Annotated in this window: 46 protein-coding genes and 1 tRNA gene (1 of these 47 running past the window's edge); 25 read left to right on the forward strand and 22 right to left on the reverse strand. The window is 62.0% G+C overall.

What is annotated here, in order from left to right; genetic code table 11:
- The first annotated feature begins 76 nt into the window (after positions 1-76).
- The 4 genes from QZ298_RS07605 to QZ298_RS07620 all read left to right on the forward strand — a co-directional run bounded on the left by QZ298_RS07605 (position 77) and on the right by QZ298_RS07620 (position 7,683).
- On the forward strand, positions 77-3,253 hold the full coding sequence (locus tag QZ298_RS07605; protein ID WP_296007583.1) for a TonB-dependent receptor: 3,177 nt from the start codon (positions 77-79) through the stop codon (positions 3,251-3,253).
- A gap of 22 nt (positions 3,254-3,275) precedes the next feature.
- Positions 3,276-4,946 carry a RagB/SusD family nutrient uptake outer membrane protein gene (locus tag QZ298_RS07610; RefSeq protein ID WP_296007586.1) on the forward strand — a complete coding sequence of 557 codons (1,671 nt, stop codon included), beginning with the start codon at positions 3,276-3,278 and terminating at the stop codon, positions 4,944-4,946.
- 230 nt (positions 4,947-5,176) lie between these two features.
- A complete protein-coding gene (locus QZ298_RS07615) occupies positions 5,177-6,376 on the forward strand; it encodes an FprA family A-type flavoprotein (RefSeq protein WP_296007588.1) in 1,200 nt (399 codons plus the stop codon).
- Positions 6,373-7,683 (forward strand): UDP-glucose/GDP-mannose dehydrogenase family protein, encoded by a 1,311-nt coding sequence (locus tag QZ298_RS07620; protein WP_296007591.1) that lies wholly within the window; start codon positions 6,373-6,375, stop codon positions 7,681-7,683. The genes QZ298_RS07615 and QZ298_RS07620 overlap by 4 nt, the downstream gene beginning before the upstream one ends.
- A gap of 427 nt (positions 7,684-8,110) precedes the next feature.
- On the opposite strand, the gene QZ298_RS07625 is transcribed toward QZ298_RS07620, so the two are convergent.
- The 12 genes from QZ298_RS07625 to QZ298_RS07680 all read right to left on the reverse strand — a co-directional run bounded on the left by QZ298_RS07625 (position 8,111) and on the right by QZ298_RS07680 (position 22,459).
- Positions 8,111-8,560 carry a YhcH/YjgK/YiaL family protein gene (locus QZ298_RS07625; protein ID WP_296007593.1) on the reverse strand — a complete coding sequence of 150 codons (450 nt, stop codon included), beginning with the start codon at positions 8,558-8,560 and terminating at the stop codon, positions 8,111-8,113.
- A 13-nt stretch (positions 8,561-8,573) separates the two neighbouring features.
- Positions 8,574-9,707 (reverse strand): endonuclease/exonuclease/phosphatase family protein, encoded by a 1,134-nt coding sequence (locus QZ298_RS07630; RefSeq protein WP_296007596.1) that lies wholly within the window; start codon positions 9,705-9,707, stop codon positions 8,574-8,576.
- A 1-nt stretch (position 9,708) separates the two neighbouring features.
- On the reverse strand, positions 9,709-10,311 hold the full coding sequence (locus tag QZ298_RS07635; protein ID WP_296007599.1) for a rhomboid family intramembrane serine protease: 603 nt from the start codon (positions 10,309-10,311) through the stop codon (positions 9,709-9,711).
- A gap of 43 nt (positions 10,312-10,354) precedes the next feature.
- The gene (mutL, locus tag QZ298_RS07640; protein ID WP_296007602.1) at positions 10,355-12,334 is read right to left on the reverse strand and encodes a DNA mismatch repair endonuclease MutL; all 1,980 of its coding nucleotides are present in this window, start codon (positions 12,332-12,334) and stop codon (positions 10,355-10,357) included.
- 1 nt (position 12,335) lies between these two features.
- On the reverse strand, positions 12,336-12,788 hold the full coding sequence (locus QZ298_RS07645) for a hypothetical protein (RefSeq protein ID WP_296007605.1): 453 nt from the start codon (positions 12,786-12,788) through the stop codon (positions 12,336-12,338).
- Between the two features lie 9 nt (positions 12,789-12,797).
- A complete protein-coding gene (gene dnaJ / locus QZ298_RS07650; RefSeq protein WP_296007607.1) occupies positions 12,798-13,958 on the reverse strand; it encodes a molecular chaperone DnaJ in 1,161 nt (386 codons plus the stop codon).
- A gap of 4 nt (positions 13,959-13,962) precedes the next feature.
- The gene (locus QZ298_RS07655; RefSeq protein WP_296007610.1) at positions 13,963-14,562 is read right to left on the reverse strand and encodes a nucleotide exchange factor GrpE; all 600 of its coding nucleotides are present in this window, start codon (positions 14,560-14,562) and stop codon (positions 13,963-13,965) included.
- Positions 14,563-14,626: 64 nt separating this feature from the next.
- Complete coding sequence (locus QZ298_RS07660) at positions 14,627-15,343, reverse strand: SAM-dependent methyltransferase (RefSeq protein WP_296007612.1); 717 nt, start codon at positions 15,341-15,343, stop codon at positions 14,627-14,629.
- Between the two features lie 111 nt (positions 15,344-15,454).
- Positions 15,455-17,824 carry an alanine racemase gene (gene alr, locus QZ298_RS07665; RefSeq protein ID WP_296007614.1) on the reverse strand — a complete coding sequence of 790 codons (2,370 nt, stop codon included), beginning with the start codon at positions 17,822-17,824 and terminating at the stop codon, positions 15,455-15,457.
- 9 nt (positions 17,825-17,833) lie between these two features.
- On the reverse strand, positions 17,834-20,320 hold the full coding sequence (locus QZ298_RS07670; protein WP_296007617.1) for a Smr/MutS family protein: 2,487 nt from the start codon (positions 20,318-20,320) through the stop codon (positions 17,834-17,836).
- Entirely contained in the window at positions 20,320-21,321 is a 1,002-nt protein-coding gene (locus QZ298_RS07675) for an MlaD family protein (protein ID WP_296007620.1), read from the reverse strand. Before QZ298_RS07675 ends, QZ298_RS07670 begins: the two co-directional genes overlap by 1 nt.
- A 13-nt stretch (positions 21,322-21,334) precedes the next feature.
- The gene (locus QZ298_RS07680; protein WP_363323910.1) at positions 21,335-22,459 is read right to left on the reverse strand and encodes an N-acetylmuramoyl-L-alanine amidase; all 1,125 of its coding nucleotides are present in this window, start codon (positions 22,457-22,459) and stop codon (positions 21,335-21,337) included.
- 260 nt (positions 22,460-22,719) lie between these two features.
- Here QZ298_RS07680 and QZ298_RS07685 point away from each other — a divergent pair, with 260 nt between their 5' ends.
- Positions 22,720-25,644, forward strand: coding sequence for a putative LPS assembly protein LptD (locus QZ298_RS07685; protein WP_296007625.1), 2,925 nt, complete (start codon positions 22,720-22,722; stop codon positions 25,642-25,644).
- A 68-nt stretch (positions 25,645-25,712) separates the two neighbouring features.
- Here QZ298_RS07685 and QZ298_RS07690 read toward each other — a convergent pair whose 3' ends face one another.
- The gene (locus QZ298_RS07690; protein WP_296007627.1) at positions 25,713-26,993 is read right to left on the reverse strand and encodes an MFS transporter; all 1,281 of its coding nucleotides are present in this window, start codon (positions 26,991-26,993) and stop codon (positions 25,713-25,715) included.
- A 209-nt stretch (positions 26,994-27,202) separates the two neighbouring features.
- Here QZ298_RS07690 and QZ298_RS07695 point away from each other — a divergent pair.
- A tRNA-Gln gene (locus QZ298_RS07695) sits at positions 27,203-27,276 on the forward strand.
- Positions 27,277-27,591: 315 nt separating this feature from the next.
- Here QZ298_RS07695 and QZ298_RS07700 read toward each other — a convergent pair.
- Entirely contained in the window at positions 27,592-29,721 is a 2,130-nt protein-coding gene (locus QZ298_RS07700) for a M3 family metallopeptidase (RefSeq protein WP_296007629.1), read from the reverse strand.
- 56 nt (positions 29,722-29,777) lie between these two features.
- Entirely contained in the window at positions 29,778-31,952 is a 2,175-nt protein-coding gene (locus QZ298_RS07705) for a M3 family metallopeptidase (RefSeq protein WP_296007632.1), read from the reverse strand.
- 105 nt (positions 31,953-32,057) lie between these two features.
- Here QZ298_RS07705 and QZ298_RS07710 point away from each other — a divergent pair, with 105 nt between their 5' ends.
- From QZ298_RS07710 to QZ298_RS07750, 9 genes are all read left to right on the forward strand, one after another.
- Complete coding sequence (locus tag QZ298_RS07710) at positions 32,058-32,780, forward strand: 16S rRNA (uracil(1498)-N(3))-methyltransferase (RefSeq protein ID WP_296007635.1); 723 nt, start codon at positions 32,058-32,060, stop codon at positions 32,778-32,780.
- Between the two features lie 94 nt (positions 32,781-32,874).
- Positions 32,875-34,863, forward strand: coding sequence for a proton-conducting transporter membrane subunit (locus tag QZ298_RS07715; RefSeq protein ID WP_296007638.1), 1,989 nt, complete (start codon positions 32,875-32,877; stop codon positions 34,861-34,863).
- Positions 34,860-35,780: an NADH-quinone oxidoreductase subunit H gene (locus QZ298_RS07720; RefSeq protein ID WP_296007641.1), complete on the forward strand. Its 921-nt coding sequence runs from the start codon at positions 34,860-34,862 to the stop codon at positions 35,778-35,780. Before QZ298_RS07715 ends, QZ298_RS07720 begins: the two co-directional genes overlap by 4 nt.
- Positions 35,777-36,406, forward strand: coding sequence for a hypothetical protein (locus QZ298_RS07725; protein WP_296007644.1), 630 nt, complete (start codon positions 35,777-35,779; stop codon positions 36,404-36,406). Before QZ298_RS07720 ends, QZ298_RS07725 begins: the two co-directional genes overlap by 4 nt.
- Positions 36,407-36,410: 4 nt before the next feature.
- A complete protein-coding gene (locus QZ298_RS07730) occupies positions 36,411-37,817 on the forward strand; it encodes a proton-conducting transporter membrane subunit (protein ID WP_296007646.1) in 1,407 nt (468 codons plus the stop codon).
- A complete protein-coding gene (locus tag QZ298_RS07735) occupies positions 37,814-39,343 on the forward strand; it encodes an NADH-quinone oxidoreductase subunit C (RefSeq protein ID WP_296007649.1) in 1,530 nt (509 codons plus the stop codon). Before QZ298_RS07730 ends, QZ298_RS07735 begins: the two co-directional genes overlap by 4 nt.
- Positions 39,344-39,366: 23 nt before the next feature.
- A complete protein-coding gene (locus QZ298_RS07740) occupies positions 39,367-40,131 on the forward strand; it encodes an NADH:ubiquinone oxidoreductase (RefSeq protein WP_296007651.1) in 765 nt (254 codons plus the stop codon).
- 3 nt (positions 40,132-40,134) lie between these two features.
- Positions 40,135-40,704 carry a chromate transporter gene (locus QZ298_RS07745; RefSeq protein ID WP_296007654.1) on the forward strand — a complete coding sequence of 190 codons (570 nt, stop codon included), beginning with the start codon at positions 40,135-40,137 and terminating at the stop codon, positions 40,702-40,704.
- Between the two features lie 12 nt (positions 40,705-40,716).
- Positions 40,717-41,289 carry a chromate transporter gene (locus tag QZ298_RS07750; RefSeq protein ID WP_296007657.1) on the forward strand — a complete coding sequence of 191 codons (573 nt, stop codon included), beginning with the start codon at positions 40,717-40,719 and terminating at the stop codon, positions 41,287-41,289.
- Here the strand turns inward: QZ298_RS07750 and QZ298_RS07755 are convergent.
- From QZ298_RS07755 to QZ298_RS07765, 3 genes are all read right to left on the reverse strand, one after another.
- The gene (locus QZ298_RS07755; protein ID WP_296007660.1) at positions 41,286-41,564 is read right to left on the reverse strand and encodes a hypothetical protein; all 279 of its coding nucleotides are present in this window, start codon (positions 41,562-41,564) and stop codon (positions 41,286-41,288) included. The two genes, QZ298_RS07750 and QZ298_RS07755, sit on opposite strands and share 4 nt — an antisense overlap.
- A 155-nt stretch (positions 41,565-41,719) precedes the next feature.
- Positions 41,720-42,655 carry a class I SAM-dependent methyltransferase gene (locus QZ298_RS07760; RefSeq protein WP_296007664.1) on the reverse strand — a complete coding sequence of 312 codons (936 nt, stop codon included), beginning with the start codon at positions 42,653-42,655 and terminating at the stop codon, positions 41,720-41,722.
- A gap of 91 nt (positions 42,656-42,746) precedes the next feature.
- Complete coding sequence (locus QZ298_RS07765; protein ID WP_296007960.1) at positions 42,747-44,552, reverse strand: U32 family peptidase; 1,806 nt, start codon at positions 44,550-44,552, stop codon at positions 42,747-42,749.
- Positions 44,553-44,686: 134 nt separating this feature from the next.
- Between QZ298_RS07765 and serS the strand changes: the two genes are divergently transcribed.
- From serS to QZ298_RS07780, 3 genes are all read left to right on the forward strand, one after another.
- A complete protein-coding gene (serS, locus tag QZ298_RS07770) occupies positions 44,687-45,958 on the forward strand; it encodes a serine--tRNA ligase (protein ID WP_296007667.1) in 1,272 nt (423 codons plus the stop codon).
- Between the two features lie 172 nt (positions 45,959-46,130).
- Positions 46,131-46,298, forward strand: a complete 168-nt coding sequence (locus tag QZ298_RS07775; protein WP_019151157.1) for a DUF362 domain-containing protein — start codon at positions 46,131-46,133, stop codon at positions 46,296-46,298.
- Between the two features lie 100 nt (positions 46,299-46,398).
- Positions 46,399-46,641: a hypothetical protein gene (locus tag QZ298_RS07780; protein ID WP_296007670.1), complete on the forward strand. Its 243-nt coding sequence runs from the start codon at positions 46,399-46,401 to the stop codon at positions 46,639-46,641.
- A 238-nt stretch (positions 46,642-46,879) separates the two neighbouring features.
- Here the strand turns inward: QZ298_RS07780 and queG are convergent, their stop codons facing one another.
- Positions 46,880-47,785 (reverse strand): tRNA epoxyqueuosine(34) reductase QueG, encoded by a 906-nt coding sequence (gene queG, locus QZ298_RS07785; RefSeq protein ID WP_296007964.1) that lies wholly within the window; start codon positions 47,783-47,785, stop codon positions 46,880-46,882.
- A gap of 97 nt (positions 47,786-47,882) precedes the next feature.
- Between queG and QZ298_RS07790 the strand changes: the two genes are divergently transcribed.
- Complete coding sequence (locus tag QZ298_RS07790) at positions 47,883-49,559, forward strand: AMP-binding protein (protein ID WP_296007672.1); 1,677 nt, start codon at positions 47,883-47,885, stop codon at positions 49,557-49,559.
- A 104-nt stretch (positions 49,560-49,663) separates the two neighbouring features.
- Here QZ298_RS07790 and QZ298_RS07795 read toward each other — a convergent pair whose 3' ends face one another.
- Entirely contained in the window at positions 49,664-50,233 is a 570-nt protein-coding gene (locus tag QZ298_RS07795; RefSeq protein WP_296007675.1) for an outer membrane beta-barrel protein, read from the reverse strand.
- Positions 50,234-50,277: 44 nt separating this feature from the next.
- Positions 50,278-51,552, reverse strand: a complete 1,275-nt coding sequence (locus QZ298_RS07800) for a replication-associated recombination protein A (RefSeq protein ID WP_296007677.1) — start codon at positions 51,550-51,552, stop codon at positions 50,278-50,280.
- A 204-nt stretch (positions 51,553-51,756) separates the two neighbouring features.
- Between QZ298_RS07800 and QZ298_RS07805 the strand changes: the two genes are divergently transcribed.
- The 6 genes from QZ298_RS07805 (at position 51,757) to QZ298_RS07830 (ending at position 57,247) form a co-directional block, all read left to right on the forward strand.
- Positions 51,757-52,035 carry a CD225/dispanin family protein gene (locus tag QZ298_RS07805; RefSeq protein WP_296007681.1) on the forward strand — a complete coding sequence of 93 codons (279 nt, stop codon included), beginning with the start codon at positions 51,757-51,759 and terminating at the stop codon, positions 52,033-52,035.
- Entirely contained in the window at positions 52,032-52,412 is a 381-nt protein-coding gene (locus tag QZ298_RS07810) for a DUF2752 domain-containing protein (protein WP_296007683.1), read from the forward strand. The genes QZ298_RS07805 and QZ298_RS07810 overlap by 4 nt, the downstream gene beginning before the upstream one ends.
- Positions 52,413-52,630: 218 nt before the next feature.
- Positions 52,631-53,731, forward strand: coding sequence for a redox-regulated ATPase YchF (gene ychF, locus QZ298_RS07815; RefSeq protein WP_296007685.1), 1,101 nt, complete (start codon positions 52,631-52,633; stop codon positions 53,729-53,731).
- Between the two features lie 74 nt (positions 53,732-53,805).
- Positions 53,806-54,525, forward strand: coding sequence for an SIMPL domain-containing protein (locus QZ298_RS07820; protein ID WP_296007688.1), 720 nt, complete (start codon positions 53,806-53,808; stop codon positions 54,523-54,525).
- 131 nt (positions 54,526-54,656) lie between these two features.
- Complete coding sequence (gltX, locus tag QZ298_RS07825) at positions 54,657-56,195, forward strand: glutamate--tRNA ligase (RefSeq protein ID WP_296007691.1); 1,539 nt, start codon at positions 54,657-54,659, stop codon at positions 56,193-56,195.
- The gene (locus QZ298_RS07830) at positions 56,192-57,247 is read left to right on the forward strand and encodes an aldose epimerase family protein (protein ID WP_296007694.1); all 1,056 of its coding nucleotides are present in this window, start codon (positions 56,192-56,194) and stop codon (positions 57,245-57,247) included. The genes gltX and QZ298_RS07830 overlap by 4 nt, the downstream gene beginning before the upstream one ends.
- Before the next feature lie 158 nt (positions 57,248-57,405).
- On the opposite strand, the gene der is transcribed toward QZ298_RS07830, so the two are convergent.
- Positions 57,406-57,671 carry the end of a ribosome biogenesis GTPase Der gene (gene der / locus QZ298_RS07835; protein WP_296007697.1) on the reverse strand. Its footprint extends 1,039 nt past the window's final position, so only the last 266 of its 1,305 coding nucleotides appear in the window; the start codon falls outside the window, past its right edge — the gene reads right to left on this strand; the stop codon is at positions 57,406-57,408.

The following is a 57,671-nucleotide window of genomic DNA, read 5'->3' on the forward strand; positions in this document are numbered from 1 at the left end:
TCTTGCAAATTACTGTGTGGTAAGTTATCTTTGTAAGGAACTTTTTATTTTAAAAAACACACAAAAATTAACGGCTATGGTAAGAAAAATTGTACTATCGTTAATTGCCATGCTGGGGGGGGGAATTTTGCTCTCCTCGGCCCAGAACACGCAGATTTCAGGTAGGGTTACCGGTATCGACGGCACACCCGTGGCAGGAGCCACGGTGGTGGTCGAAGGGACGACCCTCGGCACGACGACGGGTGCCGACGGCAAGTTCGCGCTTGCGGCGCCCGCTGAAAGCACGCTCTCGATATCGTTCATCGGATACCGGCCCGCACAGGTGGCCGTGGCCGGCAAAACGGTCGTGGAGGTCGTGCTCGACGAGGACTCCCACTCCATCGACGACGTGATCGTGGTGGCCTACGGCACGGCCAAGAAAGAATCCTTTACCGGTTCGGCTTCGGTCATCAAGACCGAGGAGATCGCCAAACGCCAGGTCTCCAACGTGACCAACGCCTTGTCAGGCGTGACGGCAGGCGTCCAGGCGACGAGCGCCAACGGACAGCCGGGCGAGGAGGCGACCATCCGCATCCGCGGCATCGGGTCGCTGGCAGCCAGCAACAAACCGCTCTACGTCATCGACGGCGTTCCCTATGACGGTCAAATATCGTCGATCAATGCCTCCGACATCGAGTCGATGACCGTGCTCAAGGACGCTGCGGCCTCGGCCATCTACGGCGCCCGCGGCGCCAACGGCGTGATTCTGATCAACACCAAGCGCGGCAAGAGCGCCGAGGCGGTCATCACGGTGGACGCCAAATGGGGTTCGAACTCGCGCGCCGTGCCTCAATACGACGTCATTACCGATCCCGGGCAGTACATGGAGCTTACGGCCCGGTCGATGAGCAACTTCGCACGGATCAACCAGCAGTTCACACCCGAGCAGGCCGCCCAATACGTCGAGCAGAACATCTACACCAACCAAGCGGGCGGCGTGGGCTACCGTGTCTTCGACTATCCGGCCGGCGAAACGCTGGTCGGCGCCGACGGACGGCTCAACCCCAACGCCACCCTGGGTTATGTCAACGGCGAGCATCTGTTCCTGCCCGACAACTGGTTCGACGAGCTTTTCGACGCAGGCAACCTGCGCCAAGAATACAACGTTTCGATTTCGGGCAACTCCGACAAGATCAACTACTATGCGTCGCTGGGCTATCTGGACGACTCGGGCATCATGTCCAATTCGGGATTCACGCGCTACTCCACCCGTCTGAAAGCCGACTACCAAGCTAAAAAATGGCTCCGTTTCGGCGCCAACATGTCCTACTCGAACGTCGAGAACCGCAATCCGTCGAACCAGACTTCCAGCGGTTCGTCGGTCAACATCTTCTACCTTACCGGCATGATCGCCCCGATCTATCCCCTCTACATCCGCAATGCGGAGGGCACGATAGCCAAGGACAGCCACGGTTACACGATGTACGATTTCGGCGACACCACGACCGGCATGCCCTACAAGCGTACGTTCATGTCGGGTTCGAACCCCGCATCGTTGTGGGAACTCGACAAGGCGGTCTACACCTACGACGACTTCACGTCGCGCTACTTCGCCACGGTCGACATCGTCAAGGGGATGAAGTTTACCTACAACTTGGGCGTCGACCTCTCCAACTACCGCTACCAGCGGCTCTACAACCCCTACTACGGGCAGTATGCCAACGTGGGCGGCGTGGTCTACGTGGCCAGCCAGCGCGAGCTGGGACTCAACCAGCAGCAGTTGCTCAACTATACCGCCACATTCGCCGAGCGGCACAACATCGACCTCCTTCTGGGCCACGAAAGCTACAAGTGGAAGCGGTCCTACCTGCAAGGCGGGCGCGAAAAGATCTTCAACTCCGACATTCCGGAACTCAACAACGCCATCAGCCAGCAGTCGAACGACTCCTCCTCGGACAACTATTCGACGGAGGGTTATTTCGCCCAGGTCAAATATGATTACGACGGCAAATACTACATTTCGGCATCCTACCGCCGCGATGCCTCGTCGCGCTTCCACAAGGATCACCGCTGGGGCAACTTCGGCTCGGTGGGTGCAAGCTGGCTCCTCTCCAAGGAGACGTTCATGGCCGGCGCGGAGTGGATCGACCTGCTGAAGATCAAGGCTTCCTACGGTATCCAGGGCAACGACAACTTGCTCTACCAGACAGGCGACGTCAACTACTACCCCTACGCAGATCAATACAAGCTCTCGGAGCTGGACGGCAACTTCGCCACGGCGCTTTCCTACAAGGGCAACAAGGACATCACGTGGGAGACGAGCCATTCGTTCAATGCCGGCGTGGAATTCGGGTTCTGGGGCGGCCGTCTGGCCGGCAGCGTCGAGTATTTCAGCCGCAAGACCACGGACATGCTCTACTACATGCCTTCGCCCAACACCATCGGCTACGCCTACTACCCCACCAACGTGGGTTCGGTGCGCAACTCGGGCGTCGAGGTCGATCTGAGCAGCACGATCTTCCGCACCCGGCACGTGACCTGGACGCTCAACGCCAACCTGACCTACCTCAAGAACAAGATCATCGAACTCGACGAGTCGCTGCACGGCGAATGGATCGACGGCTCGCGCATCTACCGCGAGGGCGAGTCGATGTATCAGATGTACCTGCGCAAATATGCAGGCGTGAACAGCAGCGGCGAGGCGACTTGGTACAAGGCCGACGGCACGACGACTTCCGACTACGCCACGGCCGACCGTTTCGCCACGGGCGACCTGCTGCCGAAGGTCTACGGCGGCTTCGGCACCTCGCTCGAAGCCTACGGCATCGACTTCTCGATCGCCTTCGCCTACCAGTTGGGAGGCAAGATCTACGACAACACCTATGCGGTCCTCATGCACTCGGGCACCGCCTCCTCGGCCGGCAGCAACTGGCACAAGGACATCCTCCGCGCCTGGCAAATCGGCGACGAAGCCGGTTCGACGGACGTGCCGCGGCTGTTCTCGTCCGACAACTACGCCAACAGCCTCTCGGATCGTTTTCTGACCAGCTCGAACTACCTCGACATCACCAACATCACGGTGGGCTACACGCTCCCCCGCAGCTGGACGAGCAAGATCCGCATCGCCAAACTGCGCCTCTACATGGCGGCCGACAACGTAGCGCTCTTCGCCAAACGCAAGGGCCTCGATCCGCGCCAGTCCTACACGGCGGCCGGAAACTACCGCTACGCCCCGATCCGGACGATTTCGGGCGGTATCAACCTGACGTTCTAACAAGTAAAACAAGTTGCCGATTATGAAACCATTATATAGAATCATCGCTTCCGCACTCTCCCTGTCGGCGCTCATCGCATGCGCCGGCGATCTCGACACCGCACCCGAAGGCGACACGATGACCGAGGATCAGAAACAGGAAGTCCTTACCCAAGACCCCGCGAAACTGGAATCCGACGTGCTCTCGCTCTATTCTTCGATGATCGAGCTGCTGGCCATCGAAGAGTGGTCGGGACGGACACTCCACTACGACTTCGGCTACGCCGCCATCCTGATGATGATGGACTCCTGGGGGCAGGACACCCCCTCCGAGGACAGCGGCTACAACTGGTTCGTCTCCAACCTGGAAATGAGCGACCGCACCGCGACGTCGCTGGCCGGCTACTTCATCTGGAACAACCTCTACAAGCAGATGGGACTCGCCAACCGCATCATCGCCAGCGTTCCGGCCGACACCGAAGACGCTTCGCTGCGGGCATTCCGCGGCCAGGCGCTGGCCATCCGTGCGTTCGACTACCTCAACCTGGTGCAGCTCTACCAGTTTACCTATGACGGCCACAGCGAAGCTCTCGCCGTGCCCCTGGTGCCGGAGACCATGACCGGCGAAGAAGCTGCGCACAACCCCCGCGCCACGGTCGCCGAGGTCTACGAGCGGATTCTGCTCGACCTCGACGAGGCGATCGCCCTCCTGCCGACGTCGGGTCAGGCCGGACAGATCAACCGCCAGGCCGCCTACGGCCTGCGCGCCCGCACCCATCTGTTGATGAAAAACTACGACCGAGCCTACGACGACGCAGCGGCAGCGGCCCAGGGTTACACGCCCTATTCGATCGCCGAAGTCTCGCAGCCCTCATTCAACGCGTTCAACCACGCCTGGCTGTGGGGCAATGTCATCGGCGAATCGAACGACGTAGTGCAGTCGGGCATCGTCAACTTCCCGGCGCACATGTGTTCGTTCACGGGCAACGGCTATTCCCCAGGTTATTCGGGCCGCTACATCAACAGCGAACTATACAGCCGGATTCCCGACACCGACGTGCGCAAAGGCTGGTGGGCCTTGGCCGAACAAAAGACCGAAAAGGACGAAACCACCGGTCAGGAACAGAAATACTGGGAGTTCTGCGACATCGAGCACCCCTGCCCCAACGTCGACTGGCAATGGACGATTACCTACAAGGGAAAGCAATACAACATCGCCGAGTGGGCAGGTTGGCAGGCGCCCTATCTGAACGTGAAATTCGGGGCCTACCAGAACATCTACAACAATGCGACCAACGCCTGCGACATCCCCCTGATGCGCGTCGAGGAGATGCTGCTCATCCAAGCCGAGGCCAAAGGCTTGAGCGCCAACGGTTCCATAGCCGAGGGCGCCGCCATCCTGGAAAACTTCGTGCAGACCTACCGCGACCCCTCCTACACATGCACCGCAACGAGCCGGGAGGAGTTCATCGATGCCGTGTGGTTCCAGCGTAGGATCGAGTTGTGGGGCGAGGGCCACTCGTGGTTCGACATCATGCGCCTGAAGAAGCCCGTACACCGTCTGGGCACCAACTACGCGACGACCGTGGCCTGGAACCTGCCGGCCGAATCGCCGCTCTTCCTGCTGATCGTCCCCGAAGCCGAGTGCAACGTCAATTCCGCGATCGAAAACAACCCGACCGTGGCCGCACCCAAGGCCGGCGACACCTATTGACCCGGCCGGCCCGAAAAGCATCCTTGCCGGACGGCCGATTCCACAACGAGAGTTTCCCTCAACAGGGAAACTCTCGTTTTTCGTCACTGCGGCACAAAACCTGCAAACCTGTATATTTTTGCCAGGCCGCATGCAGCACCAAATTTGCAGAAACTCGACCGCAGCAAGAAAACCCGCACCAAGTAAAGATTTTTTTGTAACTTCGTCCACGAAACCAGAAACATATCGTCATGTCTTTTGCAGAAATCCATCCCGGAATCCGGTACGTAGGCGTCAACGACCGCACCACGACGCGCTTCGAAGCGCTGTGGCCGCTGCCGGCAGGGGTATCATACAACGCCTACCTGGTCGTCGGCGAACGCATCGCCCTGATCGACACCGTCGAGGAACGCTTCGGCGGTCTCTTGCTGGAGAACATCCGCCGCGAAATCGGCGACCGCAAGATCGACTATCTGGTCATCAACCACATGGAACCCGACCACTCGTCGTCGATCGAAGCCCTGCGCCTGCGCTATCCCGACATCCGGCTGGTAAGCAACGCCAAGGCGCTGCAAATGGTCGAGGGATTCTACGGCTCGAAGGCCGCGACACTCGAAATCAAGGAGGGCGACACGCTGGATCTGGGCGGGCTGACCTTGACGTTCTGCATGGCGCCGATGGTGCACTGGCCCGAGACCATGGTCACGTGGTGTCCCGAGCGGCGCACGCTCTTCTCGGGCGATGCGTTCGGCACGTTCGGCGCCCTGAACGGCGGGGTGACCGACTCGCAGCTCGACCCTGCGCTCTACTGGGACGAGATGCGCCGCTACTACGCTTCGATCGTGGGCAAATACGGCTCGCCGGTGCAGAAGGCACTGGAGAAGGTGCGCGGTCTCGACCCGGCGACGATCTGCTCGACCCACGGCCCGGTCTGGCAAGCGCAGATTCCGCAGGTGCTCGACCTCTACGACCGGATGAGCAGCTACCGGGGCGAACCGGGCGTGGTCATCGCCTACGGCTCGATGTACGGCCACACCGAACAGATGGCCGAGCGCATCGCCCGCCACCTGGCCGAGGCCGGTGTGCGCCGAATCGCCATGCACAACCTTACCTACGCCGATCCTTCCTACGTGCTGCGCGACCTGTTCCGCTACGACACGCTCGTGGTGGGAAGCCCGACCTATAACGGGGCGCTCTTTCCGCCCGTGGCGCAGCTGCTCGAAATGGTCGCCGCGCGCAACATCCCGCAGCGCAACTTCGCGTTCTTCGGTTCGTTCTGCTGGGCCGGCTGCGCCGTGCGCAACATGGCCGAATTCGCCCAGCGCATGAAATGGGAACCCGCAGCGGATGCCGTCGAAATGAAGCAGGGCTTCAGCGACGATGCCGACGCGGCCTGCCGCAAGCTGGCGCAGCAAATCGCCGCACGCATGGATAAAACGTCCGAAAAATGAAAATCGCGATCGTAGGCACAGGCTACGTCGGACTCGTCTCGGGCACCTGCTTTGCCGAAATGGGGCTGGACGTGACATGCGTCGACACCGACGAGACGAAGATCGCGCAACTGCGCCAAGGCGGGGTGCCGATCTACGAGCCGGGACTGGCAGAGTTGGTGCGCAAGAACACGGCGGCAGGGCGTCTGAGCTTCTCGACCGACCTGGCGGAGTGTCTGGACGATGCGGAGGCGGTTTTCTCGGCCGTGGGCACGCCGCCCGACGAGGAGGGCGCGGCCGACCTGCGGCAGGTGCTGGAGGTGGCCCGCACGTTCGGCCGCCACATCCGCAAATACACGCTTCTGGTAACGAAAAGCACGGTGCCGGTCGGCACGGCGCAGAAAATAAGGGCCGTGATCGAGGAGGAGTTGCAGCGCCGCGGCTGCGAAGTGCCGTTCGACGTGGCGGCGAACCCCGAATTTTTGAAGGAGGGCGCCGCCATCAAGGATTTCATGTCGCCCGACCGGGTGGTGGTGGGCGTAGACAGCGACCGGGCCAAAAAATTGATGACCAAGCTCTACCGGCCGTTCCTGATCAACAACTTTCGCGTCATCTTCATGGACATCCGCTCGGCCGAGATGACCAAATATGCCGCCAACGCGATGTTGGCGACGCGGATTTCGTTCATGAACGAAATCGCCAACCTCTGCGACCGCGTAGGCGCCGACGTGGAGCTGGTGCGCCAAGGCATCGGTTCCGACGTCCGCATCGGCAACAAATTCCTCTACCCCGGCTGCGGCTACGGCGGCTCGTGCTTCCCCAAAGACGTGAAGGCGCTGGCCCGTACGGCACAGGAGCATGGCTACACGATGGAAGTGATCGAAGCGGTGGAGCGTGTGAACGAACGGCAAAAAAACATCGTCTTCGAGAAACTGCACCAGGCATTGGGCAACCTGCGCGGCAAACGCGTGGCGCTGTGGGGTCTGGCTTTCAAGCCCGAAACCGACGACATGCGCGAGGCGCCCGCCCGGAAGACGATCGAGCAGCTCACACAGGCGGGTGCCGAAGTGAGCGTCTTCGACCCTGCGGCTATGGACGAATGCCGCCGGCTCTACGGCCCGCGCGTGGACTATGCGGAGACGATGTACGAAGCGGCCCGCGGGGCCGACGCCGTGGCGCTGGTCACGGAGTGGAAGGTGTTCCGCATGCCGGACTGGACGCGGCTGCATGCACTGATGCGCAGCCATGTGATCGTGGACGGCCGCAACATCTACGACAAGGCCGAACTCCTCGCCGCAGGATTCGACTATCGGGCCATCGGGAAATAAAAGGCTCCGAATATCGCCGCACAGCCCCATCCGGGTGTTTCCGCACGTCCGGGTTTTTGCCCACCAGTATAGTTCTGCACAACCGGGGTATTTCGGCATAACCCCATGTTATTTCCGTGCGTCCAATGTTCCCTGCATCCCCGGTGCGCCCCTCCGGCGCCCTACTGCCCCAAATACCCGGACAACCCAAATTACCCCAAACAACCAAGGAGGAGAGGGAAGGTGTTCTCCCGACACTTTTCTCGCGGCATTCTGCCGATATTCCTCCGGCACTTTGCTTTCAGCATTCTTCCGGCACTTTCGCCCGGTATTTTGCGCCGGCATCCTGCGTCCTCTAATTTCTTTTTCTTCTATATTCTCTCTTAATTTAAATCCCCGCACGTTCAATACGTCCGGGGATCATCATTTCCGGTAATCGAGTACTCGATCACATGCGTACTTTGACGATGGCCTTGCGTACTTTGCCCTCGCCGACCAGAGGAGCATGGCCGTCCTGCGGGAAAAGCACCGTAAATTGCCCAGGCTGCAACGTGTAGTAGGTCTGCGGTTCATCGTCGAAGAAAAGAATGTCCTTCTCCTTGTTGAATTCGCCCTGCGGCTTGTTCAGCGCCTTGCGCTCGCTCCAACCGAACGACTCGGCGCTGCCGCTCAACAAAACCTGAATGTCGATATACTCGTCGTGCACCTCCAGTTTGGCATCGTCTTTCTTCTTGAGGTCGCGTTCCATGATGTTCACATAGATGTCGCGGCCGTCCAGTTCGTGGATACCCGGTTCCAAAGCAGTCCAGTCGGTCGATGCGATCAGCTCGAAAGCCTTTTTCAGACGCGGATGCACGTTCGCATAGAGCGCGCAATTTTGCAAAGAATCGAAAATCATGATGTATTTGGGTTTAGTTTTGAAGTTCAAGCGGCCGAAAGCGCACCAGCACGGGCAGATGATCGGAACACCCCGCCTCGGGCACTTCGTAGGAGAGCGCCTCCAGGTCGGGCGTGCCGAAGATGAAGTCGATGCGCAGCATGTCGAAAAATCCGCGGTAGGTGTGCGAATAGCCCTGGCCTACCTCGGCGAAGGCATCTTTCGCACCCCGCACCATGGTGCGGTAGACATAGGAGACGGGCGTATCGTTGAAATCGCCGCACACGATCCGCCGTACACGCTGCGAAGCCATTGCTTCAGCAATGGAGTCGGCTTGCGAAGCCCGCTGCATCCCGCTCACGCGCAGCCGCCATGCGATGCTGCGGAATTTCCGCTCGCGGTCGGCATCGGCAATGAAGTCGCGGTTGGTAATATAGTCGTTGTCGGCAGCCTTGATCGAGGTCGTAAGCAGATGGTTGTTGTAGACCCGCACCGTGTCGTCCCCCACGGCCAGATCGGCCCATACGGACGATTCGGGCGCAAGCACGACGCCCGACCGGACGATGCGGTACTTGCTGAGGATGACCAGTTGGAAATCGGCCTGCTCGTCCAGTCCGAAACGGGCGCTTCCATACTTTTCGGTCAACGCTTCGTAACGGGGACTCCGCTCGGCCGCATGGCGGGAGAACTCCTGGAGACACACGATGTCGGCATTCAGGCTGTCTATGAGCTGCAACATGGGATCGGCGCACTCCCCGCCGGCGGCATCCTGGAACGAGCGCACATTATAGCTCAACACCTTCACGGCCGATTTGGCATAAGTCGTCGGCTTGTAGCTGCGTCCGAGCCGGGGTTTCCAGAAAAGCGGCATCCAGAACAACCCGACCAGCAGGAACGCCAGCATCAGCCCGGCCCAGCCCCACCGCCAGCGGATGATCCAATAGAGCGCCAGAACGACCGCCGCGACATAGATTGCCGGAGCAGCCAGCCCCAGCAAAGGCAGAAACCAAAGCCGCGCAGGGTCGACATAAGGGACAATGAAGACGATCGTCATCGCCACGGCCACGCAGAACGTAGCCAGCAAGAGCAGGGCATCGGCCAACCGCATCGCCCAGCTGCTCCGCCGCGACGGGCGTCCGGTAACATCGCTGTACAGATCCCCGTTCATTTCAGAAATGGATTATGCCGCGCCGTTTCCACCAGAGCAGCAGCAAGAACCCCCACAACATGCCGCCGACATGAGCGAAATGGGCTACATTACCGACGCCGCGCCAGCCGAGCAGCAATTCGATGATGCCGTAGATGATGACGAACCACTTGGCTTTCATCGGAATAGGAGGAAACAGCAGCATGATGACCGCATTGGGATGCAGCACTCCGAACGCCAGCAGCAACCCCATAACGGCGCCCGAAGCGCCGACCAGCATCATCGGTTCGTGCAAGGCCCACGCAATAGCCGCCTGGATGAGCGCGGCACCCACGCCGCAGACCATATAGAAGATCAGAAACCGCTTCGACCCCAATTCGTATTCGAGCGTGCGACCGAACATCCACAGCGCGAACATGTTGAAAAACACATGTTCGAAATTGGCGTGTAGGAACATGTAGGTAACGAACTGGTAGCTGCGGAAAGAGGGCAGCCCCACCCACAGCGCGCAATACTCGTTGACAACGAGTCTCAACGAGGGCAGCAGCGTCATCGCCAAGAAGATCAGCACGTTGATGATAATCAAGTTCTTGACCACAGGCGGCGTCTGAAAATAACGGTTCATGAATCGCATCGAAATTTTTGCAAAGTTACGTTTTTCCGGCGGATTATCCGAGTTTGGCGCGGATATCTTCCGGCAGAATCTCGGCAAGAACGGTCTTGCCCGAGGGGGAAAAGCTCACGTTGCCCGTCTCGGCCAGCTGCGCGAGCAAGGCCGCAGCCTCCTCACGGGTAAGCATCGGCACGCTGCGGCGCGCAACGCCCCGCGCCATGGCTATGGCGATCCGTTCGCGCCGCACGTCGCCGAGCGACACGGGGATCGTGAACGCCTGCAAAAGGTCGTAGATCATGCTGTCGATCCCCTCGGCCGGCAGATCGGCCGGCGCACCTTTGACGTCGACGGCCCCTTCGCCCACGAAGTCGATGTCGAATCCCAGAGCGGCGAACTCCACGGCATTCTCCTCCAGCAAGGCGTATTCCTCGCCCGAGAGCACCAGCCGCTCGGGAAAGAGCAATTGCTGACAAACGGCCGAGCCGTTGGAGAGCATGCGCAGGTAGTCCTCATAGAAGATGCGTTCGCGGGCACGCCGCACGTCGACGACCACCAGCCGCCCGCCCCATGTCGCAGCGACATACCCCCCGGCCAGCGGCATCGGATCGGCGAACTCGGGCCGCGGCTCGATGGGCAGCGCCTGCTGCGTGGCATCGGCCTCGGAGGGGATGAAGTCGAAGCCGCTTTCGGACGGTGCGCCGCCCGAGACGAACTCCTCGAACTCTTCGCCGCCCCATGCCGCGCCGCCGGAGAATCCGGCCGTACCGGCCGACCCTGACAACGGGCGTCTGCCGCCCGCCCCTGCCGCCGGAACGTCGGAAAGGGTCGCAGCACCGCCATGCCAAGGCACGCCGCCAAGGGCATCGCCGTCGGGATCGCCAAGGGCATCGCCGTCGGGATCGGGCGCCGAGGGGTCAATGTATTCGTCACGGAACGGGTTGTAGCCCTCGTCCGACATGGCGCGCGGCTCGCAATAGACAGCGCCCTGCTGCAAAACAGGAATGTCCACCCCGCCCTCGCGGTCGAAATCCATAAGCGGCACGGCGCCCGTCTTGGCCAGCGTTTCGCGCACGGCCGCATTCATGATCTGCCACACGGCCTCCTCGTCGGCGAACTTGACCTCGGTTTTCTGGGGATGGACGTTGACATCGATCCGCGACGGGTCGATCGAAAGATAGAGGAAATACGACGGGGCGCAGTTCTCGGGGATGAGTTTCTCGTAGGCCTTCAAAATCGCGCCGGCCAAATACTGGCTCTTGAAATAGCGCCCGTTGACAAAGAAAAACTGCTCGGAGTTGCGCCGTTTGGCGGCGGCAGGACGTCCGATGAACCCCTCGATGCGGGCGATCGACGTGTCGGCCCCCACCTCCAGCAAGTTCTGCTTCACGTGCCGGCCCACCACATCGACGATACGCCCCGCAAGCGATGTCGCGGCAAGCGTATAGACGGGCGCATCGTCGGCATAGAGTTCGAAGGCGATCTGCGGATTGCACAGCGCCACACGCTGGAACTCGGTGCGGATCTGCGACGCCGAAGCCGTGCTTTTGTCGAGGAAGCGGCGGCGCGCCGGCACGTTGTAGAAAAGGTTGCGCACGAAAAATTGCGCCCCCACAGGACACATGACCGGTTTCTGGGCCACGAACTGTCCGCCGTTGATCTCGGTGCAGGTGCCCACTTCGTCGCCCTGCTGGCGCGTGCGCAGCTCGACCTGCGCCACGGCGGCGATCGACGCGAGCGCCTCGCCGCGGAAGCCGAACGTAGAGAGCGCATAGATGTCGTCCACGGCCGAAATCTTGCTGGTGGCATGGCGGTCGAAAGCCATGCGCGCGTCGATGGGCGACATGCCGCAGCCGTCGTCGACGATCTGTATCAAGTCTTTGCCGCCGTCGCGGAAGTTGACCTGCACACGCCCGGCACCGGCGTCGATGGCGTTTTCCATCATCTCCTTCACGACCGACGCAGGGCGGTTGACCACCTCGCCGGCCGCGATCTGGTTGGCGACGACCTCGGGCAAAAGTCTGATGCGGTCGGCCATGTTATTCCGAATAATCGTTGGGAACCACCACGATGCGCTGCTCCTGCCACTCCACGTCGCTTACCTGCGACTGATCGAACGCGTCGGCGGGCGCCTGCGCCTCCGTCCGCGGTGCGCCGTCGGCAACCGCAGGGGCCGCACTCCGGCTGCGCAGGAAAACATCGGCCAGCCGGGGATAGAGCATATAGATGAACAACAGCACCAGCACGGCGCCCACAGCCATCTTCCACACCCGCACGCGCCCCCGCTGTTCTTCGCGGCCGCGACGTGCGGCCCGCGCTTCGCGCTGGGTGCGGATATATTGTCCGGGGCGGTATTCGCGCCCGGCATCTTCCGCACGTTCGCCCCGCAACTCGGCACGGCGCTGTTCGCGCGCCTCCTTTTCGGGGTCGTAGTAGCGCGGAATGTAGTTGAACTTGTTCGCGTGGCGCTTGAATGGAGTGAAGCCTAACATGCTGGTATCTTATCTGAAGAAACTTTTCATCCGCTCGAAAATATTCTGATTCTTGACCGACTCGGCTTTCTGGAAATCGGGCTGCTGGGCCAGCTGTTCGACCAGACGCTTTTCCTCGGCATTGAGTTTCGCGGGGATCGTGATGTCTACCACTACCAGTTCGTCGCCGCGGCCGTAGCCGTTGACGTCGGGAATGCCCTTGCCGCCCAGACGCAGCACCTTGCCGGCATGCGTTCCGGGTGCGATCTTGATCTTGGCGCGTCCGTCGACCGTGGGTACCTCCACCGTGCCGCCCAGCAAGGCGGTCGTCACGGTAATATTGAGGTTGTGAATCAGGTCGTTGCCGTCGCGGATCAGCTCGGGATCGGGAATCTCTTCGATGAGCACCAGCAGATCGCCGTTCACGCCGCCCTGCCGGGCTGCATTGCCCTTGCCCGTGACCGTGAGAGCCATCCCCTCGCCTACGCCGGCCGGAATGGCGATCTCCACCACCTCCTGGCCGCGGACGGTGCCTTCGCCCTTGCACTGGTCGCAGGGCGCCGTGATGACTTTGCCCGAGCCGCCGCACGTGGGACATACGCCCTGCGTCTGCACCCGGCCGAAGAAGGTGTTTTCCACGCGCATCGCATAGCCCGAGCCGTTGCAGGTCGAACACGTCGAATACGACGCGGCATCCTTGGCCCCGGTGCCGCCGCATTTTTCGCAGGCCACGGTCTTGTTGATCTTGAGTTTCTTGGTCACGCCCGTGGCGATCTCGGCAAGCGTGAGTTTCACTTTCACGCGGATATCCGACCCGCGGTTGACCCTGCGGCCGCCGCCCGACGAACTGCGGAACCCGCCGCCGAAATGTCCGCCGAAGATGTCGCCGAACTGCGAGAAGATGTCTTCCATCGAGAATCCGCCGAAACCTCCCCCGAATCCGCCGGCTCCGCCCGCCGCACCGGCCATGCCGGCATGGCCGAACTGGTCGTAGCGCGCACGCTTGTCGGGATTCGACAGCACGTCGTAGGCCTCGGCGGCCTCCTTGAACTTCTCTTCGGCTTCCTTATCGCCCGGATTCTTGTCAGGATGGTATTTGATGGCCGCTTTGCGGTAGGCCTTCTTTATTTCGTCGGCGTTAGCGTTCTTCTCTACGCCCAGCACTTCGTAGTAGTCCCTTTTCTCTGCCATGATCCTATTCTCCTACAACCACTTTTGCGAACCGCAGCACCTTGTCGCCCAACATGTAGCCGGTCTGTACGACGTCGATCACACGGCCTTTCTTCTCCTCGCCGGCCGCAAAGCGCGCCACGGCTTCCGACAGATCGGCGTCGAATTCCTTGTCGCGCACGTCGATCTCGGTCACGCCTTTCTGACGCAGCGCCTCCGTGAACTTCTGCGAGATGAGCGTCACGCCGGCCCGCAGGGCTTCGAGGTCGTCGCTCTGGTGCATGGCGTCGACGGCCCGCTGCACATCGTCGCGCACGGGCAGCATAGCCAGCAGCACGTCGCGCCCGCCGGTCTCGACCAGTTCCATCTTTTCGCGCAGCGTGCGCTTGCGATAATTGTCGAACTCGGCCTGCAAGCGCATGAACTTGTCCTGCCACTCGGCGACCCGGGCGTTCGCGTCCGATTCCTGCCCGGCCGCATCCTCGGCTGACAAGGTGTCAGCGCCTTGCTGAACCTCGTCTGCCACATTGGCACACGACTCCCCTTTGCAGGAGGAATCGGCCTGAGCGGCAGGTGCGCCCTCATTGTCTGCAACTTCCTGGTTATAAACTTTTTCCTGTTCCATATAGTCTTATTTTCCGATATTCTGCTCCATATATTGCACAAATTGCATACCAGCTCCCGGCGTGTCAGCCAATGATGAAAATCGCGGGCCGCTTCTGCATTTCGGGCAGCGCAACGCGCCGCCACTCCCCGACCGGCAGCGTGCGGATCGTCGCGCCCGGAGCCGTGATGTCGACCGCCACGGTCAGCCGCGTCTGGGGCGCCAGCACCTGCAAGAGCTGCTCCACCAACTTGGCGTTGCGGTAGGGCGCTTCGATGAAAAGCTGCGCCTGCCCCTCGCCGTGCGCCCGTCGTTCGAGCCGCCGGATCGCCTGCGCCCGCTCGGGCGGCTTGACGGGCAGGTAGCCGTTGAACGCGAACGACTGCCCGTTGAGTCCCGAAGCCATCAGGGCCAGGATGATCGACGACGGCCCGACAAGCGGCACCACACGGATGCCGCGGCGGTGGCATGCCTCGACCACCAACGCCCCAGGATCGGCGACGCCCGGCACTCCGGCTTCGGAGATCACGCCGGCCGAACGTCCGGCCAGCAACGGCGCCACCAGCTCCTCGACCTCGCGCCCCGCCGCCGTATGCTCGTTCAGCTCGCGGAACTCCAGCGTGTCGATGGGCCGGGCGATGCCGGCCTTCGAGAGAAACCGCCGGGCCGACCGGGTGTTCTCGACGATGAAGTAGTCCAGTCTGTCCATAACGGCCTTGTTGGCCGCCGGAAGCACCTCCCAGGGCGTCGTCTCGTCCGAAATCGGACACGGCAATAAATATAAAGTACCCAAATTTCCCATTCTACCTCTTTTTTCCCGGCTCGCAGCCCCTAAAACGCGCAGGCATCTGCAAACCGCTGTTTCTTGAGGTGCACACTGCACGTTCGCACACCCGTCCGGATGCCGGCAAAACTATTCTTTCAGATAAATCCGTTTTACCCGCGCCGAAACGGAGGTCATGATTTCGTAGGGTATGGTCTCCAGCACGCGGGCCATCGATTCGAGGTCGTTGCCGGGCGTCGGCGAGAAGATCACGGCTTCGTCGCCCTCGGCCACGCCGGGTATCTCCGTGATGTCGATCATGCAACTATCCATGCAGACACGCCCCACGATCGGCGCCGGGCTGCCGGCTACCAGCACCGACCAGCGGCCGCAGCCCAGGTGGCGGTCCAGCCCGTCGGCATAGCCCACCGGAATCGTCGCCGTGACCGAAGGGCGCACGAGCTTTCCGGCACGGCCGTAGCCCACCGTGTCGCCCGCCGGCAGATGCTTGATCTGCACGATGCGGGTCTTGAGCGTCGAAACGGGCTTCAGAGCCGGCGTATGCTCCCAGCCGAACCCGTAGAGTCCCAGCCCCAGGCGGCACATGTCGAACTGCGCTTCGGGGAAACGGTCGATCGCCGCCGAGTTGGCCGTGTGGCGGATGACCGGATAGCCGAGCCGGTCGGCCAGCGCCCGGCTCATGCGGTCGAAGCGGGCGATCTGTTCGCGCGTGTAGGCGTCTTCCTCGGGCATGTCTGCGCAGTTCAGATGCGAAAATATCGTCGCCGCCTTCACTTCGGGCAGCGTCGCCAGCACTTCGCCCAGCCGCGCGATCTCCTCCTCCACGAATCCCAGACGGTGCATGCCCGTGTCCAGTTTGATGTGGATCGGATAGTGCCGTTCGCCGGCATGTGCGGCCGCGGCGGCAAAAGCCTTGAGCGAATGGAAGCTGTAAATCTCCGGTTCCAGACGGTTGGCGATCATCGGTTCGAAGCTGTCGGCATCGGCATTGAGCACCACCACAGGCATCGTGATGCCCCGCTCGCGCAGCAGCACCCCTTCGTCGGCGAAAGCCACGGCCAAATAGTCGACACCTTGATGCTGGAGCATCTGCGCCACCTCGAAATCGCCGGCCCCGTAGCTCCCGGCCTTGACCATCGCCACCAGTTTCGTCCCGAAAGCGAGTTTCGAGCGGAAATGGTTCAGGTTGCCGATCATGGCGTCCAGATCGACCTCCAGCACGGTGGTATGGCTCCGGCGCGCCAACGCATGGGCCAGTTTCTCGAACCGGTATTCGCGGGCGCCCTTCAGCAGCACGGCCCGCCCGGCCACCGCATCGCGGCCCAGCCGTTCGATACACTGGTCGGTCGAGGCGTAGAACGACTTCTCGCAAGGAAACAGCGCGGCATAGCGTTTCAGCTTGGGGCCGATGCCCACCAGACAGTCTACCCCGGCTCGTTCGACCATGCCGGCCACGCGGCTGTAAAGTTCGTCGTCCGACAGGCCGCTCTGGGCGATGTCGGACAAGACCAACGTACGCCGCCGCCCCAGCGCCACGGTGTGCAGGTAGTCGAGCGCCAGCGCCAGCGAATTGAGATCGAGGTTGTAGGCGTCGTTGATAAGGATCGAATCGTTGATGCCGTCCTTGACCTCCAGGCGCATGGCCACATGGGGCGCTGCCGAGAATGCGGGCGCAGGGAAACGCATGACCGCGCAGAACGCCTCGACGATCTGGGCGTTGCGCCGCGACGCAGCATTGCCGATCACGGCTTCCGGCACTTCGGGGAACGTCGCGGCATCGACGGGCTTGCGCTCGGGATAGCGTGCAGCGATCATCCGCCCCAGCGGCTCGTAATAGCTATGATAGATGATTTTCGAAGCACTGCGCGCCAGAATCAGTTTCTCGTCGCACTTCTGCTCCAGATTGAGGAAATGTTCCTGGTGGGCGTCGCCGATGGAGGTAAAGACCGCCACGTCGGGCCGGATGATGCGCTCCAGCCGCTCCATTTCGCCCGGCTCGGAGATGCCGGCCTCGAAGATGGCCAGCTGCTCGTCGCCCTCCAGCATCAGCACCGAGAGCGGCACGCCCAGCTGGGAGTTGTAGCTCTTGGGCGAGCGGTAGAACTTCATGCCTGCGGGCAATTCTTCGGCGATCCACTCCTTGATGACGGTCTTGCCGTTCGACCCCGTGATGCCGACCACCGTGCCGCGGAACTGCGCCCGATGATAGGCCGCCAACGACTGCAAGGCCCCGATGGCATTCTCGACGATCGCATACCCGCAGCCGGGCAGCGGCTCGACGGGATGCTCGACCAGAAAAGCCCGGGCGCCGCGATCGTACATCTGACCGATGAAGTCGTGCGAGTCGTGGTTGGCACCGCGCAGGGCCACGAACATGGGACTCTCCCCCATTTCGCACGAGAGCGAGCGGCTGTCTGTGACCACCGACCGCACGCAGACGTCGCTGCCCTGGAACTTGCCGCCGCAGATGGCGGCGATTTGCGATAACTTATATTCCATAAAATTCCTTTATCCCAGTTTCACAACCGTTATGCCCGCACCGCCGCGGTCGGCATGTTCGTCGACCGCCGATTCCACCTCGGGCACGGTGCGCAGGTAGCGGCGGATCTCCTCCTTGAGCGCCCCGGTGCCTTTGCCGTGGAGGATCGTTACCGATTCCACGCCCAGCATCAGGGCGTCGTCGACGAACTGCTGCACCATCTCGAGCGCCTCGGCCGCACGCATGCCCCGCACGTCGATGTGGTCGCGGAACGCCAGCTTGCGGGCCGAAATGTCGGCCGACACCACCGTACGGGCCGTTGCGGGCCGCGTCGCTTCGCGGTATTCGTTGTTCGAAACCACCGTCAGCAACTCCTTGTCTACGGACGTCAGCATCTGCCCGAAGGCAACCTGCGCCTTGCGCCCTTTGACACTGCGCACCTCGCCCACCATCTCCTGCCCGGCCATGCGGACTTTGGCCCCCGGTTCCACCTCGCGTTTCTTCGGCGGCTCCGGTGCCGACGGCGAGACGTTCTTTTCGCCTTGCTGCGCCTTGCGCTCGGCACGCCGCTGCTGCCGGCGCTCGATCCGTTCGATTTCGCGGGCGATGTCGGCATCGCGCCGGGCGGCTTCGGCCTCGACGGCCGCCGTGCGGAAGTCGTCCAGCTCCTTGCGGGCCAGCCGCGTGATTTCTTTTTCGGCCTGCGCCTCGCGGATGGTGCGGATCGTGTTCTCGATCTGCCGGTTGGCACCGGCGATCAGCGCCTCGGCCTCCTGCCGGGCCTTTTTCAATATCGCCTGCCGCTCCGCACGGATTGCGGCCAGCTGCCCGGCATAGGTCTGCTCCAGCTCCTCGACCTTGCGGTCGGTCACGCGGATGCGGTCGCGCTTCTGCTCCCAATAGTGTTTGTCGCGGGCGATTTCGCGCAGCTGCTTTTCAAGATTGATATGATCCGACCCCGCCTTGTCGGACGCCGCCCGGATGATCTCCTCCGGAAGCCCGATCTTGCGGGCGATCTCCACGGCGAACGAGCTGCCGGGCTTGCCGGTTTCGAGCCGGAACAGCGGGCGGATATGCTGCACGTCGAACATCATGGCGCCGTTGGCGATGCCCTCCGTGTTGGCCGCATAATACTTGATATTGGCGTAGTGGGTCGTGATGACGCCGTAGCACCCCTTTTCGAGCAGCCGCTCCAGAATCGCTTCGGCGATCGCCCCGCCGATGATCGGTTCGGTGCCCGAGCCGAACTCGTCGATGAAAACCAGTGTGCGGTCGGAAGCTCCGGAGAGCATGTGCTTCATGTTGAGCAGGTGCGACGAGTAGGTCGACAGGTCGTTATCCATCGATTGTTCGTCGCCTATGTCGATGAAGATCGACCGGAAGACCGGCAACTCGGAAATCTCGGACGCCGGCACCAGGAATCCGCACTGGAACATGTACTGCACGATGGCAGCCGTCTTCAGACACACCGACTTGCCGCCGGCATTGGGGCCGGAGATCACCAGGATGCGTTTCCGCCGGTCGAGCTGCATGGTCAGCGGCACGATTTCGCGTCCCTGCGCCCCGAGGGTCTGCTGCAAGAGCGGATGGCGCGCATCCTTGAGCACCAGCCGGTCGTCGGTCGAAAGAATCGGCTTCACGCAGCCGTTCTGCGAGGCCCAGCGCCCCTTGGCGCGCAGCATATCCACCTCGGCCAGGTAGTCGCCCGACGAAGCGATCAGCTCCGCATCGGGCCGCACGGAGTCCGTGAATTCGGTCAATATGCGGACGATTTCGCGCCGCTCGGCATACTCCAGCTCGCGCAGTTCGTTGTTCAGTTCGACCACTTCCACCGGCTCGACATAGACCGTGCGGCCCGTGGCCGACTCGTCGTGCACGAAGCCGTTGAGCTTGCGTTTGTTGGCCGCAGAAACCGGGATCACGGTCTTGCCGTCGCGCACCGACAGCTGGGCGTCGGCTTCGACGATGCCGGCGCTCTTGGCCGCCGCCAGCACCTGCTGCAACCGCTTGGCGGCCTGCCCCTCGCGCTCGCGGATGGCCCGGCGGATTTCGGCCAGAGCGGGCGACGCGCCGTCGCGGACTTCGCCGAAACGGTCGACGATGGCTTCTATGCGCCGCACGATGTCGGGAAACGACTCTACGCCTCGCGAACGGGCCGCAAGCGCAGGGTAGTGCTGTTCGCGCGCGCCGATGAAGCCGACGGCTTCGCCGACGATCGTCAGCGCCCGACGCAGCGTGACGATCTCCTCCACGTCGAGGTAAGTCCCCTCCACGCGCAGCTTGGCTGTCAGGTGTTCCGTATCGGGATAGTCGCCGCCCGGAAAATCGTGCTCCATGTCGAGCAGCCGCCGCATTTCGTCGGCAAGCGACAGCCGCCGCACGATCTCCTGCTCCGAGGTCGAGAAAGTCTCCCCCTCCAGCAGGCGGCGTGCGGCGTACATGGTGCACAGCGCAGCGACCTGCCCGCGAAGACGGTCGAAACCCGTCTTCTGCTCGAAAGTCGCAGGATAAACCATCACTCGGCCGCCTTGAGCGAATCGCGATGCGCCCGGATCGCGGCCTTGGCGGCGCGCCGGTCGGCCCGCTCCTTCATCTTCTCGGGATCGCGTCCGAAAATCGAGAAATGGACATAACGCCCCGGATAGGCTTTCAGATCGGCCAGCAGCGTCGACAAATTGCCGGTGGCCAGGGTAAGCGAGTCGTACAGCGCCGGGTCGTTCATGATCTTGCCCGCGGTGCCGCTGCCCTCGTTGAGTTTGCGCAGCACGTCGTCGAGCGACCCGGCGGCTTCGGAAAGCCGGCGGGCGAATTCGGCGTCGGCCAGCTGCGCGGCCACCCGGTTCAGATTGCCCACGATGCTGTCGATGCGTCCGGCGTTGGAGCCGAGCGTGCCCGAGAACTGCGCCAGGTTGTCGACCGCCGAACGCAGGTTCTGCTTCTCATCGGCCAGCAGGGCGCTCAAGTCGCCAGTCAGCGTGTTGAGGTGCCCGAGCGTCGCCGTGATGTTGCCCTCGTTGGCCTCCACCATGCGGCTCAAATCGGTAAGCGTGCGCGACAGATCGCCCGTGACCTGCGAAATCTTCTGTTTGACGAAATCCAGCTCCGAGCCGGCCACGTCCATCAGATCCAAATCGCGGCCCGAACGGATCGTGTCGCCCTTGGCGAAGAACGTGGTCGCCGTGCCGTACTGGATTTCGATGGCTTTCGACCCCATCAGTCCGTTGCTGACGATCTTGGCCTCCGAGTCGGTCGGGATAGCATACTCTTTCTTGATCGTGAAACACAGCACCACGCGGTCGCTGCGCCGCGGATCGAACGTGATGGCCGATACGGTGCCGATCTTCACGCCCTTGACCATGATGGGCGAGGCGGTCTGCACGCCGTTGACCTGGTCGTAGACGGCATAATACTCGACGTTGCGGCCGAAGATGTCGAATCCTTTCAGAAACCGGATGCCTGCCCACGCGGCGCAGATCATCGCCACGGCGAACAATCCGATTTTAGCTTCTCTTTTCATTGTTGACGGTTCATTATTTGACAATCTTATCGCCCCGACACCGCACGATGAACGCATCGGGGAACGTTTTGCGCACCTGGTCGACCATCAGGCGGTGCGCTTCGCTGCGGGTGTCGCACTCGCAGACGCAATATTTGTAGCGGAAGTCGCCCTCGGCCGTATACTGCCGCACCCGACCGCTGTAATTCTTGAACTGGCTCTTGTCGTCCAGCTTCACAGGCGTGCGGCTGGAGAGTATCTGCACCGCAAAACGCACGTTCTGCTTCTTCGCCGGAGCCGCTCCGGTCTTCTCCTCGGGCCGGGAAGCGGGCGTCTCGGGCGCCGGCGCGGGCTTCGTCTCGACGGGCCGCGGCTCCTCCTCGGCACCGCGCGTCTCCAACACGTAGGCCGAATAGTCCTTGACCGCCTGGAACAAAGAACGTGCGAGTTCTTCCTGCCCCTTTTCCGATTTAAGATAAGCCGCCTCGCGAGAGTTGGACAAAAAGCCGATTTCGGTCAGCACGCCGGGCATGTCGGTGGCATAGAGCACGCGCAGCAACTGGGGCTTGATTTTGCGGACATGACGGCCGATCTTGCCGTAGTTGTTCTGGATGCAGCGCGCCATGGCCATGCTGTACTCGCCGTAGGTAAACTGCAAATTCTGGATGTAGGCCCGCACGATGGCCGCCGTACGTTCATCCGACATGTCGATCAGGTCGTCGCGGTTGTTCTCGTAGAGGGCGTTCTGATTGTAGTGCTGCTCCTTGGGACTCTCGCCCATGACCAGCGTTTCGACGCCCCGGGCCGAGGCATCGTCGGCCGCATTGACATGGATCGAGATGAAGAGGTCGCCGCCCGCCTTGTTGGCCACGTCGGCCCGCATCTGCAAATCCTCGATCTTCGTGCGGGCCAGCGACTTGTCCGTCGTACGCGTGTAGACCACCTTCACACCGGGCATCCCCTCCTGGATCATCCGGCCCAGACGCAGGGCGACCTTCAGCGCGAGCGTCTTCTCGTAAGCGCCGAAATAATGCGCCCCGGGGTCGTCGCCGCCGTGCCCCGGGTCGATCACCACCACCCGCACGCCATATGCGGCATCTCCGGCCGCTGCCGCGTTCGTACAAACGACAACCGCCGCCAGAAGCAATACAAAAAACAACCGTGCGCGCATATTAAAATCCCATCTTGAAACCCTTGCCTGCCTGCGGCCCGGCCGAACGCCGACCGAGTCGTTTCCGCCCTCGGCTTCCGCACTTCGTCCGCACCGCAAATTTGCTTCGCCAATGCTCAAATAAATTTGGCATTGCCCTCGGCTTTTAGTATCTTTGTCCGGTTTGAAACGGCGCTGCGAAGCTCCGCAACCCCGATCCGGGCGTTTTTGCCGACTTGTCGGCAAAGTTACGGAATTTTTTTGGAATTTTGAACAGCACGAAGGCAAAATATCTCTTTTCGGCGACCATCGCGATGGTGTTCGTCGGATCGGTTTTTACCTCCGCCGCACCGCACCCCGATGCAGGCGGACACCCGGCCGACACGCCTGCCCCGGTTGCAGCCCCCGATTCCGCGGAACTGCGCCGCACCGAAGCGGCCCCGGCCGACATGCTCTCCCTCCGGCAGGAGGAGCCGGCCGCCGACCCCGCCCTTTCCCGCAGCCGGCAGAGAAACGCCCGTCGCGCGGCTCGGGCAGAAATGCGGCGGCGCGAGTCTTTCAACGCCCTGCCGCAAGATACGCGCGACTCGATCGCCGGAGCGCGGATCGACTCGCTCGTCGCCCGGAAAGCCGACTCGCTCGCCATGCGGCAGACAGACACCCTTGCCGCCGCCCCGGCCCTCGCCGATTCGCTCTCGGGGAGCGCTGCGCGAGAACCCCGCGCGGCCGATCCGTTCCTCGACGACCCCATCACAGGTCAGAATGCCGATTCGCTGGTCTACGACGTCCGCTCGAAGATGGTCTACATCTTCAACCAGGGCGATGTAACCTACCAGAACAGCAACCTGAAAGCCGACTACATGCAGATCGACATGGAGACTCGGCAGATCCACGCCTACGGCAAGCCCGACACGCTGGAGGGGCGCCCCATCATTACCAAGCCGGAGTTCTCCGAAGGGTCGGAGACCTACCGGATGGACACCATCACTTACAACCTCGCCTCCAAGAAAGCCAAGATCAAGGGCGTAGCGACGCAGCAGGGCGACGGCTGGCTGGTGGGCGGCAGCGTCAAGAAGCAGCCCGACAACACGATCCACATCGGCGACGGCAAATACACCACCTGCGACCACACCGATCATCCCCACTTCTACCTGGCGATGACCAAAGCCAAAGTCATCCCCGGCAAGAAAGTCGTCACGGGGCCGGCCTATCTGGTCATGGAAGACGTGCCGATCTACTTCCTCGGAATTCCCGAAGGGTTCTTCCCGGTAAACATGGGGCCTAAGTCGGGGCTGTTGATGCCCACCTACGGCGAGGAGTACACCAAAGGATTCTTCCTGCGCGGTCTGGGCTACTACTTCACTTTGGGCGAGTATGCCGACTTGGCCATCCGCGGCGGCATCTACACCCTCGGATCATGGGAAGCCTCGGCCGCCTCGCGATACATCAAGCGCTACAAGTACAGCGGCAACCTCGACCTGGAATATTCCAACGTCAAGGTGGGCAACAAGGGCGAGGCCGACTACGTGAAGCAGAACAACTTCCACATCCGCTGGACGCACGCCCAGGACCCGAAAGCCAACCCCGGGTCGACTTTCTCGGCTTCGGTAAACTTCGCCACGAGCGGTTACAGCCGCTATTCGGCCACCAACCTCAACGACATCCTCGCCACCCAGACCAACTCGTCGATCTCCTACTCGAAAAACTGGGCCGGCACGCCGTTCTCGCTCTCGGCCAACATGGCCGTGTCGCAGAACTCGCGCAACCAGACGATCTCCATCACGCTGCCCACCGTGGTGTTCAACGTTTCGCGCCTCTACCCCTTCAAGCGCAAGGAGCGTCAGGGCAAGGAGCGGTGGTACGAAAAAATATCCATGCAGTACACGGGCAAGCTGACCAACTCGGTGTCGACCACCGAAGACAAGGTCTTCTCCAAGGAGACCCTCGAAAACATGCGCAACGGCATCGAGCATTCGCTGCCCGTCTCTGCACCGTTCAGTCTGTTCAACTACATCAACATCAACCCTTCGGCCAACTACACCGAGAAGTGGTTCTTCAAACGCACGCTCTACGACTGGAATCCGGTAACCAACCAGACCGACACCACGCGCCAACACGGTTTCTACCGGCTCTACAACTACAACTTCAGCGTCTCGGCCGGAACCACCGTCTACGGCATGTACGACTTCACGAAAAAGAACCGCAACCGCAAGATCCAGGCGATCCGCCACACGCTCTCGCCCTCGATAGGCTTCTCCTATGCCCCGGACTTCACTAACCAGAAATACGGTTATTACCGCACGCGCCAGATCGACTCCACGGGCCGTTTTACCACCTACTCGCCCTATGCCGGCAACGCTTACAGCGTGCCTTCGGGCGGCCGCACCATGTCGTTGAACTTCTCGCTTTCGCAGAACCTCGAAATGAAGGTGCTTTCCAAACGCGACACCTCGGGCATAAGGAAGATCAAGCTCATCGACGAATTGAGCGTCAGCGGATCGTACAACTTCCTGGCCGATTCGATGGGGCTGTCGACCCTCAGAGTGTCGCTGCGCACCACGATCTTCAAGAACTTCGGCCTCAACCTCTCGGCGACGCTCGATCCCTACCGGCTCACGCCCCAGGGGCAGCACATCAACAAAATCCGCCTCCCGGGCCGCGTGGTGTCGACCGGCTGGTCGTTCGGCTACTCTTTCAAGTCGCGGCAGGACAAGTCGACGGCCGCCACCAACGACATCACGAGCATCCCGCCCGAGTACCAGAACCCCTACTACGACCCCTACGGCACGATGGACCCCGTGCTGCGGCGGCAATACATGTCGCAGGCCTACTACGACTTCTCGCTGCCGTGGAACTTCGGATTCAACTATGCAGTAAGTTATTCGAGCAGCCCCTACAACAACGGCACGACAGGCTACCGCCGCAACGTGACCCAGACCATCGGCTTCAACGGTTCGATCTCCATCACTCCGAAGACGGGCATCGTCATCCAGGGCGGCTACGACATCATGAACAACAAGCTGACCTCCTCGTCGATTACCATCTCGCGCGACCTGCATTGCTGGCAGATGTCGTTCTCGTGGGTGCCGTTCGGCTTCCATCGCAGTTGGAGCTTCAACATCGGCGTGAAGGCCGCCTCGCTCTCCGACCTCAAATACGACAAATCGCAGTCGATGTACGACAACATGTTTTAAGTAAAATAAGGTGCGCACCGGCAAGTTTGCCGGTGCGCACCTTATATATATTAGCCTCCGCCTCTTTCTCAATGCTGCACCTCCCCGATCGCTGCGGGATCGTGCTTATATCTGAACACCAGGGCGAAGACCACCGCCACGCACAGCGCATAGCCCGCAAATACGAGCCACGAAGTCGACCAGCCGGCCGTCATCGCAGCCACGGAGGTCTGCGAATTGACATAATGGTCTACCACGGCCTGCGCGCCGAGCATTCCGATCGTGGCGCCTATACCGTTGGTCATGAGCATGAAAAGTCCCTGGGCCGAAGAGCGGATCGCCACGTCGGTTTCGTTGTTGACGAACAGCGACCCCGAGATGTTGAAAAAGTCGAACGCCACGCCGTAGACGATCATCGAGAGGATGAACATCCACACTCCGGGGCCGGGATTGCCCAGTCCGAAGAGACCGAAGCGCAGCACCCAGGCGAACATGGCCATTAACATGACGTTCTTGATCCCGAAACGCTTGAGACAGAACGGAATCAAGAGGATGCAGAGCGTCTCGGAAACCTGCGACAACGAAATCAAGGCGTTGGCATGGTTGGCGCCGAACGTCGAAGCGAATTCAGGCACGTTGCGGAACGAGGTAATGAACGGATTGGCGAATCCGTTGGTAATCTGCAACGACACGCCCAGCAACATCGAGAAGATGAAGAACAGCGCCATCTTCTTCTGCTTGAAAAGCGTGAAAGCCCGCAGCCCCAGCGCTTCGACCACGCTCTTCTTCTCGTCGCCGCGGCTTACCGGGCACTCCGGCAGGGTCATGGCATAGCATCCCAGCACCAGCCCCAGCACGGCGCATTGCACGAACTGCATGTAGGTGGTCTGGAATCCGGCGGCATCGCACACGAGCATCGAGCAGATGAACCCGACGGTGCCCCACACGCGGATGGGCGGGAAAGCCTTTACCGTGTCGAAGCCTTTGTTTTCCAACACACTATAAGCCACCGAGTTGGACAAGGCGATGGTCGGCATGTAGAACGCCACGCTCAGCGCATAGAGCGTGAACAGCGTGCCGAACTGCACGTCGGCGCCCGAGGTCATGGCATAGTAGCCGGCACCGCCCATGAAGAGTGCAGCCAGCAGGTGGCACGCGCCCAGCAGCCGCTGCGCCGGCACCCAGCGGTCGGCCACAATGCCGACGACGGCCGGCATGAAGATCGACACGATGCCCTGCATGGCGTAGAAGATGCCGATGTGCGACGCCAGATCGACGCCGACCAGATACGACCCCATCGACGTCAGATAGGCCCCCCAGACGGCATACTGGAGGAAGTTCATGATGACAAGACGAAATTTGATTCCCATAACGGTTGGTTTTTATGCACCTTTTCCCGCCTCGGCATGGCCCGAACGAATCGGCGCCCCGCACCCGGCTTGTCGAAAAGGCTGGTTTTACGGTTTTTATTTTGAGTTATCGGTTCATTGGCACGATGATTAAAACAAATGTATGAAAATTTTTTCGGTTTTTTCTTGGCATTTGCAAAATAATGTTCTACTTTTGCACACACAAAAATTGAGCTATGGTGTAATGGTAACACAACAGATTCTGGTCCTGTTATTCCAGGTTCGAATCCTGGTAGCTCAACCAGAAAAAGGAGAGACCGTAAGGTTTCTCCTTTTTTCATGCGCCCGATCCGTCGGGGGCGGGCGGCAGTGCGATAGTACGGCAATCCGACCCATCCGACCCATCCGACCCATCCGGCCCATCCGACGACTCGACCTGTCCGGCAATTCGGTTTATTCGGTTTATTCGGCATCCGACAATTTAACGATCCGGTTTATTCTGCCGATCCGACCTACTCTACTTATTACTCTGCCTGCCCGGATTTCCGGTTCGATCCCCCGCCGAAAAATATAAGAGCGGCGGCTGAATCCGATCAGCCGCCGCTCTATCTATCGTCCGTTATTTTTCTTTGCCTATCCCCATCTTCTCGATGAGCGCCTTGGTTTCGGGCTTATGGCCGCGGAACCGCACATAGAGTTGCATAGGGTCTTCGGTGCCGCCTTTCGAGAGCACATGCTTGCGGAACGCCGTCGCCACGCCGCGGTCGAAGATGCCTTTCTCCTTGAAAAGCGAGAAAGCATCGGCTTCGAGCACCTCGGCCCACTTGTAGCCATAGTAGCCCGCGGCATAGCCGCCCGAGAAGATGTGGCCGAACGACGGCCCCATAGCCGTGCCTTCGACCACAGGGAGTATCTGCGTCGAAGCCATCGATTCGCGTTCGAAAGCCACCGCGTCGCCCTCCATCGGCTCCGTGATCGTATGCCAGGCCATGTCGGTCATGCCGAACGAAAGCTGACGCACGTTGCCGTAGGCCGCCAGGTAGTTCTTGGCCGCCACGATGCGGTCGACGATCTCCGCAGGGATGGGTTCGCCGGTCTGGTAGTGTGCGGCCCAAAGGTCGAGGAACTCTTTCTCCGTAGCCCAGTTCTCCATGATCTGCGAGGGCAGCTCCACGAAATCGCGGTAGACGCTCGTACCGGTCATCGATTCGTAGTGCCCCTCGCCCAGCATGCCGTGGAGCGAGTGGCCGAATTCGTGGAGGAAAGTCTCCACCTCGTCGAACGTCAGCAGCGAGGGGGTCTCCTCCGTAGGTTTGGTAAAGTTCATTACCAGCGACACCAGCGGACGGGTCTCCTCGCCGTCGACGATCTTCGCGCCGCGGAATTCGGTCATCCAGGCTCCCGAGCGCTTCGTAGCACGGGGGAAAAAGTCGAGGTAGAGCACCGCCATGAAGCGGCCTTTCTCATCGGTCACGTCGTAGGCCGTCACTTCGGGATGGTAGGTCTCGATCTGCCCGTTGGGCGTGAAGTTCAGGCCATAGAGTTTGTTAGCCAGCATGAAAACGCCGTTCTTGACCTTCTCCAGTTGGAAATAGGGTTTTACCACCTCGTCGTTGAGGGCGTATTTCTCATCGCGGTACTTCTGGCTGTAATAGGCCCAGTCCCAGGGCATCAGGTCGCCCTCGAACCCGTGCGCAGCAGCATAGTCGCTTACCGTGCGGTAGTCCTGGTCGGCATATTCTTTCGTTTCATCGAGCAGTTCTTGCAAGAACGCCGCTACCGTGGGCGTGTCCTTGGCCATGCGGCGCTCCAGCACATAGTCCGCATAGCACTTGTAGCCCAGCAGGTTGGCAATCTTCAACCGCGTATTGGCGATCTTCTTCATCACTTCCGTGTTGTCGTTCTCGCCGCCCAGCGCACGCGAATTGTAGGCGCGCCACAGCTTCTCCTTGAGTTCGCGGTCGGACGAATAGGTCAGGAAAGGCACATAGCTCGGGGCCTGCAACGTGACCGTCCAGCCCTTTTCGCCGCGTGCCTTGGCTTCGGCCGCCATCCCCTCGCGGACGAATGCGGGCAGCTCCGCGACACGCTTCGGATCGGTTATATTAAGCGTGAAAGCGTTCGTCGCAGCCAGCGTGTTCTGCCCGAATTGCAAGGTCAGGGCCGACAGCTCCGAAGTATACTGGCGGTAGCGTTCCTTGTCGGCATCCGAAAGTGCGGCACCGTTGCGGGCGAAACTCCGGTAGGTGTTTTCCAGCAGTTTCTTCTCCTCTTTCGTCAGCCCCAGCCCGGGATGCTCGTATACGGCTTTCACACGGGCGAACAGTTCGGGGTCGAGCGAGATGTCGTTCGACAGCTCGGTCAGCTTCGGCTGTACGCGCAGGGCGATGGCCTGCATCTCGTCGGTGGCGTCGGCCTCCAGCAGGTTGTAGAAGATGCCCGAGATGCGGTCGAGCAGGGCGCCCTGGCGCTCCAGCGCCACGATGGTGTTGCCGAACGTCGGGGCTGCCGGATTCTTCACGATGACCTCGACCTCGGCGCGCGAGCAGGCGATCGCCGCGTCGAACGCCGGTTCGTAGTGCTCCAGGCGGATCTGCGAGAAAGGCGGCGTGGCATGGGGCGTCGTCCACTCGGCCAGCAGCGGGTTGGTCGCATCCAATTCGGGCAGCTGCGCCTGGGGTACCGAACGGTCGGCGCATCCTGCCGCAAAGGCTGAACATGTCATAATGGCTAAAAGTACTTTTTTCATTTTTATTTCGGTTTGCGGGTTCTTCTCAAAGAATGGGTTTGCCAATAATTTCGGGGTCATCGCGGTTCAGCAACAGGCATCGCACGCACTTCCCCGGCAGCCAGCGAATCGGCCGCAGGTGCAGGACGCTCCATCAAGCCGCGGGCCACCAGCATGGCCGTCTTGTCGGGGTCTTTTCCGCGAAAGGTGCGGTAAAGCGTCATGCCGTCCTCCGAGCCGCCGCGCGACAGCAGCCGGCGGAAGCGGGCTGCGATACGCTTGTCGAAAAGGTCGCCGCTCTCGCGGAACGCTTCGAACGCATCCTTGTCGAGCACTTCGGCCCAGGTGTAGAAGTAGTAGCCGGCCGAATAGCCGCCGTCGAAAATGTGGCTGAAATAGGGATAGCGGTAGCGGGGTTCGATCTGGGGGATCAATCCGCGTTTTTCGTTGAGCGCCCGGCGTCCGAACTCCTCGACATCGAACGGTTCGTAGTCGCCCGCCGAGTGGATGTCCATGTCCGCAAGCGCCGCAGCGATCAGCTCGGTGGTCTGGAATCCCTGGTTGAAAAGCACGCTGCGGCGCAGTTTCTCGACCAGATGCCGGGGTATGACTTCGTTGGTGCGGTAGTGAACAGCATACTGCTTGAGCATTTCGGGTTCGAACGCCCAGTTTTCCATCACTTGCGAGGGCAGTTCCACGAAATCGCCCTCGACCTCCGAGAGGCCGCGGTACTTCACGTCGTGAAAAAGGAAGTGGAGCGCATGGCCGAACTCATGAAAAAGGGTCGCCGTCTCGTCGAGCGTCAGCAGTGCCGGCGTGCTGCGGGTCGGGCGCGTGAAGTTGGCCACGATCGACACCACGGGCGCCACGCGCCGGCCCTGGCCGTCGTAGGTCTGCTCCACATAGTTGCCGCACCAGGCGCCCTGGCTCTTGCCTTCGCGCGGAAAGTAGTCGAAATAGAGCACGCCCAGGTGCGATTCGTCGGCATCGAGCACTTCGTAGGCCGTCACGTCGGGATGGTACACCGGCACGGCCACAGGGCGGAACGTGATGCCGTAGAGACGGTTGGCCAGGAAGAAGACCCCCGACTGCACGTTCTCCAGCGAGAAATAGGGAGTCAGCATCTCCTCGTCGAGCGCATAGTTCTTCTTGCGCAGTTTCTCGGCATAGTACCACCAGTCCCACGAGGCGAACTCGCCCTTGGGATGGTCGGCCTTGAAGAGTTTTTCCATCTCAGCCAGTTCGCCTTTGGCGCGTTCGAGCGCCGGCGTCCAGATTTCGTCGAGCAGTTCGTAGACCGCGCGGGGCGTGCGGGCCATCTGGTCGTCGACCGCATAGGCCGCATAGGAGGGATAGCCCAGCAGGCGGGCCTTCTCGGTGCGCAAGCGGATAAAATCGTTGATTATCTGTTTGTTGTCGTATTCATTGCCGTTGTTGCCGCGATTCAGATAGGCCTTGTACGCCTTTTCGCGCAGGTCGCGGCGCTTCGAATAGGTCAGCAGCGGGATGAGACTGGGTTTGTGCAGCGTAAAAAAATACTTGTCGCTCTTGCCCGCCTCCAGCGCCTTTTCGCGTGCCAGCTCACGGGTGTTCGAGGGCAGACCGTCCAGCTCGGCGGCGGTCAGCTCCAGCACGAAACCGTTGTTTTCGGCCAGCAGGTTGGCCCCGAACTTCACGGAGAGCAGCGCCAGTTCTTCGTTGATCGCTTTCAGCCGTTCTTTCTGCTCCGCATCGAGCAAGGCGCCCGAGCGTACGAAGCCGCGGTAGGTCTTCTCCAGCAGACGGCTCCGGTCGGCATCCAGGTCGAAAGTCCCGCGCCGGTCGTAGACCGACTTGACCTTGGCGAAAAGGGCCTCGTTCATGCCGATCTTGTCGGCATGGGCCGCCGCCAGGGGCATGACCTGCTCCTGCAAGGCGCGCAGTTCTTCGTTGCTCTCGGCTTCGCACAGCATGCCGAACACCAGCCCCACCTGCGCAAGCAGCTGCCCCGAACGGTCGTAGGCCGCGATCACGTTGTCGAACGTCGGTTCGTCATGGTTGGTCACGATGGCGTCGATTTCGGCGTCGTGCAGCGACATCGCCCGTTCGAAAGCCGGCATGAAATGGGCGGGTTCGATCTTGTCGAAAGGCGGTACGCCGTAGGGCGTCTCCCAGGCCCCGAGCAGCGGGTTTTCTCCCGTCGGAGCGGCGGGCCGGCATGAAGCGAGCGTCATAAGCGAAATAGCAGCAGTGAATAAGCGGATACTTTTCATCGGAAGATGATTTTATTTAAAATTTTCGTCTATTTTGCATACTTTATATATTTTTGCGCCCGGAAAGCATACATAGCGTGCAAATATAATAAAATAGAAACGGCCATGCAACTTTTTTACGATCCCGACATCGCCCCGCCGCGCCACACCCTGGGCGAGGAGGAGTCGCGCCACTGCATCCGCGTGCTGCGGCTGGGCGAGGGCGAGCGGCTCCACCTGACCGACGGCCGGGGCACGCTCTACGAGTGCAGGATCGTGTCGGCCGACGCACGCCGGTGCACCGTCGAGATCATAGGAACGCAGCCCGACTTCGAGCCGCTGCCCTACCGGCTCACGATGGCCGTAGCGCCGACCAAGAATGCCGAGCGCTTCGAGTGGTTCCTCGAAAAGGCCACCGAGGTGGGCGTCACGACGATCGTCCCGCTCGAAACCGCCCGCAGCGAACGCCGCGTCTTCAAGCCTCTGCGGGGCGAGAAGGTCGTCACGGCAGCGATGAAGCAGTCGCTCAAGGCCTACCGGCCCGCCTTGCAGCCCCTCACGCCGTTCGGCGATCTCCTCGCCGCGCCGTTTCCGGGGCGCAAGTTCATCGCCCACTGCGCCGACGCCCGCACCGCGGCCGGCAAAGCCTATCTGCCCTCGGCCTTGCGCAAGGGCGAGGAAGCCTTGATCCTCATCGGCCCCGAGGGCGATTTTTCGCCCGAGGAGATCGACCTCGCGCTCCGCTGCGGATTCGAGGAGATCACTCTGGGCCGCCAGCGCCTGCGCACCGAAACGGCGGCCGTCGCGGCCGTGGTCATGGTGTCGGCCATAAACGGCAACAGCGAATAAACCCTCTTTCCCCTGCACCCCATAACCGCTTTCGATGCTCCGAGGGCGCACCCCGCCCCGGTTTCCGTTCGATCGTAACGTTCAACTTCATCCTATGTTTTTCCTCTACACCCTGTTCGCTCTGGCGATCATTACCGCCGCCATCTGCATCGCGCCGCCGAAGGCCAAGGCCTGGTGCGCCCTGACGTTCATCGTCGGTGCAGGCGCGGCGCTCTCGGTAAAAGCCGTCGAGGCATTGGCCGGCGGCCGCACCGTCGCTTTGTGGGCCGCCCGGAGTCTCGCCCTGGGCTGCGACAGCGGGTCGTTGGATCCGCTTTCGGCCTTTTTCGTGTTGTTGATCGCCGTCGGCGCCACCGCCGCGACGCTCTATTCCCGCGGCTACTTGAGCCACGCCCTCGAACGCAAGTCGCCGGCCCACCTCTCGCTGCATTACGTCGCACTTGCCGTCATGTCGCTCTCGATGTTGGGCGTCGTCGTTTCCGACGGAGGTTATTCGTTCCTCTTTTTCTGGGAGCTGATGACCGTGGCGTCGTTCCTCCTGATCCTCTTCGACGCCGAGCGGCGCGAGGTGCGCAGGGCAGCCCTGGCCTACCTCATCATGATGCACATCGGCTTCGTGCTCCTGGTCATCGGCTTCGTCCGGCTGCGCCTGGCCACCGGTTCGGCTTCGTTCGCCGCCCTGACGCCTTACTTCGCCGACCACGCATTCCTACCCCTCTTTCTGGTCTTCCTGGCCGGCTTCGGCATGAAAGCCGGACTCTTTCCCATGCACGTGTGGCTCCCCGAGGCGCACCCCGCGGCGCCGTCGCACGTCTCGGCCCTGATGTCGGGCGTGATGATCAAGACGGGCGTCTACGGCATCCTGCGTGTCGTCGCGGCGCTCGGCACCCCCGAAGCGCTCCGCACGGCCGGACTGGTCATCCTGGCCGCAGGCATCGCCACCGGGCTGTGGGGCGTGATCCTGGCCGCCGCCCAGAACGACATGAAGCGCCTGCTGGCCTATTCGTCGATCGAGAACATCGGCGTGATCTTCATCGGCATCGGCATCGCCCTGCTGGGCAAATCGTCCGGCAACCCCTCCGTTACCGTCTGCGGCATCGCAGGCGCCCTGCTCCACACGCTCAACCACTCGTTCTTCAAGTCGCTGCTCTTTTTCGGCGCCGGCAACGTGCTCACGCAGACCGGCACCACGTCGCTCGATTCGCTGGGCGGGGCGGCCCGTCACATGCCCCTCACAGCCATCCTCTTTCTCGTCGGCACGGCCGCCATCTGCGCCCTGCCGCCTTTCAACGGCTTCGTCTCGGAGCTGTTGATCTATTCGGGGATGTTCAAGGGCATCGCCTCGGGCAGCGACGTGCTCGCTTCGGCCGCAGGCCTTGCCGCCCTGGCCTTGATCGGCGGCATCGTCGTGCTGGCCTTCGCCAAGCTCTACGGCATCGTATTCCTCGGGACGCCGCGCAGCCACGAAGTCGCCGAAGCGTCCGAGGTCGACAACTTCCGCCTTGCGGCCATGGCCCTGCCGCTGGCCGGCATCCTTTTCGTCGGGCTGTTTCCCGTCACGGCCGTCACGGCCATCACGCGGGCAGCCGGCTTCTTCGTCCGCATGCCCGTCTCGGCCTCCGACTGGCTGCTCGCCCCGACGCTCACGGCCGTCGGACGCACCGCTTGGCTCTTGATCGCCGTCGTCGCCGCACTGGCCTGGCTGCGGCACCGCACCCTGCGTGCGCGCAAGGTGGCCCAAGGCCCCACCTGGGGCTGCAGCTTCACGGCGCCCAACATCCGCATGCAATATACGGGCGAATCGTTCTCCGAGGGGCTGCAATCGATCATGCCGTCGCTTACCCGCCAGGACGGCGAGGGCGACGCCGTGGTCAAAAGCGAAATCTTCCCCTCGGCCCACCGCTTCGACATCCGCCGCAAAGACCGCATCGGCAACCTGCTTTCGGCCTGGTGGGTCGAACTGCTCCACCAGATCAACCTGCGGGTCATGCGCCTGCGCACGGGCAAGATCAACCACTACATCCTCTTCGCCCTGGCATTCCTGACCTTGATATTCATCCTTTCGACGCTCGATCTGCTATGATGATGACCGCACTCAACACCCTTTTGCTGCTCCTCGTGGCGCTCGCCATCCCGGGCGTCATCAACCGCACCCGGGCGCTGCTCGCCGGGCGCCGCGGCATCCGTTTCTTGCAACACCTCTACGACATGCGCCTGCATCTGCGCAAAGGCGCCGTCTATTCGTCCGTCACGACCGCAGTCTTCCGCGCGATGCCCTCCCTCTACCTCGGCACGGCCGTCGTCGCCGCGCTGATGGTCCCGGTCGGCGACCTGCGCCCCGTTCTTTCGTTCGACGGCGACTTCGTGTGCATGGCCTACCTGCTGGCACTGGGACGTTTCGCCCTCGTGCTCGCCGCCCTGGACACGGGCAGCGCTTTCGAGGGGATGGGCGCCAGCCGCGAAGCCCTCTACGGCGCGCTGGTCGAGCCGGCGCTGATGCTCGCCCTCGGCACGCTCGCCCTGCTTACGGGCTGCACTTCGCTCTCCCGGATTTTCGACCCCGCGGCCCTGCCCGGGACGCAGCATGCGATCGTCCTGCTGTTGCTGACCTACCTGCTCGTGAAGATCGTCTTTACCGAAAGCGGCCGCGTGCCGGTCGACGACCCGCGCACCCACCTGGAGCTGACGATGATCCACGAGGTCATGTGCCTCGACTGCTGCGGCGTCGACCTGGCCATGATCAAGATGGCCGGCTGGCTCAAAACGGCGATCTTCTCGCTGCTGGCCGCCGACACGCTCGCCGCGGCATTCTGCCTGCGCTGGTGGATCGCCGCGCCGCTCGCCGTAGTTCTTACCGGGCTGACCGTCGGCGCGGTCGAATCGACCCAGGCCCGCAACAAGCTCTCGCGCAACACCATCTTCATTCTTACCATCGCAGCGCTGGCCGCCCTGGCTTTCTTCACGGCCTACCTGCTGCAACTCAACATCGGATTGGCATGATACTTTCGTTAGTGATCCTCTATGTGGTCTCGTTGGTCTACCTTTCGATCACCGAGCGCTTCCGCAACTTCGCCTCGATCGTCATGTTGCAGGGCTGGCTGCTCTTCGCCATAGCTATGCTGCGCCTGCATGCCATCGCCCCGCTCGAACTCCTCTTCATCGCCCTCGAAACGCTCTTGTTCAAGGCGATCCTCGTGCCGGCGATCCTCTTCCGCATCATCCGCAAGACCAAGATCAACCGCGTGCGCACGTCGGGCACGTCGCAGTTCCACGCCTTGCTGCTCTCGCTCGCAGCCTTGGCGGCAAGCATCTCCATCACTTATTACGTCGCCGACCCGACGGTCGATCCCGTCTTCTTCGGCGTGGCGCTCTACTCGCTGCTCAGCGGCCTGATCCTCATCGTGCTGCGCTCGCGGCTCTTTTCCCACCTGGTGGGATTCCTCGTCATCGAGAACGGCGTGTTCCTCTTTTCGACAGCCATCGGCGTCGAGATGCCGTTTCTCATCAACATGGCCATCCTGCTCGACATCCTCATGTCGGTGCTCATGCTGAGCATCTTCTTCACGAAGATCGACGGCAAGATCCACGCCGACGATGCCGATTCGCTTACCAACGTAAAAGATTGAGAAGATGATGATACTTGTCTACCTGCTGTTCTCCTCGCTCATCGCCGTCGCAGCCCTCGCGGCCCGCGGACGGCGCACGATCCATCTTGCAGGAACGCTTTTCTACCTCGCCCAGGCCGCTTTCGGCGCATGGCTTTTCGCCGGCGGGGGCTGCGACGGATCGGCCGGATCGCTTTTCGCATGCGACGCGGCCGGCAGCCTTTTCTACCTGCTGCTCGTTCTCGTTTCGTTCTGGGTCTTCCACCACTCGGAGACCTACCTCTCGGAGTGCGATCTGCGCCAGACCCGCACCTACTTCGCGCTGGTCATGCTGCTGACCACGGCCATCGCGGGCGCCTACTTCGCCTCGAACCTGGCCGTGACCTGGATCATGCTCGAAGCGACGACCCTCTGTTCGGCCGGCATCATCTACCATCGCCGCACGGCCCAGACGCTCGAAGCGGCATGGAAATATGTCTTCGTCTGCTCCACAGGCATCGCCATGGCCTACCTGGGCATCCTGCTGCTGGCCGCCGCGACCAAGTGCGAGTCGCTCTCCTACGATGCCGTGGCCGCCGTGGCGGCCCAAGGCAGCCCCCTGTACCTCAAAACGGCATTTCTGCTCATCCTCTGCGGCTATAGCTGCAAGATGGAACTCTTTCCGCTCTACACCGTGGGCGTCGACGCCAATTTCGCGGCACCGGCCCCTGCCGCGGCGCTCATTTCGACCGGGCTGGTCAACGCCGGCTTCCTGGCCATCCTGCGCGTCTACCGGCTTCTGGCCGGCACCGAGGTCTTCGGCTGGGCCAAGTCCGTGCTGCTGATCGTCGGCGTGCTCTCGCTGGCCATCGGCGCCTTGTTCCTGCGCCGCACCAACAACTACAAGCGGTTCCTCTCCTATTCCACGGTCGAGAACATGGGCATCGCCGCCATCGGCTTGGGCATCGGCGGCGCCGGCGTGTGGGCCGCCGTATTCCACGTCGTCTGCCACACCTTCATCAAAAGCAGCCTCTTTCTCCAGATGGGCGTCGTGCGCCAGGTCTACAACGGCTACCGCATCAACCGCCTGGGCGACTACATCCGCATCAACCGCGTGGGTGCCGTCGGGCTGTTGGCAGGCATGGTCGTCGTCATGGCTTTCCCGCCCTCGCCGCTCTTCATTTCGGAACTGATGATCCTGCGCGAAACGATCGCCGCCGGCAAATGGTGGCTCGTGGGGTGCATGCTGTTGTTGCTGTGCATCGTCATCTACTCGTTCTGCCTGCGCATGATCCGGCTCTGCTACCAGCCCAACCAGGACGAGCTGCACCCCACCAAGGCCGACAAGGCGCTCTCGTGGTCGGCCCTCTCGCTGCTTCTGGCCGCCATGGTGCTGGGTCTCTGGCAGCCCGAAGCGCTCCGCACACTCATCGATCAAATCGCCGCATTATGAACTGGTTCATCACTGACAACACCTCCGGCGCCGTTGCGCTGAACGAGATACCGGAAGTCGGCTATAACGATTTTTATAACGATTTAGCAGCCAAACTCGCCGATCCCCGCTACCACGCGGCCCACTACTTCGCGCTGCCGTGGGACGACCGCCTGCGCTTCATCTGCCTGCTGCTGGACGACGCCGAGAGCAAGGTGCTCCTGGCTTCGCATGCGATGGAATACTACGAGCAGACCCATCTGCCCTCGCTTACGGCGCTCCATCCGGCATTCCACCCCTTCGAACGCGACATCGCCGAGCGCTACGGCGTGCGCTTCGACAACATGCCGTGGCCCAAGCCGCTGCGTTTTCCCTACGACCGCTTCGACCGCGGCAGTTCGATGGACAACTATCCGTTCTACACGATGAAAGGCGGCTCGCTCCACGAAGTGAACGTCGGCCCCATCCACGCAGGCATCATCGAGCCGGGCGCCTTCCGCTTCATCTGCAACGGCGAGCAGGTGCTCCACCTCGAAATCGCCCTGGGCTACCAGCACCGGGGCATCGAGCAGCTCCTCGCCGACACCGGCAACCGCCTGCGTCAGATGTGCCTGGCCGAAACCGTCGCGGGCGACAGCGCCGTGGCCCACGCCACAGCATTCGCCGAGGCGATCGAGAAGCTCTCGGGCCGCGAGCGTCCGGCCGAGCTGGAGCGCGAACGCACCGTGGCGCTGGAACTCGAACGCATGGCGATGCAGATCGCCGACACGGGCGCCCTCTCGATGGACGTCGGCTACCAGCTGGGGCAGGTGGCGTGCGAGGCGCTGCGCACGATGACCATCAACACCACGCAAGCGTGGTGCGGCAACCGCTTCGGCAAGGGGCTGATCCGCCCCCACGGCACCGACCACCCGCTCACGCCCGAGAAGGCGCGCATGATCCGCGACAACGTGCGCGACATCGCGCGCCGCTACGACGAGGTGCGCCGCGACCTGAAGTCGTCGCCCTCGGTGCTGGCCCGCTTCGAGCAGTGCGGCACGGTGCCCCGCGAGGAGATGCTGCGCATCGGCGGCGTAGGTCAGGCGGCCCGCGCGAGCGGCGTGGCGCGCGACATCCGCACCTCGCACCCGTGGGCGTCGTTCGCCAAGTGTCTCCACCACGAAAGCATCGTCAAACACCAGGGCGACGTGATGGCCCGCCTGATGGTGCGCTCCCGCGAGGTGCTCCAGTCGGCCGGCTACATCGACCGCCTGCTGGAACTCTACGAACAGAAATACGCCGACGGCCCCACGCCCTGCCCGGCTCCCGACTACACGGCGCCGCTGGCCCCCTCATCGCTCTCGTTCGGGCTGGTCGAGGGCTGGCGCGGCGAAACATGCCACGTACTGGTTACCGACGCCGAAGGGCGCATAGCCGCCGCCCGCATCAAAGACCCCAGCCTCCACAACTGGCTGGCGCTGGCGCTGGCCGTGCGCGGCGAGGGCATCTCCGACTTCCCGATCTGCAACAAAAGCTTCAATCTCTCCTACTGCGGCCACGACTTATAACCCCTCATTCAGTATTTCCACCTATGATTTTTCCGAAAATACGCGTTCTGCGCAGCCACGGCAAACAATACATCCCCGACCTCGACGCCGTGGAGCTGACCTCCGAATTCCGCGGACGCCCCGTGCTGACCGACACCCCCGACCGCGCCGACCTGGAGCGTGCCGTGGCGATCTGCCCGACGGGCGCCATCGTTCCCGCGCCTTTCTCGCTGGACTTGGGACGCTGCATCTTCTGCGGCGAGTGCGCACGCCGCGCACCGCACAACATCCGCTTCACGAACGACTACCGCATCGGCGCGCCCACGCGCGAGAGGCTGGTCATGCGGCCCGGGCAGCCGCGCGTGGAGTTCGATCCCGCGGCCGTGCGGCCCGAAATCCGCAAGTGCTTCGGCCGGGCGCTCCAGCTGCGCGAAGTCTCGGCCGGCGGCGACGCGTCGGTCGAAATGGAGCTGGGCGCCACGGGCAACGTCAACTTCGACCTCGGCCGCTTCGGCATCGGCTTCACGGCCTCGCCGCGCCATGCCGACGGAGTGGTCGTTTCAGGCCCGATTTCGGCCAACATGGCCGAAGCGCTCGATATTTGCTACGAAGCAGTCGCCGAACCCAAGATCGTAGTGGCATGCGGCACCGACGCCTGCTCGGGCGGGCTGCTGGCCGGCAGCCGGGCCTTGAACCGCTCGTTCCTCGACCGACACCGCGTCGACCTCTGGCTGCCGGGCGCCCCGACCCACCCGATGATCTTCATCGACGGCATCCGCACCCTCCTGGGACACAAGCAGCGCGAATAGAAAATGTTATTTACCATCTTCGCTTCGTTCTTCAAGATCGGGCTTTTTACTTTCGGCGGCGGCTACGCCATGATTCCGCTCATCGAGCGCGAAATGATCGACCGCCGGGCATGGGTCGGGCGGCGCGAATTCCTCGATCTGCTGACTCTCGCCCAGTCGGTGCCCGGCCCGATCGCCGTGAACACGGCGGTCTTCGTGGGCTACCGCATGCGAGGGCTGCGGGGTGCGGCGGCGGCCTTGGGCGGCACGATCCTGCCGTCATTCACGATCATTCTGCTCATCGCCCTTTTCTTCGCCGGCATCCGGAACAATCCGATAGTCGACGCTGCATTCAAGGGGATGCGCCCGGCCGTCGTGGCGCTCATCATCGGCCCCGTAGTCTCGCTGGCCCGCGGCATGCACCGGGTTCTCTACTTCGTTATCGCCGCCACAGCCCTGGCTATCTGGGGACTGGGCTGGTCGCCCATCTACGTGCTGGCCGGAGCGGCCGCCGCAGGAATCGCATGGGAGCTGACGATAGCCGGGAAGCTGAAAAAGCGCGGAAGCGGAACCGAACCCCCGAAAAGGGATTAATGCAGAACCGACATGATTCTCTGGCAACTCTTTCTTAGTTATCTCAAAATCGGATTCTTCGGATTCGGCGGCGGCTACGCCATGCTCTCGCTCATCCAGAACGAGGTGGTCGTGCAGCACGCCTGGATGACCAACGCCCAGTTCGCCGACATCGTAGCCGTGTCGCAGATCACGCCCGGCCCCATCGCCATCAACTCGGCGACCTACGTAGGCTACACGGTGGGCATGCAGCTGGGACACCCGGTCTACGGCATGCTGGGTTCGGTCATCGCCACGCTGGCCGTCTGTCTGCCGTCGCTGACGCTCATGATCCTCGTCGCGCGCTTCTTCATGCGGCTCAAGAACAACCGCCTGGTCGAGGGGGCCATGCGCGGCATGCGGCCCGTGGTCATCGGCATGATCGCCGCGGCGGCCCTGCTGCTGATCTTTCCCCGCAGCGACGCCCCCGGCGACCGCAACTTCATCGACGGCTGGAGCTGGATGCTTTTCGGCGCCGTGCTGGTCGGATCGTGGCGCAAGGTCAACCCCATCCTGCTGATCTGCCTCTCGGCCGCAGCAGGAATCGTCATCTACGGTCTGTTCTAAAGCACGATCGCCCCGGCGAGCAACAAGACGAAAAGCACCAGGCACAAAAGCCCCAGCAGGGCGAACAAGGTGCCGAAGCAGCCCCACCGCCGGTCGGCATAAGGAAGCGGATCGCTCAACAGGGCGACGATCAGGCCCACGAGCGGCGTGAACAGCAGGCTGACGAAAAACGGCACTCCGAAGCCGATGCGGCGGCGACTGCCGACGATACCCACCAGCACCGAGAGGAAACAACCGCTCAGTGCACCGAAAATCAAGGTCAGAAAAGAAGTCATAATCAACTTGTATTTATGCCCGCCGCGGGGCTTCGTTTGCTTTCGATCTCTTTGCAGGGGCTTGACTTGCCGGCGGCTTGGACGGGCGGCGTCTCGGTCTTGCCCGAACACCCCTCGTCAGCTTCTCCGACAGCCAATCGCTCTTACCCTTTCATTTACCTTGTGAACCGGTAGTATGTCCCCAGCGGCAGCTGCTTGCCGCTCCGGTCGGTAAAACAAAGCTCGCCCCACTGCTCCTCGCGGGGCGCACCGAACGCCTGACGCACGGCCGTGCGGGCCAAGGTAGACGAAAGCCCCATCGAATAGAGGTTGAGCACCAGGAAAGCGCTCGCATGCGCGCCGTTTTCCCCGTCCCGACCGGGTGCCGCCGAATCGGCGTCCGCCGCCGGCTCCAGCAGCTGCGCGCAGCATTCGAGCATCTCGCAGATGTTGTCCTCCAGGATCCATTTCTCGCCGTTGGCGCCGCGTCCGTAGGCCGGAGGATCGAGGATGATCCCATGATAGCGGTTGCCGCGCCGCACCTCGCGCTGCACGAACTTCAGCGCATCTTCCACGATCCAGCGCACGCCGTCCAGACCGCTCGCCTCCATGTTCTCGCGCGCCCACGTCACGACCTGCTTCACGGAATCGACATGCGTAGTCTCGGCCCCCGCGGCCCGAGCCGCCAGCGTGGCGCCGCCCGTATAAGCAAACAGATTGAGCACCCGGGGCATCTTGCCCGCCGCTTGCAGCCGGCGGCAGTTGTCGTAGATGAAATCCCAGTTGGCCGCCTGCTCGGGGAACAACCCCACGTGTTTGAACGACGTGAGTCCCAGCCTCATGCGCAAGGTCTTGCCGCACAAGTCATAGCCCACCGTCCACCGGTCGGGCACCCCGGGACGCAGGCGCCACTCGCCCCGCTCGTCGCTGCGCGCATCGCGCAGAAAGGCCGCATCGGCCCGCTGCCACTCCTTCTCCGGCAGCGAGGGGCGCCAGATCGCCTGCGGCTCGGGACGCCGCGTGACATAACGGCCGAAACGTTCGAGCTTCTCGAAGTTGCCCGTGTCGATGAGTTCGTAATCCCCGAAAAGGGGTGTCAATTGTTCCTGCATGGATTCGTTCAGTTTACCGCAACAGCAACTTGCGGGACACGCTTTGCCGATCTCGCGGCGGCAGCCCGCCCAGCCCCGTAAGCCGCGGCCCTTATTTTTCGCTTATCAGTTTCATTTCGCACTGCGCGCAGTCGAACTCCAGCCGATAGCGCTGCGTGCCGTGTTCGATATAAAGGTCGCCGCGCAGACGGGGCCGCTCGCGCAGACATTCGCCGATCTCGCGGCGAATGCAGTAGGACGACCGCATGACGCATCGCCCCGCGAACGAAGAAGCCAGCTCCAGCGGCGGCTCGATACGCTCCACGCCATGATCGCGATAGAACGCCTCGGCCAGCCGGTTGGTCACGTTCTCCTCGGCCGTCACGGTCGGCGACGGATAACGGGCCGCCCGGTTCTCGGGCAAGATGCGATGCGGCCGCGGCTGCGCCATGCGCGCCTGCAACAACTTCTCCAGCCCCTCGCGCCGCAGTTCGGCCATGAGCGACGCCGGCACGAAGCGTTCGCCGCCGTCGACCGTCGTTTCGTCCACACGGAAAATCGTCTCGCCGCTGCGCGACAGCTGGGCGCGGATCGCCGCGACATTGGCATCGCCGTTTTTCGCCATATCGAAGGTGCCCGCACGTTCGACCGCAGCCTGCACGCCTTCGCAATCGGTGCAGGTCAGACGGATGCGATCGTCCGACACCTCGACCTGCGCCGCAACACGGATCGTCCGGCGGATGCGGCTGGCGGAGAGCTGTTTGTTGAACCGGTGGTCGTAGTTGCGGAAAATCTCCGTTCCGGGCCCGATGCCCTCCAACCGGTTGGGCACGATGCGGCCAGCATCGGCGGCATTGACGTTGGTGCCGACCAGCTCGCCGTCGGAGACGAAACAGATGCCGTCGCCGGACGCCAGATCGGCCGGCCCGTCCAGCCGGAAAGCCCGGCCCTCGACCCGCGCGACGCGTCCGATGCGCTCACCCACCGCCTTGGGCGTGTCGAACGACGCGACACCGGAGCGCTTGCCGTCGAAGAAATACTGGGATTCGCCGCGCGTGAAACTTTTCGAAGGATCGGGCTTGAAGTCGGGCACGCTTTCGCCTGCCGACGTGCGCCGCAGCGCTGGCCGCACGGCCAGCGCCTCATCCACGGCCCGGCGATAGGCCGCCACGACATTGCGGATGTAGTTCGTATCTTTGAGCCGCCCCTCGATCTTGAACGACGCGACGCCCGCGTCCAGCAGATCGCCGATGCGCTGCGAAAGATTCATGTCGCGCACCGAAAGCAGGTGCTTCGACTTCAGATAGGTGCGTCCGGCGCCGTCGGTCAAGTCCCACGGCAGGCGGCACGGCTGGCTGCACGCCCCGCGGTTGCCGCTGCGCTCCGACATCGAACGCGAAAGGAAGCAGCGCCCGCTGAACCCGACGCAGATGGCCCCGTGGACGAAACATTCGACCTCGGCATCGGTCGCGGCGCAGACGGCCCGGATTTCGTCCAACGACAAGGCCCGTTCAAGAATCACGCGCGCGAACCCGGCGTCGCCCAGAAAACGCGCCATCTCGGGCGTACGCACCGACACCTGCGTAGAGGCGTGCAGCTCGACAGGCAAATTCATCCGCCGCAAAGCCATGTCCTGCACGATCAGCGCGTCGACCCCGGCGTCGATCAACTCGCGGGCCTGCCGCTCGGCATCCTCCAGCTCGCTGTCCCACAACAGCGTGTTGAGCGTGGCATGCACCCGCACGCCGAAGCGATGGGCATACTCCGCCACGCGCGCGATCTGCCCGGCGTCGTTTCCGGCAGCCTGCCGCGCACCGAACCGCGCGCCGCCGATATAGACGGCATCGGCGCCGCAATCTATGGCCGCCACGGCGGAAGCATAATCTTTGGCCGGAGCCAGCAACTCGACGGTTTTCACGCGGGACATCATTTTCAGCGCGTTAAGTTCATTGTGCAAAAGTAAGATAATTTCGGAAAATTTCGGCTCGAAAATGCACGCACTTGCCGAATTGTTTTGTAATTTTGCGATTCCAAAAGCAAACACATTACACCATGCTGACGATAAAGCAAATCCGCGACGACCGCGAAGCCGCCGTACGCCGTCTGGCCAAAAAGGGCGTCGACGCCGCACCGGCCGTCGACCAGATTCTGACGCTGGACGACCGCCGCAAGGCCCTCCAGGCCGAGCTGGACGAGACCCTGGCCGCCCAGAACAAGGCGGCCAAAGAGATCGGCGCCCTCATGGGTCAGGGCCGCCGCGACGAAGCCGAAGAACGCAAACGCTTCGTAAGCGACCTGAAAGAGAAATCCTCGCGGCTGCAAGCCGAGTCGAAAGAGGTGCAGGAGACCTTGCAGGCTGCACTGGTCACGCTGCCCAACTTCCCGGCCGAGATCGTTCCGGAGGGGCGCACGGCCGAAGACAACTTGGTGGTCAAGCTCGTGGAGAACTACACCCCGCTGCCCGATAACCCGCTGCCCCACTGGGAGCTGGCCCGCAAATACGACATCATCGATTTCGACCTGGGCGTGAAGCTCACGGGCGCCGGATTCCCGGTCTACAAGGGCAAGGGCGCCCGTCTCCAACGCGCGCTCATCAACTACTTCCTCGACTGCAACACCCGCGCAGGTTATCTGGAGGTGGAGCCGCCCGTGATGGTCAACGAAGCCTCGGGCTTCGGCACGGGGCAGCTGCCCGACAAGGAGGGGCAGATGTACCACGCCACGGCCGACAACTACTACCTGGTGCCGACGGCCGAGGTGCCCGTGACGAACATCTTCCGCGACGTGATCCTCGACAAGAGCGACTTCCCCGTGAAGATGACGGCCTACACGCCCTGCTTCCGCCGCGAGGCCGGCTCCTACGGCAAGGACGTGCGCGGACTGAACCGCCTGCACCAGTTCGACAAGGTGGAAATCGTGCAGCTGTCGCTGCCCGAGACGTCGTACGAAGCCCTCGACGGCATGGTGGCCCATGTAGAGAGCATCGTGCAATCGCTGGGACTGCCCTACCGCATCCTGCGGCTCTGCGGCGGCGACATGTCGTTTACCTCGGCGCTGACCTACGACTTCGAGGTCTACTCCGAAGCGCAGAAACGCTGGCTGGAGGTGTCGTCGGTGTCGAACTTCGAGTCGTTCCAGGCCAACCGTCTGAAGCTCCGCTACCGCGACGACGACAAGAAGACCCAGCTGGCCCATACGCTCAACGGTTCGTCGCTGGCTCTGCCGCGCATCGTGGCGGCGCTGCTGGAGAACAACCAGACGCCCGACGGCATCCGCATCCCCGAGGTGCTGGTGCCCTACACGGGATTCGACAAAATCGATTGAACGGCGGGAAGCCCGCAAGCCGGCCCCGCATGCTGCAACAGCAACGCCGCACGGGGGAGTTCGGGGCCGTTTTATGGAACGGCGGCAAAAAAATAGCGGCGAAATGCAGATTATTCGCCATAAGTTTTCTATATTTGCAGACACACATTAACAACAAACTTTTTTTTCAGTCATGGCTTACAAAATTACTGACTCTTGCGTTGCCTGCGGCACCTGCATCGGCGAGTGCCCCGTAGAGGCGATCTCGGCCGGCGATATCTATGTGATCGACGCCGACAAGTGCATCGACTGCGGCACCTGCGCAGGCGTATGCCCGAGCGAGGCGATCGTATCGGAATAAACTCCGGAACGGACGACAAAACGCCCCCTCACGACGAGGGGGCGTTTCTTTTTATCCTCTTTTCGGTACGGCCTTTGCACCGCTCCCGCCAAAAAAGAGTATGGAAAAGAACAATTGCAACGACAATCCCGCAACCGGGATGCAGAACCAGAACAACAAGATGACGACGGCCGACACCCGCCCGGGTAAGGCGATGCGCGTGCCGGTCGTAACGCAGAACATGCCCGAAAACGGCGTACGGATCACTCCCGCCGCGCCGGGAGAAGCCCCGACGCAACAACAGATCGAGCAAGACGTGACCGCCACCAACCCCTCGATCGAAAGCATGGAAAGCCGAGGGTAAAATATAAAGGAAAAGATTTCTCCAGCGCCGGAACACACCGCACTACCGAACGGCCACGCCCTCGAACGGCCACGCCCTCGAACGGCCGCACCGTCGAACCGTCGAACCGCCGCCCCCTCACGGCCACGCCTTCGAACACACCGCCCCATCGGAACGCACCGCACCGTCGGACTGTTGAACCGCCGAATGCACCGCACCGTCGGACTGTCGAACCGCCGAATGCACCGCCCCACGGCCGCTACGGTTCGATATTGCGTTTGATTCGTTCCAGTCCGCTGCGCGTCAGGGGCGTCGTGCCGAAGCGGGCCGCAAACTCCTCCTCGCTCATGGCCGCCCACTCTTCGGGCGTCATGGCCACCGGATCGAAGAGCGGATCGAACGCCGGGTTGGCATGCGCAGGCGCTTTCTGGTTATAGGGGCAGCAGCTCTGGCAGCGGTCGCAGCCGAAGATCCAGCCGTCGAGGTCGACCTCCCCGGACGGCTGCCGCTCGATGGTGTGGCACGAGATGCAGCGCCCGGCATCGATCACGCGCGGCGCGACGATCGCCCCCGTCGGGCAGCTGTCGATGCAGTTGCGGCAGCGCCCGCACCGCGATCCCTCGAACGGAAGATCGCAATGCTCCGTCTCGTCGCACAGCAGCAGCACCCCCAATAGTATATAAGAGCCGAACTGCGGCGTCACGAGCAACGACTGCCGGCCGATCCATCCCAGTCCGGCCTCGACGGCCAGCTGCTTTTCGGCCAGCGGCGCCGTGTCGACGAACGTGCGCCCCTCAAGCCCCGGATCGAGCGCTTTCAGTCCGTCGAAAAGCCGGCCCAGCATCTCCCGGATCGTCGCATGATAGTCGCGGGTACAGGCATACGACGCGACTTTGGCCCGATGAGCGTCGGGATACCCCTCGCCCGCGCGATTCTTATAACTCACGGCACAGACGACCGCCGTGCGCGCCCCCTCGACCAGCAGCCCGGGATCGAAACGCTTGGAGACGTTGCGCTCCAAATACTCCAGCGACGCCTGCCGCCCCTGCGCCAGCCAGCTGCGAAACCACTCCTCGTTCTGCGCCAGATGCCGGCAAGGCGTCACGCCGCACAGATCGAATCCGGCATCGGCGGCAAGTTTTTTGATGATCCGAGAATCGAGCATGATGATATTTTGCACCAAAAATAGTGATTTTTAATCGGAAATTCGTAAGTTTGTACCGAACTTTCGCATGTTCCATCGCTCAAAAAAGAGATCAACCATGGCATTCAATACGCTCTACGAAATGGTTCGCCACAGCGTGAGTGAGTTCGCCTCGCGCATCGCTTTCTCAATGTTCGAAGGCGACGACGTGACCTACGCCGAAGCGGGCCTTCGTATCGAGAAAGTACAACAAATCCTTACCGGAGCGGGCCTGCGGGCCGGCGACAAGGTGGCGCTGCTGAGCAGCAGCATGCCCAACTGGGGCATCTGCTACTTCGCTGTGACCTCGGCCGGCATGGTCGCAGTGCCGATTCTCCCCGACTTCTCGGGCGAAGAACTCGACATGATCATCGAACACTCCGAGGCCAAGGCGCTGCTGGTGTCCGACAAACTCTTTACCAAGCTCTCGAAGACGACCATCGAACGCCTCAACGTCGTGGTGCGCACGAAAAACTTGGGCGTCATCGCCCAACATGTCCACGGCGAGGGATCGACCGCCGTGCCGCAGCCCGACGATCTGGCGGCCATCATCTACACCTCGGGCACGACCTCGAAACCCAAAGGCGTGATGCTGACCCATGCGGCGCTGTGCGCACAGGTGCAGCTCTCCTCGTCGATATTCCCGGTCGAAGCCGACGACGTGTTCCTCTCGGTGCTGCCCCTTTCGCACACCTACGAGTGTTCGATCGGCCTGATCTATCCGTTCTCGATGGGCGCCCGCGTGGTCTACATGGATCGTCCGCCCACGGCCACGGCCCTCATGCCGGCGCTGCGCGCGGTGCGGCCGACGGTCATGCTCATCGTGCCGCTGATCATCGAGAAGATATACCGCCACCAGGTGCTGGCCAAGTTCAACTCCACGCGCATGTGGCGGACGCTCTACCGCATCGGCTTCATGCGCCGCTACCTCCACCGCGTGGCGGGCAAGAAGCTGATGAAGCTCTTCGGCCGCCGGCTGCGCTTCCTGGGCATCGGAGGTTCGAAGCTCGACGGCGGGGCCGAGAAATTCCTGCTCGAATCGGGCGTGCCCTATGCCATCGGCTACGGCCTCACGGAGACGGCGCCGCTGCTGGCGGGCGCCGCGCCGTCGCAGGTGCGCCTGGGGTCGACCGGCCCGCAGGCACCGGGCGTAACGCTGCGGCTGGAAAACGTGAACCCCGAGACACGGCAGGGCGAAATCGTAGCCCGCACCCCGAGCATCATGCTGGGCTACTACAAGAATCCCGAAGCGACAGCCGAAGTCTTCACGTCCGACGGCTGGTTCCGCACGGGCGACCTGGGCGAATTCGACAAGGACGGCTGGCTCTACATCAAAGGGCGGCTCAAGAACATGATTTTAGGCCCGGGCGGCGAAAACATCTATCCCGAGGACATCGAAAGCGTACTGAACTCCCACGTCTGCATCGCCGATGCGATCGTCACCGAGCAGGAGGGGCGTCTGGTGGCGCTGGTGCACTTCAACCGCGACGAAATCGAAACGATGATCGACGACTGGCGCGAAGAATGGAACACCAAGAAGGAAGCCTGGGAGGCGAAGACCGAACAGCTCAAGAAAGAGATCATGGATTTCGTCAACGCCAAGGTAGCGCGCTTCTCGCGCATATCGGAAGTGGTCGAGGAAAAGGAGGAGTTCGTGAAGACCCCGACGCAGAAGATCCGCCGCTTCCTCTACAACCGCAAGAAAGGCGACGCCCAACCGGACGACACGTCTTTCAAGAACCCGAAGGAGGAATAGATTAGCCCCTCGCGGTCGCACGGCAGGAGCCGCAGACGACGCGATTCGAATAAGCAGCCCGGACTTTGCGGTCCGGGCTGCCATGTTGAATGTCGGGACGGATGCTAAAACGTATAATAAAACCCGAATTTCAAATCCGACGACGAAAACCGCAGACCGAAACCCTCACTGTCGTCTACTCCGTCGTTAAAATAGTTGCTGCAATAGCCCAGGAAACCCAGATGGGCCTGGAAGCGCACATGCTTGCTGACCCGCACGGCCAAACCGGGCTGGATGCCGACTTTCACGCCGTCCATGTCGCCGCCCGCAAGGCCCAGTCCGCCGTCGAGGAACAGCGACACGCGGCCCGTGTTGCAATACTTCCACCGGGCATAGGGTGCAAAGAGGAAGATGTTCGCCCGCTCCGGCTCGGAGCCGACCACCTCGGCGCTGACGATGGCATATCCGATGCCCACGCCGATAGCCCACCGCTTGTTGAAGTCGTAGCCCACCTCGGGAGAGAGCGTAAACGAGTTGGTGCCCAAGCCATCTTGATTGGTGTGCCAGAACCCCACTTCGCCGCCGAGCCACCAGCCTTTTTCCGGGGCGTCGCAAGCCGTTTTTTCCTGGGCCGAGGCTTCGCCCGCAGCAAGCGACATGGCTGCGGCGAACAAACAAATAAACAGTTTCTTCATGATCTATTCGTTTTTTGGGGCATCGGAACATGCCCCGGATTAAATCATTCGTACTTCCCTTTCCAGAGCTGGGCAATCCGTTCGGCGATCTTCGCTTCGGCGGCGTTCTGCACGTCGGGGCAGTAGAATTTCGTACCGCAAAGTCCCTCGGGCAGGAACTCCAGGTCGGCGAAATGCCCCTCGAAGTCGTGGGCATACTTGTAACCCTTGCCGTAGCCCGCCCCGCTCATCAGCTTGGTCGGTGCATTGCGCAGATGCAGCGGCACCGGACGGTTGGTCGTGTCGCGCTCGACCTGCGCCAGCGCCTTGTTGATGGCCATGTAGGCCGAATTGCTCTTGGGCGAGGTCGCCAGATAGATCGTCGTCTCGGCCAGCGTGATGCGCGCCTCGGGCATGCCGATCTTGTGCACCGTGTCGAAGCAGGCATTGGCCAGCAGCAGGGCGTTGGGGTTGGCCAGCCCGATGTCCTCCGAGGCCAGAATCACCAGCCGCCGGGCGATGAACCGCGGCTCCTCGCCGCCGGCCAGCATGCGGGCCAGGTAGTAGATCGCGGCATTGGGATCGCTGCCGCGCACCGACTTGATGAACGCCGAGATGACGTCGTAGTGCTGCTCGCCGTTCTTGTCATAGAGGGCGATGTTCTGTTGCAGGCAATCGGTCACATGCCGGTCGGAGATGACCACCTTGCCGTCCGTGGCGCCGACCACGATGTCGAGAATATTCAACAGCCTGCGCGCATCGCCGCCCGCAAAACGGAAGAGCGCCCCGGTCTCCTGCACCTCGACCTGGCGCTCCTTCAACTCGGCGTCGGTCGCGAGCGCCCGGTCGAGCAAAGTTTGCAGATCGGCGTCTTCCAACGCTTTGAGAATATACACCTGACAACGGCTCAACAACGGCGAGATGACCTCGAACGAGGGATTTTCGGTCGTGGCGCCGATGAGCGTCACGACGCCCTGCTCGACGGCCCCCAGAAGCGAATCCTGCTGCGACTTGTTGAACCGGTGGATTTCGTCGATGAACAAAAACGGAGGCTTGCGGTCGAAGAACTGCTGCTTGCGGGCCGACTCGATCACTTCGCGCACCTCCTTGACGCCCGAAGTGACGGCCGAGAGCGTGAAGAACGGCCGCTCCAGCTGCGTGGCGACGATCCGCGCCAAGGTGGTCTTGCCCACGCCGGGAGGCCCCCAAAGGATGAACGAGGGGACGTTGCCCGTCTCGAAGAACTTGCGGAACACCCCGCTCTTGCCGACAAGATGCTCCTGCCCGATGTATTCGTCCATCGTGCGGGGGCGCAAACGTTCAGCCAAAGGAGCAGACATGGTAAAAAGTCGACAACAAACAGCGGAACCGGCTCCGCAATTACAAAGATACGCATTTTTCGGAATGCAAACAACAATACCGACATATTCGTTTTTCGGCTTCGCCCAAGATACTCTCGCTTGGCAAAATGCAAGCTCGCTTGCTTTTGCTCTCGCTTATTCGTATCTTTGTAAATCGTTACGAACATAACACACCGCTATTTTATGGAACCTGCAATGCAAAAGCCCGACAACGGTCTGATCTGGGCGATCCTCTCCACCGTATTTTGCTGCCTGCCTTTCGGCATCGTAGCCATCGTCAAAGCTACCCAGGTCGACACCTACTGGGCCGCCGGCAACTTCGACGCGGCCAATCAGGCAGCCCGCGACGCCCGCAAATGGAGCTGGATCAGTGCCGGCACGGCCGTTGCCATATTCGTCATCTACATCATCGTAGTTGTCGCCATAATCGGTCTGGCGGCCATGTGCGGCGAACTCGCTTGACCCGGAAAATCCTGATCGCCGCTGCACTGGCAGCAGCACTGCCGGCCCTGGCTGCGGTCTATTATTTTATCGACCCGGCCTCGGCGGTCTGGGCGCCCAAATGCCCGTTCCGGCTTCTCACGGGGCTGGACTGTCCGGCATGCGGCTCCCAACGGGCACTGCATGCCGTGCTGCACGGAGCATGGGCCGAAGCGATGGCCTGCAACCCGTTTCTGGTCGTCTCGCTGCCCTATCTGGCGCTGGTAGCTTTCACAACGCTGCGCCCGCCCGGCGAAAAAAGCGTGCTGAAATACATACAGCATCCCGTCACAGTGCGCGTCTATCTGGCAGCGGTCATCGGCTGGTGGATTCTACGCAACACGCCGCTGTGGCACTGACCCGACATCCCGACACCCGACCGACGGCATTTTGGGAGTAATGATATTGCAACCCGAACCTTATTGCAGCACAACCCGAATCCTGTGCTGCGTCGGCCCTTTCATATTAGATACTTCGTCTATAAATTAGATACTTCGTCGCAGCATAATCAAGCTACTGCTTGCTTCTGCTCCCGACTTTTCGTATATTTGCCCGTCGAAACGAAAACAACTATCATATGGCACTTCAATGCGGCATCGTAGGATTGCCCAACGTCGGTAAATCGACCCTTTTCAACTGCTTGTCCAACGCCAAGGCCCAAGCGGCCAACTTCCCGTTCTGCACCATCGAACCCAACGTGGGCGTCATCACGGTACCCGACGAGCGGCTCGTCAAGCTGGCCGAAATCGACAACCCCAAGCGGGTCGTCCCGACGACCATCGAGATCGTGGACATCGCCGGTCTGGTAAAGGGCGCTTCCAAGGGCGAGGGGCTGGGCAACAAGTTCCTGGGCAACATCCGCAACACCCACGCCATCATCCACGTGCTGCGCTGCTTCGACAACGGCAACATCACCCACGTCGACGGTTCGATCGACCCCGTGCGCGACAAGGGGATCATCGACACCGAGTTGCAGCTCAAAGACCTGGAGACCGTCGAGGGGCGCCTGGCCAAGACGCAGAAGCAGGCCACCTCGGGCGGCGACAAGAATGCCAAGCGACAGGTCGAGCTGCTGCTGCAATACAAGGCGGTGCTCGAACAAGGACGTTCGGCCCGCACCGTGGAGCTGGAGAAGGAAGACCGCAAGCTGGTCGCCGACCTCAACCTGCTGACCGACAAACCGGTGCTCTACGTCTGCAACGTCGACGAAAAGAGCGCCGCGACGGGCAACGCCCATACCGAAGCCGTGCGGGCGGCCATCGCCGACGAGAAAGCCGAAATGCTCATCATCGCGGCGGCCACCGAGGCCGACATCGCCGAGCTGGAGAGCTACGAGGAGCGGCAGCTTTTCCTCGAAGACCTCGGGTTGAAAGAGTCGGGCGTGGCGCGTCTGATCAAATCGGCCTATAAATTGCTCGATCTCGAAACGTTCTTTACCACGGGGGCCGACGAAACCCGCGCCTGGACTTACTCGCGCGGGATGAAAGCCCCCCAGACGGCCGGCATCATCCACACCGACTTCGAACGGGGCTTCATCCGGGCCGAAGTCATCAAATATGCGGACTACGTGGCCTTGGGTTCGGAAAAGGCCTGCCGCGACGCGGGCAAGATCGGCATCGAGGGCAAGGAATACATCGTCCAGGACGGCGACATCATGCGCTTCCTGTTCAACGTATAAAGATCGATTTGCGCGGGGCAGCGGCATGGCCGCGACACGACATCGGATTTCAGAAACTTAAAAAATATCGTACCATGAAAAAGTACATCATCATCGCTGCCGCAGCCATCGTCTGCGCTTTTGTTCTGGGTCGTTCCTACACCTACAAATACCGTTCGCAGGACACCATCGTCGTGACGGGTCTCGGCGAGACGGAGTTTACCTCCGACCTGATCGTCTGGACGGGCACGCTGACGGCCGAGGCGCCCAACGTGGCCGCAGGTTATGCCCAGATCGAGGCAAGCAAGGCCAAGGTCAAGCAGTATCTGACCTCGAAAGGTCTGGCCGACGACGCCGTGGTCTTCGAGTTCGTGAACGTCGATAAGCAGTACGCCACCGTCTACCAGGACGGCAAGTGGGCCGGGCAGCGCTTCTCGGGCTACCAGCTGCGCCAGCGCTTTACCGTCGAGTCCAAGGAGGTGGAGAAGGTCGAGACCATCTCGCGCGAAATTTCGTCGCTCATCGCCCAGGGCGTCTCGATCGAGGCCTATGCCCCCGACTACTACTACACGAAGCTCGACGACGTGAAGATGGGTCTCATCGAAACCGCATCGGCCGACGCGCGCACGCGCGCCGAGAAGATCGCCGCCAACGCCGGCACGAAGATCGGCCGCGTGGCTTCGGCCCGCATGGGCGTTTTCCAGATTACGGGCGCCAATTCCAACGAGGAGTTTTCGGCCGGCGGTTCGTTCAACACCTCGTCGCGCAACAAGAAGGCCCGCATTACCATGCGGATCGAATACCGGATAAAATAACAGACGCTTTTTTACTATCGAACTTCCGGCAGAGCCGGGCGAGCCGCACTCCCCGGATGCGGAGACTCGCAACTCTGGTACTCACGCTCCGCGGGCTGCGGCCCGATGAAAATATACTAACGAAAAAAACGATGGAAAGACCTGTCAGAGTCCGTTTCGCCCCCAGCCCCACGGGGCCGCTGCACATCGGCGGCGTACGCACGGCGCTTTACAACTACCTCTTCGCCCGCCAGCACGGGGGCACGATGATCCTGCGCATCGAGGATACCGATTCGCAGCGCTTCGTGCCGGGCGCCGAAGACTACATCATGGAATCGCTCAAGTGGTGCGGCATCGAGATCGACGAGGGCGTCGGTGTCGGCGGCCCCCACGCTCCCTACCGCCAGAGCGAGCGGCGCGAAATCTATCTGAAATATGCCCTCCAGCTCGTCGAGACGGGCTGGGCCTACTATGCGTTCGATTCGGCCGAAGAACTCGACGCCCTGCGCAAGGAGGCCGAAGCCCGCGGCGAAGCCTTCGCCTACGACCATCGGGTGCGCGAAAAATTGGCCACCTCGCTGGCGCTGCCCGCCGAGGAGGTCAAGGCGCGCATCGACCGCGGCGACCAGTGGGTCATCCGCTTCAAGATGCCCGTAGACGAAGTGGTAAAGATGGACGACCTGATCCGCGGCCACGTGGAAGTCAACACCTCGACGCTCGACGACAAGGTGCTCTACAAGTCGGCCGACGCCCTGCCGACCTACCACCTGGCCAACATCGTCGACGACCACCTGATGGAGGTCTCGCACGTCATCCGCGGCGAGGAGTGGCTCCCCTCGCTGCCGCTCCACTACCTGCTCTACAAGGCGTTCGGCTGGAGCGGCACGCAGCCCGCCTTCGCCCACCTGCCGCTGCTGCTCAAACCCACGGGCGGCGGCAAGCTCTCGAAGCGCGACGGCGACAAGATGGGCTTTCCGGTCTTCCCGCTCTTCTGGAAGTCGCCCGCCACGGGCGAGACGTCGCGCGGCTACCGCGAGGACGGCTACCTCCCCGAGGCGTTCATCAACATGCTGGCCCTCCTGGGCTGGAACCCCGGCACGGAGCAGGAGCTGTTCTCGATGGAGGAACTCATCGGCAGCTTCTCGCTGGAGCGCGTCTCGAAATCGGGCGCCCGCTTCCAGCCCGACAAGGCCAAATGGTTCAACGCCCAATACATGCACCGCAAGAGCGACGCCGAGCTGGCCGCGCTCTACCAGCCGATCCTGTGCGAACACGGCATCGAAGTGCCGGACGCCCTGGCAGGCCGTGCGGCGGGTATCATGAAAGAGCGCGCCACGCTCACGACCGACTTATGGGATTTGACCTCGTTCTTCTTCGTAGCGCCGACCCAGTATGAGGAGAAGCAGACCCGCAAATATTGGAAAGGCGACAACCCGGCCATCCTCCGCGAGCTGCGCGGCGTGCTGGCCTCGATCGACGACTTTTCGCTGGAGAACACCGAGCGCATCGTCCATGCTTGGATCGAAGAGAAAGGCTACGGCATGGGCCAGGTCATGAACACGCTGCGCCTGGCGCTCGTGGGTGCCGGCAAAGGCCCCGGCATGTACGACGTGACGGCGTTCATCGGCAAGGAGGAGTGCCTGCGCCGCATCGACCGGATATTGGAAACGCTGCAACCGGCGGAGGCATGATCGAGATCGAGCAGGATTTGTGGGGCATGACGCCCGAGGGCGAGGCCATCGTCCTCTACACCCTGCGCAACGCACAGGGCGCCGAAGTAAAACTGACCAACTACGGCGCAACCGTCGTGGCCGTGACGATGCCCGACCGCGAAGGGCGCATGGCCGACGTGGCGCTGGGTTACAAACGCCCCGAATGCTACTTCCGCGACAGCGCCGCCTGCGGCAAGAGCGTGGGCCGCGTTGCCAACCGCATAGCCGACGGCTGCATGACGGTCGACGGACAGGAATACCGGCTCGAACGCAACAACAACGGCAACCACCTGCATGGCGGCACGCAAGGCTTCGCCGACCGCGTATGGGAAAGCAGCGCGGAGACCAACCGCATCGTGATGGATTTGCTCTCGGACGACGGCGACCAGGGCTATCCGGGCGAACTGCACGTGCAGGCGATCTTCGACTTCGACGACGACAATGCGCTGGAGATCACCTACCTGGCACGCACCGACCGCACGACGCCGGTAAACCTGACCAACCACGTCTACTTCAACCTCTCGGGCGAAGCCTCCGGCTCGGTGCTGGATCACGAACTGCGGCTCAACAGCAGCCGCGTACCGGAGATGAACGAACGGCAGATCCCCACGGGACGCATGCTCGACGTGGCCGGCACACCGCAGGATTTCAGGCAATTCCGCCCCCTGCGCGACGGCATCGGCTCGGAGTTCAACCATATCCGCGACTTCCGGGGCTACGACCACCCGTTCGCCCTCGACGGCTGGCAGGCCGGCATCCTGGGCGAAGTCGGCTGTCTGCGCGACCCGCGCTCGGGCCGGCAGGTCGAAGTGCTGACCTCGCAGCCCAGCGTGATGATCTACACGGGCAACTGGCTCTCGGGCGGATGCCCCGAAACCAAATCGGGCGGCCGCTACGCCGACCATGCCGGCGTGGCGATCGAGTGCCAGAACTTCCCCGATGCGGTCAACCGCCCCGAGTTCCCCTCGCCGCTGCTGCACCCGGGCGAACTCTACTGCCAGAAAACGGTCTACAAATTCAGCACATATTAGAGAGGGATTTCTTCAGAAAAGGAGGAATTTCCTCAGATACGAAATGTCTCGCCCCGGCAGCATCTACTGTCGGGGCGAATTTTATCCAGAAAGCGGCTGTTTCAGGCCGGGAGAATTTCGGGAAAAGACCTTTTCCCCGAACGCCCGGCGCCGCACCGTTACTTCTGCCGGAAATAGATCTGCATCGGCACGCCGGAGAAATCCCAACGCTCGCGCAGGTTGTTCTCCAAGAAACGGCGGTACGGCTCCTTGATGTACTGCGGCAGGTTGACGAAGAACGCGAACTGCGGCGTAGGAGTCGGCAGCTGGGTCACATACTTGATCTTGATGTACTTGCCTTTGGTCGCCGGGGGCGGGTAATTCTCGATCAGCGGCAGGAAGAACTCGTTCAGCTCCGAGGTGGCGATGCGCCGCTTGCGCGACT

The organism is uncultured Alistipes sp. (assembly GCF_910580175.1).
Taxonomy (GTDB): Bacteria; Bacteroidota; Bacteroidia; order Bacteroidales; family Rikenellaceae; genus Alistipes.

Coding starts and splice junctions, on each gene's coding strand:
- QZ298_RS07645 (WP_296007605.1), bottom strand. CDS start 12,788: ATGTTAGGCTTCACTCCATTCAAGCGCCACGCGAACAAGTTCAACTAC.
- QZ298_RS07720 (WP_296007641.1), top strand. CDS start 34,860: ATGATGATGACCGCACTCAACACCCTTTTGCTGCTCCTCGTGGCGCTC.
- QZ298_RS07615 (WP_296007588.1), top strand. CDS start 5,177: ATGTCTTTTGCAGAAATCCATCCCGGAATCCGGTACGTAGGCGTCAAC.
- QZ298_RS07670 (WP_296007617.1), bottom strand. CDS start 20,320: ATGGTTTATCCTGCGACTTTCGAGCAGAAGACGGGTTTCGACCGTCTT.
- QZ298_RS07660 (WP_296007612.1), bottom strand. CDS start 15,343: ATGGGAAATTTGGGTACTTTATATTTATTGCCGTGTCCGATTTCGGAC.
- QZ298_RS07675 (WP_296007620.1), bottom strand. CDS start 21,321: ATGAAAAGAGAAGCTAAAATCGGATTGTTCGCCGTGGCGATGATCTGC.
- QZ298_RS07690 (WP_296007627.1), bottom strand. CDS start 26,993: ATGGGAATCAAATTTCGTCTTGTCATCATGAACTTCCTCCAGTATGCC.
- QZ298_RS07740 (WP_296007651.1), top strand. CDS start 39,367: ATGATTTTTCCGAAAATACGCGTTCTGCGCAGCCACGGCAAACAATAC.
- QZ298_RS07805 (WP_296007681.1), top strand. CDS start 51,757: ATGGAACCTGCAATGCAAAAGCCCGACAACGGTCTGATCTGGGCGATC.
- QZ298_RS07655 (WP_296007610.1), bottom strand. CDS start 14,562: ATGGAACAGGAAAAAGTTTATAACCAGGAAGTTGCAGACAATGAGGGC.
- mutL (WP_296007602.1), bottom strand. CDS start 12,334: ATGGCCGACCGCATCAGACTTTTGCCCGAGGTCGTCGCCAACCAGATC.
- QZ298_RS07750 (WP_296007657.1), top strand. CDS start 40,717: ATGATTCTCTGGCAACTCTTTCTTAGTTATCTCAAAATCGGATTCTTC.
- queG (WP_296007964.1), bottom strand. CDS start 47,785: ATGCTCGATTCTCGGATCATCAAAAAACTTGCCGCCGATGCCGGATTC.
- QZ298_RS07630 (WP_296007596.1), bottom strand. CDS start 9,707: ATGAACGGGGATCTGTACAGCGATGTTACCGGACGCCCGTCGCGGCGG.
- gltX (WP_296007691.1), top strand. CDS start 54,657: ATGGAAAGACCTGTCAGAGTCCGTTTCGCCCCCAGCCCCACGGGGCCG.
- QZ298_RS07755 (WP_296007660.1), bottom strand. CDS start 41,564: ATGACTTCTTTTCTGACCTTGATTTTCGGTGCACTGAGCGGTTGTTTC.
- QZ298_RS07730 (WP_296007646.1), top strand. CDS start 36,411: ATGATGATACTTGTCTACCTGCTGTTCTCCTCGCTCATCGCCGTCGCA.
- ychF (WP_296007685.1), top strand. CDS start 52,631: ATGGCACTTCAATGCGGCATCGTAGGATTGCCCAACGTCGGTAAATCG.
- QZ298_RS07820 (WP_296007688.1), top strand. CDS start 53,806: ATGAAAAAGTACATCATCATCGCTGCCGCAGCCATCGTCTGCGCTTTT.
- QZ298_RS07710 (WP_296007635.1), top strand. CDS start 32,058: ATGCAACTTTTTTACGATCCCGACATCGCCCCGCCGCGCCACACCCTG.
- QZ298_RS07715 (WP_296007638.1), top strand. CDS start 32,875: ATGTTTTTCCTCTACACCCTGTTCGCTCTGGCGATCATTACCGCCGCC.
- QZ298_RS07790 (WP_296007672.1), top strand. CDS start 47,883: ATGGCATTCAATACGCTCTACGAAATGGTTCGCCACAGCGTGAGTGAG.
- QZ298_RS07610 (WP_296007586.1), top strand. CDS start 3,276: ATGAAACCATTATATAGAATCATCGCTTCCGCACTCTCCCTGTCGGCG.
- QZ298_RS07625 (WP_296007593.1), bottom strand. CDS start 8,560: ATGATTTTCGATTCTTTGCAAAATTGCGCGCTCTATGCGAACGTGCAT.
- QZ298_RS07735 (WP_296007649.1), top strand. CDS start 37,814: ATGAACTGGTTCATCACTGACAACACCTCCGGCGCCGTTGCGCTGAAC.
- QZ298_RS07605 (WP_296007583.1), top strand. CDS start 77: ATGGTAAGAAAAATTGTACTATCGTTAATTGCCATGCTGGGGGGGGGA.
- QZ298_RS07725 (WP_296007644.1), top strand. CDS start 35,777: ATGATACTTTCGTTAGTGATCCTCTATGTGGTCTCGTTGGTCTACCTT.
- QZ298_RS07800 (WP_296007677.1), bottom strand. CDS start 51,552: ATGTCTGCTCCTTTGGCTGAACGTTTGCGCCCCCGCACGATGGACGAA.
- QZ298_RS07705 (WP_296007632.1), bottom strand. CDS start 31,952: ATGAAAAGTATCCGCTTATTCACTGCTGCTATTTCGCTTATGACGCTC.
- QZ298_RS07775 (WP_019151157.1), top strand. CDS start 46,131: ATGGCTTACAAAATTACTGACTCTTGCGTTGCCTGCGGCACCTGCATC.
- alr (WP_296007614.1), bottom strand. CDS start 17,824: ATGGAATATAAGTTATCGCAAATCGCCGCCATCTGCGGCGGCAAGTTC.
- dnaJ (WP_296007607.1), bottom strand. CDS start 13,958: ATGGCAGAGAAAAGGGACTACTACGAAGTGCTGGGCGTAGAGAAGAAC.
- QZ298_RS07780 (WP_296007670.1), top strand. CDS start 46,399: ATGGAAAAGAACAATTGCAACGACAATCCCGCAACCGGGATGCAGAAC.
- QZ298_RS07745 (WP_296007654.1), top strand. CDS start 40,135: ATGTTATTTACCATCTTCGCTTCGTTCTTCAAGATCGGGCTTTTTACT.
- QZ298_RS07635 (WP_296007599.1), bottom strand. CDS start 10,311: ATGAACCGTTATTTTCAGACGCCGCCTGTGGTCAAGAACTTGATTATC.
- QZ298_RS07830 (WP_296007694.1), top strand. CDS start 56,192: ATGATCGAGATCGAGCAGGATTTGTGGGGCATGACGCCCGAGGGCGAG.
- QZ298_RS07700 (WP_296007629.1), bottom strand. CDS start 29,721: ATGAAAAAAGTACTTTTAGCCATTATGACATGTTCAGCCTTTGCGGCA.
- serS (WP_296007667.1), top strand. CDS start 44,687: ATGCTGACGATAAAGCAAATCCGCGACGACCGCGAAGCCGCCGTACGC.
- QZ298_RS07620 (WP_296007591.1), top strand. CDS start 6,373: ATGAAAATCGCGATCGTAGGCACAGGCTACGTCGGACTCGTCTCGGGC.
- QZ298_RS07760 (WP_296007664.1), bottom strand. CDS start 42,655: ATGCAGGAACAATTGACACCCCTTTTCGGGGATTACGAACTCATCGAC.
- QZ298_RS07795 (WP_296007675.1), bottom strand. CDS start 50,233: ATGAAGAAACTGTTTATTTGTTTGTTCGCCGCAGCCATGTCGCTTGCT.